At 65.8% G+C, this 56,646-nt stretch carries 51 protein-coding genes and 3 tRNA genes (2 of these 54 cut by a window edge); 30 read left to right on the top strand and 24 right to left on the bottom strand.

Annotation, left to right across the window (positions count from 1 at the left end):
• A protein-coding gene (locus NZL82_RS06745; RefSeq protein WP_261269001.1) for a DUF4253 domain-containing protein crosses the window boundary here: on the bottom strand, positions 1–627 show its 5' portion. It extends 318 nt beyond the left edge of the window; the window shows 627 of its 945 coding nt (coding positions 1–627); the start codon lies at positions 625–627; the stop codon falls past the left edge of the window.
• Positions 628–701: 74 nt separating this feature from the next.
• Between NZL82_RS06745 and NZL82_RS06740 the strand changes: the two genes are divergently transcribed.
• The 4 genes from NZL82_RS06740 to nusG all read left to right on the top strand — a co-directional run bounded on the left by NZL82_RS06740 (position 702) and on the right by nusG (position 4,178).
• Positions 702–2,747, top strand: a complete 2,046-nt coding sequence (locus NZL82_RS06740; protein WP_261269000.1) for a carbon starvation CstA family protein — start codon at positions 702–704, stop codon at positions 2,745–2,747.
• Positions 2,744–2,926, top strand: coding sequence for a YbdD/YjiX family protein (locus NZL82_RS06735; RefSeq protein ID WP_261268999.1), 183 nt, complete (start codon positions 2,744–2,746; stop codon positions 2,924–2,926). The genes NZL82_RS06740 and NZL82_RS06735 overlap by 4 nt, the downstream gene beginning before the upstream one ends.
• Positions 2,927–3,433: 507 nt before the next feature.
• Entirely contained in the window at positions 3,434–3,631 is a 198-nt protein-coding gene (secE, locus tag NZL82_RS06730) for a preprotein translocase subunit SecE (protein ID WP_007407051.1), read from the top strand.
• 10 nt (positions 3,632–3,641) lie between these two features.
• On the top strand, positions 3,642–4,178 hold the full coding sequence (nusG, locus tag NZL82_RS06725; RefSeq protein WP_261268998.1) for a transcription termination/antitermination protein NusG: 537 nt from the start codon (positions 3,642–3,644) through the stop codon (positions 4,176–4,178).
• A 192-nt stretch (positions 4,179–4,370) separates the two neighbouring features.
• Here nusG and NZL82_RS06720 read toward each other — a convergent pair whose 3' ends face one another.
• From NZL82_RS06720 to NZL82_RS06710, 3 genes are read right to left on the bottom strand one after another with little or no spacing between them, the layout of a single operon-like run.
• Positions 4,371–4,958 (bottom strand): hypothetical protein, encoded by a 588-nt coding sequence (locus NZL82_RS06720; RefSeq protein ID WP_261268997.1) that lies wholly within the window; start codon positions 4,956–4,958, stop codon positions 4,371–4,373.
• Complete coding sequence (locus NZL82_RS06715) at positions 4,955–6,118, bottom strand: M48 family metallopeptidase (RefSeq protein WP_261268996.1); 1,164 nt, start codon at positions 6,116–6,118, stop codon at positions 4,955–4,957. The genes NZL82_RS06720 and NZL82_RS06715 overlap by 4 nt, the downstream gene beginning before the upstream one ends.
• 13 nt (positions 6,119–6,131) lie before the next feature.
• Positions 6,132–6,899 (bottom strand): hypothetical protein, encoded by a 768-nt coding sequence (locus tag NZL82_RS06710; protein ID WP_261268995.1) that lies wholly within the window; start codon positions 6,897–6,899, stop codon positions 6,132–6,134.
• 241 nt (positions 6,900–7,140) lie between these two features.
• On the opposite strand from NZL82_RS06710, the gene rplK reads away from it, so the two are divergent.
• Complete coding sequence (rplK, locus tag NZL82_RS06705; RefSeq protein ID WP_007407063.1) at positions 7,141–7,572, top strand: 50S ribosomal protein L11; 432 nt, start codon at positions 7,141–7,143, stop codon at positions 7,570–7,572.
• Between the two features lie 4 nt (positions 7,573–7,576).
• Positions 7,577–8,269, top strand: coding sequence for a 50S ribosomal protein L1 (rplA, locus tag NZL82_RS06700; RefSeq protein ID WP_261268994.1), 693 nt, complete (start codon positions 7,577–7,579; stop codon positions 8,267–8,269).
• A 311-nt stretch (positions 8,270–8,580) separates the two neighbouring features.
• Here the strand turns inward: rplA and NZL82_RS06695 are convergent, their stop codons facing one another.
• Positions 8,581–9,480: a sugar kinase gene (locus NZL82_RS06695; RefSeq protein ID WP_261268993.1), complete on the bottom strand. Its 900-nt coding sequence runs from the start codon at positions 9,478–9,480 to the stop codon at positions 8,581–8,583.
• Between the two features lie 141 nt (positions 9,481–9,621).
• Between NZL82_RS06695 and uxuA the strand changes: the two genes are divergently transcribed.
• From uxuA to NZL82_RS06680, 3 genes are read left to right on the top strand one after another with little or no spacing between them, the layout of a single operon-like run.
• Entirely contained in the window at positions 9,622–10,824 is a 1,203-nt protein-coding gene (uxuA, locus tag NZL82_RS06690) for a mannonate dehydratase (protein ID WP_261268992.1), read from the top strand.
• Complete coding sequence (uxaC, locus tag NZL82_RS06685) at positions 10,821–12,233, top strand: glucuronate isomerase (protein ID WP_261268991.1); 1,413 nt, start codon at positions 10,821–10,823, stop codon at positions 12,231–12,233. Before uxuA ends, uxaC begins: the two co-directional genes overlap by 4 nt.
• Positions 12,230–13,615, top strand: coding sequence for a mannitol dehydrogenase family protein (locus NZL82_RS06680; RefSeq protein WP_261268990.1), 1,386 nt, complete (start codon positions 12,230–12,232; stop codon positions 13,613–13,615). The genes uxaC and NZL82_RS06680 overlap by 4 nt, the downstream gene beginning before the upstream one ends.
• Positions 13,616–13,737: 122 nt before the next feature.
• Here NZL82_RS06680 and NZL82_RS06675 read toward each other — a convergent pair whose 3' ends face one another.
• From NZL82_RS06675 to NZL82_RS06660, 4 genes are all read right to left on the bottom strand, one after another.
• Positions 13,738–14,100, bottom strand: a complete 363-nt coding sequence (locus NZL82_RS06675) for a hypothetical protein (protein WP_261268989.1) — start codon at positions 14,098–14,100, stop codon at positions 13,738–13,740.
• An 11-nt stretch (positions 14,101–14,111) separates the two neighbouring features.
• A complete protein-coding gene (locus NZL82_RS06670; protein WP_261268988.1) occupies positions 14,112–15,641 on the bottom strand; it encodes a murein L,D-transpeptidase in 1,530 nt (509 codons plus the stop codon).
• Between the two features lie 123 nt (positions 15,642–15,764).
• Entirely contained in the window at positions 15,765–17,963 is a 2,199-nt protein-coding gene (locus tag NZL82_RS06665) for a TonB-dependent siderophore receptor (RefSeq protein ID WP_261268987.1), read from the bottom strand.
• A gap of 110 nt (positions 17,964–18,073) precedes the next feature.
• Complete coding sequence (locus NZL82_RS06660) at positions 18,074–18,859, bottom strand: Crp/Fnr family transcriptional regulator (protein WP_261268986.1); 786 nt, start codon at positions 18,857–18,859, stop codon at positions 18,074–18,076.
• 222 nt (positions 18,860–19,081) lie between these two features.
• Here NZL82_RS06660 and NZL82_RS06655 point away from each other — a divergent pair, with 222 nt between their 5' ends.
• The 4 genes from NZL82_RS06655 (at position 19,082) to NZL82_RS06640 (ending at position 22,286) form a co-directional block, all read left to right on the top strand.
• Complete coding sequence (locus tag NZL82_RS06655) at positions 19,082–19,369, top strand: hypothetical protein (RefSeq protein ID WP_261268985.1); 288 nt, start codon at positions 19,082–19,084, stop codon at positions 19,367–19,369.
• Positions 19,362–19,790, top strand: a complete 429-nt coding sequence (locus tag NZL82_RS06650; protein WP_261268984.1) for an SAM-dependent methyltransferase — start codon at positions 19,362–19,364, stop codon at positions 19,788–19,790. Before NZL82_RS06655 ends, NZL82_RS06650 begins: the two co-directional genes overlap by 8 nt.
• Positions 19,787–20,050 (top strand): hypothetical protein, encoded by a 264-nt coding sequence (locus tag NZL82_RS06645; protein ID WP_261268983.1) that lies wholly within the window; start codon positions 19,787–19,789, stop codon positions 20,048–20,050. The genes NZL82_RS06650 and NZL82_RS06645 overlap by 4 nt, the downstream gene beginning before the upstream one ends.
• Before the next feature lie 274 nt (positions 20,051–20,324).
• The gene (locus tag NZL82_RS06640; protein ID WP_261268982.1) at positions 20,325–22,286 is read left to right on the top strand and encodes a bifunctional diguanylate cyclase/phosphodiesterase; all 1,962 of its coding nucleotides are present in this window, start codon (positions 20,325–20,327) and stop codon (positions 22,284–22,286) included.
• Here NZL82_RS06640 and NZL82_RS06635 read toward each other — a convergent pair whose 3' ends face one another.
• From NZL82_RS06635 to NZL82_RS06625, 3 genes are all read right to left on the bottom strand, one after another.
• The gene (locus tag NZL82_RS06635) at positions 22,287–23,213 is read right to left on the bottom strand and encodes a crotonase/enoyl-CoA hydratase family protein (RefSeq protein ID WP_261268981.1); all 927 of its coding nucleotides are present in this window, start codon (positions 23,211–23,213) and stop codon (positions 22,287–22,289) included. It lies immediately after the preceding gene.
• A 192-nt stretch (positions 23,214–23,405) separates the two neighbouring features.
• A complete protein-coding gene (locus NZL82_RS06630) occupies positions 23,406–25,919 on the bottom strand; it encodes a bifunctional diguanylate cyclase/phosphodiesterase (protein WP_261268980.1) in 2,514 nt (837 codons plus the stop codon).
• Positions 25,920–26,039: 120 nt separating this feature from the next.
• Positions 26,040–27,479, bottom strand: coding sequence for a carboxylesterase/lipase family protein (locus NZL82_RS06625; protein ID WP_261268979.1), 1,440 nt, complete (start codon positions 27,477–27,479; stop codon positions 26,040–26,042).
• 475 nt (positions 27,480–27,954) lie between these two features.
• Between NZL82_RS06625 and NZL82_RS06620 the strand changes: the two genes are divergently transcribed.
• The 5 genes from NZL82_RS06620 to NZL82_RS06600 all read left to right on the top strand — a co-directional run bounded on the left by NZL82_RS06620 (position 27,955) and on the right by NZL82_RS06600 (position 37,244).
• The gene (locus NZL82_RS06620; protein ID WP_261268978.1) at positions 27,955–30,432 is read left to right on the top strand and encodes a TonB-dependent receptor domain-containing protein; all 2,478 of its coding nucleotides are present in this window, start codon (positions 27,955–27,957) and stop codon (positions 30,430–30,432) included.
• A 120-nt stretch (positions 30,433–30,552) separates the two neighbouring features.
• On the top strand, positions 30,553–30,735 hold the full coding sequence (locus NZL82_RS06615; RefSeq protein WP_261268977.1) for a hypothetical protein: 183 nt from the start codon (positions 30,553–30,555) through the stop codon (positions 30,733–30,735).
• Positions 30,736–30,991: 256 nt separating this feature from the next.
• Positions 30,992–34,036, top strand: a complete 3,045-nt coding sequence (locus NZL82_RS06610; protein ID WP_261268976.1) for a TonB-dependent receptor domain-containing protein — start codon at positions 30,992–30,994, stop codon at positions 34,034–34,036.
• 91 nt (positions 34,037–34,127) lie between these two features.
• Positions 34,128–35,201, top strand: coding sequence for a DUF2332 domain-containing protein (locus NZL82_RS06605; RefSeq protein WP_261268975.1), 1,074 nt, complete (start codon positions 34,128–34,130; stop codon positions 35,199–35,201).
• Between the two features lie 282 nt (positions 35,202–35,483).
• Positions 35,484–37,244, top strand: coding sequence for a methyl-accepting chemotaxis protein (locus tag NZL82_RS06600; protein WP_261268974.1), 1,761 nt, complete (start codon positions 35,484–35,486; stop codon positions 37,242–37,244).
• Between the two features lie 445 nt (positions 37,245–37,689).
• On the opposite strand, the gene NZL82_RS06595 is transcribed toward NZL82_RS06600, so the two are convergent.
• The 3 genes from NZL82_RS06595 to dapB form a co-directional block, all read right to left on the bottom strand.
• Positions 37,690–37,766: transfer RNA gene (locus NZL82_RS06595), tRNA-Arg, on the bottom strand.
• Between the two features lie 45 nt (positions 37,767–37,811).
• Positions 37,812–38,483 (bottom strand): endonuclease III, encoded by a 672-nt coding sequence (nth, locus tag NZL82_RS06590; RefSeq protein WP_261268973.1) that lies wholly within the window; start codon positions 38,481–38,483, stop codon positions 37,812–37,814.
• A 10-nt stretch (positions 38,484–38,493) separates the two neighbouring features.
• Positions 38,494–39,222, bottom strand: coding sequence for a 4-hydroxy-tetrahydrodipicolinate reductase (gene dapB / locus NZL82_RS06585; protein ID WP_261268972.1), 729 nt, complete (start codon positions 39,220–39,222; stop codon positions 38,494–38,496).
• A gap of 233 nt (positions 39,223–39,455) precedes the next feature.
• On the opposite strand from dapB, the gene NZL82_RS06580 reads away from it, so the two are divergent.
• Positions 39,456–40,169: an NAD-dependent deacylase gene (locus tag NZL82_RS06580; RefSeq protein WP_261268971.1), complete on the top strand. Its 714-nt coding sequence runs from the start codon at positions 39,456–39,458 to the stop codon at positions 40,167–40,169.
• Here NZL82_RS06580 and NZL82_RS06575 read toward each other — a convergent pair.
• Positions 40,147–40,938, bottom strand: a complete 792-nt coding sequence (locus NZL82_RS06575; protein ID WP_261268970.1) for a 3'(2'),5'-bisphosphate nucleotidase CysQ — start codon at positions 40,936–40,938, stop codon at positions 40,147–40,149. The two genes, NZL82_RS06580 and NZL82_RS06575, sit on opposite strands and share 23 nt — an antisense overlap.
• Complete coding sequence (locus NZL82_RS06570; RefSeq protein WP_261268969.1) at positions 40,925–42,271, bottom strand: TldD/PmbA family protein; 1,347 nt, start codon at positions 42,269–42,271, stop codon at positions 40,925–40,927. Before NZL82_RS06570 ends, NZL82_RS06575 begins: the two co-directional genes overlap by 14 nt.
• 186 nt (positions 42,272–42,457) lie before the next feature.
• Here NZL82_RS06570 and NZL82_RS06565 point away from each other — a divergent pair, with 186 nt between their 5' ends.
• A complete protein-coding gene (locus NZL82_RS06565) occupies positions 42,458–42,676 on the top strand; it encodes a hypothetical protein (RefSeq protein WP_261268968.1) in 219 nt (72 codons plus the stop codon).
• Positions 42,677–42,679: 3 nt separating this feature from the next.
• Here the strand turns inward: NZL82_RS06565 and NZL82_RS06560 are convergent, their stop codons facing one another.
• Positions 42,680–43,309: a DNA-3-methyladenine glycosylase gene (locus tag NZL82_RS06560; RefSeq protein ID WP_261268967.1), complete on the bottom strand. Its 630-nt coding sequence runs from the start codon at positions 43,307–43,309 to the stop codon at positions 42,680–42,682.
• 57 nt (positions 43,310–43,366) lie between these two features.
• Here NZL82_RS06560 and NZL82_RS06555 point away from each other — a divergent pair, with 57 nt between their 5' ends.
• Positions 43,367–43,684 (top strand): 2Fe-2S iron-sulfur cluster-binding protein, encoded by a 318-nt coding sequence (locus tag NZL82_RS06555; RefSeq protein WP_261268966.1) that lies wholly within the window; start codon positions 43,367–43,369, stop codon positions 43,682–43,684.
• Between the two features lie 358 nt (positions 43,685–44,042).
• On the opposite strand, the gene rlmB is transcribed toward NZL82_RS06555, so the two are convergent.
• Both rlmB and NZL82_RS06545 read right to left on the bottom strand, forming a co-directional pair.
• Positions 44,043–44,786 (bottom strand): 23S rRNA (guanosine(2251)-2'-O)-methyltransferase RlmB, encoded by a 744-nt coding sequence (gene rlmB / locus NZL82_RS06550; protein ID WP_261268965.1) that lies wholly within the window; start codon positions 44,784–44,786, stop codon positions 44,043–44,045.
• The gene (locus NZL82_RS06545; RefSeq protein WP_261268964.1) at positions 44,786–46,396 is read right to left on the bottom strand and encodes a M20/M25/M40 family metallo-hydrolase; all 1,611 of its coding nucleotides are present in this window, start codon (positions 46,394–46,396) and stop codon (positions 44,786–44,788) included. Before NZL82_RS06545 ends, rlmB begins: the two co-directional genes overlap by 1 nt.
• Positions 46,397–46,566: 170 nt before the next feature.
• On the opposite strand from NZL82_RS06545, the gene NZL82_RS06540 reads away from it, so the two are divergent.
• From NZL82_RS06540 to NZL82_RS06505, 8 genes are all read left to right on the top strand, one after another.
• A tRNA-Tyr gene (locus tag NZL82_RS06540) sits at positions 46,567–46,652 on the top strand.
• A 43-nt stretch (positions 46,653–46,695) separates the two neighbouring features.
• Positions 46,696–46,769: transfer RNA gene (locus tag NZL82_RS06535), tRNA-Gly, on the top strand.
• 183 nt (positions 46,770–46,952) lie between these two features.
• A complete protein-coding gene (locus NZL82_RS06530) occupies positions 46,953–47,261 on the top strand; it encodes a polyhydroxyalkanoic acid system family protein (RefSeq protein WP_261268963.1) in 309 nt (102 codons plus the stop codon).
• 177 nt (positions 47,262–47,438) lie between these two features.
• Positions 47,439–47,891: a DUF2721 domain-containing protein gene (locus NZL82_RS06525; RefSeq protein WP_261268962.1), complete on the top strand. Its 453-nt coding sequence runs from the start codon at positions 47,439–47,441 to the stop codon at positions 47,889–47,891.
• The gene (locus NZL82_RS06520) at positions 47,888–48,289 is read left to right on the top strand and encodes a DUF4345 domain-containing protein (RefSeq protein WP_261268961.1); all 402 of its coding nucleotides are present in this window, start codon (positions 47,888–47,890) and stop codon (positions 48,287–48,289) included. The genes NZL82_RS06525 and NZL82_RS06520 overlap by 4 nt, the downstream gene beginning before the upstream one ends.
• A gap of 93 nt (positions 48,290–48,382) precedes the next feature.
• Entirely contained in the window at positions 48,383–49,549 is a 1,167-nt protein-coding gene (locus NZL82_RS06515; protein ID WP_261268960.1) for an MBL fold metallo-hydrolase, read from the top strand.
• A 157-nt stretch (positions 49,550–49,706) separates the two neighbouring features.
• The gene (gene uvrB / locus NZL82_RS06510) at positions 49,707–51,899 is read left to right on the top strand and encodes an excinuclease ABC subunit UvrB (RefSeq protein ID WP_261268959.1); all 2,193 of its coding nucleotides are present in this window, start codon (positions 49,707–49,709) and stop codon (positions 51,897–51,899) included.
• Positions 51,900–51,979: 80 nt separating this feature from the next.
• Complete coding sequence (locus tag NZL82_RS06505; protein ID WP_261268958.1) at positions 51,980–52,384, top strand: DUF2924 domain-containing protein; 405 nt, start codon at positions 51,980–51,982, stop codon at positions 52,382–52,384.
• Between the two features lie 52 nt (positions 52,385–52,436).
• On the opposite strand, the gene NZL82_RS06500 is transcribed toward NZL82_RS06505, so the two are convergent.
• Positions 52,437–52,808 carry a PRC-barrel domain-containing protein gene (locus NZL82_RS06500; RefSeq protein WP_261268957.1) on the bottom strand — a complete coding sequence of 124 codons (372 nt, stop codon included), beginning with the start codon at positions 52,806–52,808 and terminating at the stop codon, positions 52,437–52,439.
• Positions 52,809–52,938: 130 nt separating this feature from the next.
• On the opposite strand from NZL82_RS06500, the gene NZL82_RS06495 reads away from it, so the two are divergent.
• On the top strand, positions 52,939–53,469 hold the full coding sequence (locus NZL82_RS06495) for a hypothetical protein (RefSeq protein WP_261268956.1): 531 nt from the start codon (positions 52,939–52,941) through the stop codon (positions 53,467–53,469).
• A 692-nt stretch (positions 53,470–54,161) separates the two neighbouring features.
• On the opposite strand, the gene NZL82_RS06490 is transcribed toward NZL82_RS06495, so the two are convergent.
• The 3 genes from NZL82_RS06490 to ruvB form a co-directional block, all read right to left on the bottom strand.
• The gene (locus tag NZL82_RS06490; RefSeq protein ID WP_261268955.1) at positions 54,162–54,896 is read right to left on the bottom strand and encodes a hypothetical protein; all 735 of its coding nucleotides are present in this window, start codon (positions 54,894–54,896) and stop codon (positions 54,162–54,164) included.
• Between the two features lie 4 nt (positions 54,897–54,900).
• The gene (locus NZL82_RS06485; RefSeq protein WP_261268954.1) at positions 54,901–56,112 is read right to left on the bottom strand and encodes a toxic anion resistance protein; all 1,212 of its coding nucleotides are present in this window, start codon (positions 56,110–56,112) and stop codon (positions 54,901–54,903) included.
• 151 nt (positions 56,113–56,263) lie between these two features.
• Positions 56,264–56,646: the end of a Holliday junction branch migration DNA helicase RuvB gene (gene ruvB / locus NZL82_RS06480; protein WP_261268953.1), read on the bottom strand. Its footprint extends 643 nt past the window's final position; the window shows 383 of its 1,026 coding nt (coding positions 644–1,026); the start codon falls outside the window, past its right edge — the gene reads right to left on this strand; its stop codon occupies positions 56,264–56,266.

The raw sequence follows: 56,646 nt of genomic DNA, 5'->3' as shown, positions 1-56,646 counted from the left end.
CATGATGTGCACCAGGTCACGAACCTGGCCGGATGCCCCGTCCTCGATCACGAACAATCCCGGCTCTTCGGGACCGTCCCCGACGTTCCTGGGCCATTCGCCGACCGGGGCCCGCAAATCCTCCCCGCCATTCTCAATCGACCAACGGTCGAAATCCGCCGGAAAACGAAGAACGTCGGCCGCCGCGACGATTTGGGCCGGCGTGCGCGGAGGCGGGCGGTTCGCGGGCCCGCCCGACATGGCCGGGTCATCGATCGAGAACTGCTCGGCGATCCGCTCCAGATCCTCGTCCCCGCCGATCACCACCGGCCAGCCTCGTCCGGCGCCTATGAGCCGCTCCCACTCCGCCAGCGCGTTCCGGCCGGGCACGGTGATCCGCTCATAGGTCAGCTCCGCCATCATCCGCTGGTGCATCGCCTCATAGCGGGTGCGCTGTTCGGGCGTGAGGTGGGAAAGATCGTCCGTCATCTGTCCACTCCCCATCGGCCAAGACGCACCGAGCAGCGCGCTCATCGCTAGCCCACCGATCATCCACCGCCGCGTCGGTTCCATGGCGTGCAGCTTGGCATGTCGATGCGCACGCCCGCAATCGATTCCGGCGGCCCCGGCAAAAATCCCGATCGGCATATTCGGGGCTGGCACGCCCGCCCCCAGGGGGTAGAAGATCGATATAAAAGCATAACAAGAGGACCGGACGGGGCATGACGAAACACCTCCCCTGGATTGCGCTGGCGATCGTCGGAGCGGGCGCCTTGGGCGTCGTGGCGACGGTGCGCGGAGAACCGATCAACGCCTTGTGGATCGTGGCCGCCGCCGTCTCGGTCTATCTGATCGCCTATCGTTATTATGCGCTGTTCATCGCGCGGGTGATCGGCATCGACCCCAGCCGCCCCACTCCGGCGATCCGCCGCGCCGACGGCCTGGACTATGTCGCGACCGACCGGACGGTGCTGTTCGGCCATCACTTCGCGGCGATCGCGGGCGCGGGGCCGCTGGTGGGGCCGGTGCTGGCGGCGCAGATGGGCTATCTGCCGGGCACGCTGTGGATTCTCGCGGGCGTCGTGCTGGCGGGGGCAGTGCAGGATTTCTTGGTCCTGTTCCTGTCGATGCGGCGCGACGGGCGGTCGCTTGGCGAGTTGATCCGCATGGAGATGGGGCCGGTCGCGGGTACCATCGCGCTGTTCGGCGCCTTCATGATCATGGTCATCATCCTGGCCGTGCTGGCGCTGATCGTCGTGCGTGCGCTGGCGGAAAGCCCCTGGGGGCTGTTCACCGTGGCGGCGACCGTGCCGCTGGCGATGCTTATGGGCGGCTATACCCGCTGGGTGCGGCCGGGGAAGATCGGCGAGGTGTCGATCATCGGCTTCATCGGCCTGATCCTCGCCATCGTCTATGGCCAGTCGATCGCCGAGTCGGCCGTCCTCGCGCCGCTCTTCACCTTCACGCCGGTCCAGCTCTGCTTCCTGCTGATCGGCTATGGCGCGGTCGCCTCGGTGCTGCCGGTGTGGCTGCTGCTCGCACCGCGCGACTATCTGTCGACCTTCCTCAAGATCGGCGCGATCGTGGCGCTGGCGATCGGCATCGTCATCATGGCGCCGCCGCTGAAGATGCCCGCGCTGACCCAGTTCATCGACGGCAGCGGGCCGGTCTGGGCGGGGCCGCTCTTCCCCTTCCTGTTCATCACCATCGCCTGCGGCGCGGTGTCGGGCTTCCACGCGCTGATCGCCAGCGGCACCACCCCCAAGCTGATCGCCAGCGAGAAGGACGCGCCGTTCATCGGGTACGGCGCGATGCTGATGGAAAGCGCGGTGGCGATCATGGCCTTGGTCGCCGCCTCGATTCTCGATCCGGGCGTCTATTTCGCGATGAACGCGCCTGCCGCCGTGCTGGGCACCGACCCGGCCAGCGCCGCCGCCGCCGTGACCGCGATGGGCTTTCCGATCTCGGCCGACACGCTGACGCAGGTGGCCAAGGATGTGGGCGAGCATACAATCATCTCCCGCGCAGGGGGAGCGCCGACGCTGGCGGTGGCGATGGCGGAGATCTTCAGCCATCTGTTCGGCGGACAGGCGATGAAGGCCTTCTGGTATCACTTCGCCATATTGTTCGAGGCGCTGTTCATCCTGACCGCCGTCGACGCAGGGACCCGCGCCGGGCGATTCATGCTCCAGGACCTGATCGGCCTCGTCGTCCCCAGCTTCCGGGGGTCGAGCAAGGTCGCGCCGGGCCTGATCGCGACGGCTTTGTGCGTCGCGGCCTGGGGCTTCTTCCTCTATCAAGGCGTGACCGATCCGCTGGGTGGGGTGAACACCTTGTGGCCGCTGTTCGGCATCTCCAACCAGATGCTGGCGGCCGTGGCGCTGATGCTGTCCACCGTCGTGCTGTTCCGCATGAAGAAGGACCGCTACGCCTGGATCACCGTGATCCCGACCATCTGGCTGCTCGCCTGCACGCTGACCGCCGGGTGGTTGAAGATCTTCTCCGCCGACCCGCGCGTCGGTTTCCTGGCGCATGCCGACAAGTTCTCCGGTGCGGCGGCGGAAGGCAAGATACTGCCGCCCGCCAAGACCATGGCGGAGATGGGGCGGATCGTCTTCAACGACCGGATCGACGCGGGGCTGTGCGCGATCTTCCTGGGCGTGGTGCTGGCGATCTTGGTCTATGCAGTGCGGACATGCCTGATCGCGCGCCGGATCGACCGGCCGAGCATCAGCGAAATCCCGCCCGAGATGGCGGCGGCCGAATGAGCTGGCTCGCCCGCCTGCGCGAGATCGGCAACGCCATGGTCGGGATGCCCAGCTATGACGCCTATGTGGCGCATATGGCGGCGAAGCATCCCGACCGGGAGCCGATGGACGAGGTGACGTTCTTCCGCGAGCGGCAACAGGCGCGCTATGGCGGCAAGAATGGCGGGCGTTGCTGTTGATCGTTCACGCAAAGCCGCAATGGCGCGAAGAAGAAGGTTGGTTCGCGCGGAGGCGCGGAGACGCGGAGGGGAATAATGCTCCCATCCGTTCAGCCCGAGCGCAGTCGAAGGCCACGGGATGACGTCCGCCACGGATCGGGATCACTAACGCTCTGCGGATCGAAGGCCTTTGGGGTGATGCCTTCCCTTAGCCTTCGACTTCGCTCAGGCTGAACGGAGGGAGGATAAAGGTCCTTTCCCCCTCTGCGTCCTCCGCGCCTCTGCGCGAACAACAAATCTCCGCGCCTCCGCGTCTCCGTGCGAACCAAAACCCTTCGCGTCCTCGCGGCTTCGTGCGAACCATAAACCCCCACCCGCCCCAACCCTTGCCTTTTCCCCGAGCCACAGCTACATCGCACCCCCATCCGAACAGCGCGGACGGACCTTTCGTCGCAGGCCCCTTGGGTCAGCGACGGCGGACCCATGCCTCGCTGACAATATTTCAATGCAGGTGCGGGAACGGCACGAGTGGCGAAGACGACCCCCATCGAATTCTTCAACCAGGTCAAGACCGAGACCAAGAAGGTCGTCTGGCCGACGCGGCGCGAGACGGTGATGACCGGCGTGATGGTGGTCGTGATGACCACGATCCTGGCCATCTTCTTCCTGGCGGTCGACTCGTTCTTCGAGACGCTGGTCCGCACCCTGCTGTCGCTCGCGAAGTAAAAGGGTTCCCATGGCGCGCTGGTACATCATCCACGCTTATTCCGGTTTCGAGGGCAAGGTCCGCGACTCGATCATGGCCGAGGCGACCCGTCTGGGCCTTGACCATCTGGTCGACCAGATCGAGGTGCCGACCGAGACCGTGACCGAGGCCCGTCGCGGCAAGAAGATCGCGGTCGAGCGCAAGTTCATGCCCGGCTACGTGCTGGCCAAGCTGGACATGACCGACCAGGTCTATCACCTCGTCAAGAACACGCCGAAGGTGACCGGCTTCCTGGGCGCGATGGGCAAGCCGCAGGCGATCAGCGAGGGCGAAGCCACGCGGATGCTGAATTCCAAGGAAGAGGCCGCCGCCGCCCCGAAGCACAAGGTCAAGGTCGATTACGAGATCGGCGATGCGGTCAAGGTGCTGGAAGGCCCCTTCGCCAGCTTCAACGGCGTGGTCGAGGAACTGGATTTCGACAAATCCAAGGTCAAGGTGTCGGTGTCGATCTTCGGTCGCGCGACCCCGGTGGAACTGGATTTCGAGCAGGTCGAACGTTCGAAATAAGGTCGGACCATCCGATGAAACAGGGCCGGGGCGGCAACGCCACCGGCCCTTTTTCATATCCGGCCACGTTCCCAACGTCCGTTCAGGCTGAGCGAAGGCGAAGCCCACGCCCCGCCCCCGCCGCGAAGCGAATCCCGTGCACTTCGACTTCGCTCATTGCGAACGGACGTTGGGTAAGAAAAAGTGCGCCCCTTACAATGTCGCGCTGTCCGCCACCTGCCGGAACGCCGCCACGCCGCTGTCGAAATAATGCAATCGCGGCGCCTCGAAGGTGATCAGATACAGCTTGCCACCGATCATCGCCCCGCGTCCTTCACCCTTGCGCGGCAGGTCCTCGTTGGGCCGGGTGAAGCTATAGGTGAAGCGGATGCCGGGCTTGCCGGCAAAGGCCATCGGCTCCATCCCCTCGACGGTGAACAGAGGCGTGTCGAGCGCGATGCGATAGCTGTTCTCGACCAGCGTCGGAATGTCCGTGACCAGCATCGTCGCCTTGACGCGCGGCAGCGGCTTGGTGCGCTTGCTGACCTCGCGGAACAGCGTCTGTTCGGGCTCGATGCCGCCATAGAAGGTCAGGTCGTTCAGCAGGTCGCCATCGAAGGTCCAGCTTTCTGAATTGCGGCCGGGCCGCGCGCCCAGCTTGTTCCACTCGACCGAGGGCGTCACCGTCAGCACCGACTTGGCAACCGCCACCAGCTGCCCCGCCGGGATCAGCCGATTACCGGCAAGCACCGGCGCCGCGACCAGCGCCAGTCCGATCGCCGCGATCCTCAAACCCTTCATTGCACGCCCCCTTCCCCGATCAACATCGCCATCGCCGCGCGGTCGTTCGCCTGCGGTGCGCGTTCCAGATAGGTTTTCAGCGCGGCGCGCCCTGCCGCCTCCTGCTGCCCCCGCAGCAGCGACAGACCCAGGCCACGCCAGGCGACCGGATCGGTACATCCCGCATTGATCGCCTGCTGATAGAATTGCGCCGCACTGACCAGGTCGCGCGGATTGCCCCGCTCGCGATAGAGTTCGCCGCGAGTCAGCAACAGGTCGGGCGTCCATGCGCCCGCCGCCAGTTCGCCGAGCAGGTACTCCGACCCGCCGAAATCGTTAAGCTTGATCTGGTCGGCCAGGAAGGTCGCGCGCCATGGCTTCATCGCGGTCAGGAACGCATCGCGCGCTTCGTCGCCACGATCGGCTTCCATGCCCGCCGCTTCACGTAGATAGATCGCGCGGGAGAGTTCGGTCGGATGGTCGGCGAAGAAACCCGCGGAGTAATGATGGGTGACACGGCGCTTGCGGCCCAGCGCCGTCGCGTCCTCCTCCGCCATCAGCCGCTCCCAGATGTGCGAAGCGGCCAGTGGTCGATACCCCGCCGCCGTCAGATAGCGCAGGCCCATCAGATCGGCCTCGGTCTCCTGCGCGCGGCTATAGGCGAAGTGGAGCCGGATCAGGCTGATGGGCAAGGTGCTGTAAGGCGAAATCACGCCCGTCCAGGCGATGATGTCGCCGATCGTCCGCCCCCGGCGAAACGTCTTCAGCCCATGGCGCATCTCGAAATGCCCGAATTCGTGGCCGAGCACGGCCGCCAGTTCGGCCTCGTCACGAAAGCGGAGCAGCGCGCCGGTCCACACGACCATCATGCCGTTGGGGGCCATGAACGCATTGAAATAGGGCGCGCGCACGACATAGATCCGCACGCCGCGACAGCGATCCTCACCCACCGAGCGGCAAAGAACCTTGCTCACATAGGCATTCAGGCCCTCATCCCGGATCACGGCCGGCGAGTCGCGCAGATCGCGCTCGGCCTCGTCCGCTTGCTGCCACAGCCCGCGCTCGTCGACCGTGGTCGGCGTATAGGCCGCGCCATAGGGCGGCAGCGGCGCCAGCCTGTCCGCGCCGCCCGCCCCCAGGGCCGCGCCCGCAAGCGCGGCGGCGATCATCCATCCGGCCATGCCGACCTCTCCTTCAGCGCGCGGCAGTCTTGGTCGGAACAGGGGGTGCGGCGGGCGATTCGGTCGGTTTGCCCGGGAAGCCCTCAAGCAACTGCGACACCCGCTTCGCCGCCCCCTCCGGCGTGCGGACATCGCCGCCCATGGCGAGGTCGGCGTTCAGCCAGACCAGATCGCCGGTCTTCAGGTCGATCAGCCCGGCATAGCCCTTATGCACCCCGGAACTCACTCCGACCCCGGCCACCCCGGCGGCGAACAGCTGAAGCAGCTTGCGCCCCGTCGAGCCATAATGGTCCTCGGTCGTTACGAAGAGCGCATAATCCGCCCCCTGCACGCCCGGCAGGCTGGCGACCTCGGGCCCAATCGACCACAGGAAGCTGTCGTCCCGCTTCTTGGTGGGCAGGCGATTGCCGGGAAAGAACTGATAGGTTTTGACCGAGTCGGCCAGTGCGGTGAACAGCGCGCGATACTCATGCGCCGTGGCCCCCCCCTGCCCGACGGGCTCGACATGGTTGACGACCCGGTTGCCCAGCCGGCCCTGCGCATCGGCCAGCGCCTTGCCCAGATTCTCGCGAGCCTGGTCGGTCCAGTCGGCATTGGGTTCGTAGGAACCGCCGGTCGATTGCGCGCCGACCGCTATTTCGGGCCGCATCAGAACGATGGTCGCGGTGCCGGGTGCCAGCGTGAAACCGGGCTTGTTGCCGGTCTTTTCCTGCGCCGCCAAGGGCGCGGCGACCATCGTCAGCGCCACCGCAAAGGCCAGCGCGCCCATTCCCCGTCGCATATATCGAACCCCCGTTCGAGATGGCGGAACCGGCCGCTCCCTCGGCCGAATCGTCCATCATGCGGGGAACATGACATGGCCGGATCGGCCACGACAAGCGCATTCCCCGCCTTGCCATTCCCCCCCTTTTCGGCTATCGGCCCGCGCTTCCCTAGCATTATGCGACGGAACCCTTGCGGGAGGGTGCGCTGGCGTTCGCCTTCGTGCCCGTCACGACCGCTAGACTCGAAAAGAGAGTGACATGGCAAAGAAGATTACCGGCTATATCAAGCTGCAGGTCCCTGCAGGCGCCGCCAACCCCTCGCCGCCGATTGGCCCGGCGCTGGGTCAGCGCGGTGTGAACATCATGGAATTCTGCAAGGCGTTCAACGCGCAGACCGGTGAAGTCGAGAAGGGCACGCCCCTGCCCACCGTCATCACCGTCTATGCCGACCGTTCGTTCTCGTTCGAGACGAAGACCGCGCCTGCGACCTACCTCATCAAGAAGGCGGCCAACCTGAAGTCGGGCTCGAAGGAGCCGGGCAAGGTGTCGGCGGGCAAGATCGCGCGCTCGAAGCTCGCGGAAATCGCCCAGGTCAAGATGAAGGACCTGAACGCTAACGATATCGAGGCTGCGACCAAGATCATCGAAGGCTCCGCCCGCGCGATGGGCCTCGAAGTGGTGGAGGGCTAAGATCATGGCGAAGCTGACCAAGAAGCAGAAGGCCGTCCAGATCGATTCCGAGAAGCTGCACGGCATCGACGAAGCGATCACGCTGGCTCGTACCAACGCGACCTCGAAGTTCGACGAGACGATCGAAGTCGCCGTCAACCTGGGCGTTGACCCGCGTCACGCCGACCAGATGGTCCGCGGCGTCGTCACCCTGCCCAAGGGCACCGGCAAGACCGTTCGCGTCGGCGTATTCGCCAAGGGCGCGAAGGCCGACGAAGCACGCGCCGCTGGCGCCGACGTCGTGGGCGCCGAGGACCTGATGGAAACCATCCAGGGCGGCACCATCGACTTCGATCGCTGCATCGCGACCCCGGACATGATGGGCGTCGTCGGTCGCCTCGGCAAGGTGCTGGGCCCCAAGGGCCTGATGCCGAACCCGAAGCTGGGCACCGTGACCATGAACGTCGCCGAAGCCGTCAAGGCGGCCAAGGGCGGTCAGGTCGAGTACCGTGTCGAAAAGGCCGGCATCATCCACTCGGGCATCGGCAAGGCGTCGTTCCCGGCGGAAGATCTGCGCGCCAACTTCGACGCGCTGGTCGACGCTCTCATCAAGGCCAAGCCGTCGGGCGCGAAGGGCAAGTATGTCCGCAAGATCGCCGTCTCGTCGACGATGGGCCGCGGCATCAAGGTGAACGTCTCGGAAGTTCCGGGCGCGTAATCCTCGCCGCAGCCGTCTGGCTGACAGGATCAGGGGGTCGGAACTTCGGTTCCGGCCCCTTTTTCGTTTTGGGGTGGCGGTGATGGCGGGATCGCCCAGGCACCCCTAAACCGGTTCAGCATGAGCGAAGTCGAAGGCCACGCATCAGTCTCACTGCGCTCATATCCCATGCCGTTCGACCTCGCTCATTGCGAACGTAGGGCGGGCTTGGTGGCGGACAAGACGCGCATCAATCCCAACCCTCAAGGGGGGGGCTCATGGGGCCATGCCATGACCGCCCCATTGGTTTTGGTCAGTCCAAAACGTCACTCTCAACGTGGCAGGTCATCATCCCGCGCCGGAATCGCGCCCGAACGCATGACCGTCCACCCGGCCAGCCTGTGCCCACGCAGCGCCGCCTCGGCCGGGGAAAGCCCCTCCAGACGCGCCGCCAGATACCCAGCATTGAACGCATCCCCCGCACCGCTGGTATCGCGCGGCGACAGGCGCTCGGGCGGCGGCACGGTGCCGACATCGCTTAACAAACAGCCATCCGCGCCCAGCTTCACCACGACCTCTCCGGCGCCGAGCCCCTGCCAATGCGCCTGCACGTCCGCCGCCGAGGTCGCACCGTTGAGCATCGCCTCATCCTCCAGCGTCGGCAGGCCAATGTCGCAGGTGGACACGGCGCGCCGACACAGATCCTGCGCCTCGTGCCGGTCCCGGAACAAGCGAGGACGGTAATTGCCGTCGAACGCCACCCGCCCACCGCGCGCGCGAACCCGATCGGCCAAGGCGATCAGCCGGTCGCGTCCCTCATCGTCCAGTATCGCCAGCGTGATCAGCGAGAAGAGCAACAGGTCGGCCTGCTCCACCGCTGCCATCACCGCCTCCGCACCGGGCAGCGACAGGGTCCGGCGCGCCGCACTTTCCCCACGCCAATAGGCGAAGCTGCGCTCGCCGCTGGCATCGGTCGAAATGGCGTAGAGCCCGGGCATCCGCGTCGGGTCTCGCCGGATCAGCGAGGTATCGATCCCCTCCCCGGCCCACTCGCGTAGCAGCCCGTCGCTGAACGGATCCTCACCCAGCGCGGTGACATAGCGGACATCCTGCCCGAGCCGCGCGAGATGAATGGCGGTGTTGAGCGTATCGCCACCATAGCCGAGCCGCCACAGATCGCCCTCGGCGCGCGACAGCTCGACCATCCCCTCGCCCACGATCACGATCCGCATGCTCATTCTCTCCCAAGGCTGACGCCGATGTCATTACCGGATAGTGGCAAGGCCAAAATTTGTAACTGGTCAATCAGAATAGCCGATGCTACCGCTAACGGCGAAAAATGTGGCGTACAGGACGGGGATGGCGACGTGTTGATGATCCAGTCTATGCGGTGGTTCGGGCCCGCCGACCCCATAGCCTTGTCCCATATCCGCCAAGCCGGTGCCACGGAAGTCGTGACCGCGCTGCACGAGATTCCCAACGGCATGGTCTGGCCGCGCGAGGCGATCGCGGAACGCCGTGCGACGATCGAGGCCGCCGGTCTGGGCTGGTCGACGGTCGAGAGCCTGCCTGTTCATGACGCGATCAAGCGCGGCCAGATGACCGACGACTTGGTGCGGGCCTATGGCGACAGCCTGCGCAATCTCGCGGCGGAGGGTATCCGCACCGTCACCTATAATTTCATGCCGCTGCTCGACTGGACCCGGACCGATCTGGACTGGGCATTGCCCGACGGTGCGACGGCGCTGCGCTTCGAATGGGCGGCGGTGGCGGCCTATGACATTCATATCCTGCGCCGTCCGGGGGCCGAGGCGGATTATTCGGAGACCGTCCGCGCCGCCGCCGCCGATCGCTTTGCCGCGATGACGCCCGAGCAGCGGCACCGACTGGAGCGCACGATCATCGCAGGGTTGCCGGGCAGCGAGGAGAGCTTTGACTCGCCCGCCTTTCTGCGTGCGATCGACAGCTATGCCGGAATCGATGCCGAGCAGCTGCGCACCAACCATATCGCCTTTCTGCGGGCGGTCTGTCCGATCGCCGAAGAGGTCGGCATTACGCTTGTCGTCCATCCCGACGATCCCCCCTTCCCCATTTTCGGCCTGCCGCGCGTGGTCAGCACCGCCGCCGATCTGGATCAGCTTTATGCCGCCGTCCCGTCGGTGGCGAACGGGCTGTGCTTCTGCACCGGATCGTTCGGCGCGCGACCGGACAATGACCTGCCCGCGATGGTCCGCCGTTTCGCCGACCGCATCGACTTCTTCCACCTCCGCTCGGTCGCCTGGGAAGCGGGCGAGCGCAACTTCCACGAGGCCGAGCATCTGGGCGGCCATGCCCGCATGACCCGGGTGATGCAGGCGATCGTCGAAATCTCGCACGCGCAGGGCCGCGCCATCGTGATGCGTCCCGACCATGGCCACCGGATGATGGACGACCTTCATCGCACCTCCAATCCCGGCTATTCGCTGTTGGGCCGGATGCGCGGGCTGGCCGAGTTGCGCGGGCTGGAGCGCGGGATCGTCCATATGCTGGGCCTGAACGCGGCGGCGGCATCGGCCGAACTGGAGATGATCGCATGACCCGTCCGCTGGACCTGCACCCCGACCGGCTGTTTCCCGCCGACCCGACGCTGCGCGGCATCGCCCGGACGCTCTATGCCGAGGTTGCCGGCCTGCCGATCATCAGCCCGCACGGCCATACCGATCCGCGCTGGTTCGCGACCGACGAACCCTGGCGCGACGCCAGCGACCTGCTGCTCGCGCCCGATCATTACATCTTCCGCATGCTCTACAGCCAAGGCATCGCGCTGGACGATCTGGGCATCCCGCATCGCGGCGGCCGCCCCGCCACTGATCCGCGCGCGGCGTGGAAGCTGTTCGCGTCCCATTATCATCTGTTCCGCGGCACGCCGTCGCGCATGTGGCTCGACCATGTCTTTGCCGAGGTTTTCGGCATCGACGTCGCGCTGGAGGAAGCGACCGCCGACCGCTATTTCGATGCGATCGGCGAGGCGCTGGCCACTCCCGCCTTCCGCCCCCGCGCGCTGTTCGAGCGGTTCCGGATCGAATGCCTGGCGACGACCGAAGGCGCCGACGATCCGCTGGTCCATCATCAGGCGATCCGCGACTCCGGCTGGCAAGGCCGAGTCATCACCACCTATCGCCCCGACAGCGTCATCGATGTCGAGCATGAGCAGTTTACCGGCGCGATGCAGCGTTTCGCCGAGCTGACCGGTGAGGATGTGTATAGCTGGTCGGGCTATCTCGCCGCCCATGCCAAGCGCCGGGCCGCGTTCCGCGCGCTGGGCGCGACCGCGACGGATCATGGCCACCCCACGGCGGCGACCGCGAACCTGTCCACGGCCGAATGCGAGGCGCTGTTCGCGCGTATCGTCGGCGGCGGCTGGACGCCCGCCGATGCCGAACTCTTCCGCGCGCAGATGCTGACCGAGATGGCGAAGATGAGCGTCGCGGACGGCATGACGATGCAGATCCACCCCGGATCCTATCGCAACCACAATGCGGGTCTCTTCGCCAGCCATGGCCGAGACAAGGGTGCGGACATGCCGATGCGCACCGATTACGTCCATGCGTTGAAGCCCATGCTCGACGTGGTCGGCAACGAGCGCGACCTGACCATCATCCTCTTCACGCTGGACGAGAGCGTCTATGCGCGCGAGCTCGCGCCGCTGGCCGGCCATTATCCCTGCCTGAAGCTGGGCCCCGCCTGGTGGTTCCATGACAGCCCGGAGGGGATGCGCCGGTTCCGCGAGATGACGACCGAGACGGCGGGCTTCTACAATACGGTCGGGTTCAACGACGACACCCGCGCCTTCCTGTCGATCCCGGCACGGCATGACGTGGCACGGCGAGTCGATTGCGCCTTCCTCGCGCGGCTCGTCGCCGAGCACCGGCTGGAGGTGGATGAAGCGGTCGAACTCGCCCATGCGCTCACCAACGGCCTGGTTCGCGCGGCGTATAAGCTGTGAGCCGGCTGAGCGAGGCGACCATCGCCGCCCTACCCGGAAGCGTCGCACGGCCCGGTTATGACCGGGCAGGCCAGCGGATCGGGATCGTCCATATCGGCCTCGGCGCGTTCCACCGGGCACATCAGGCGGTCTATACCGACGATGCGATGGCGGCGGGGGACCGCGACTGGGGCATTGCGGCCGCGTCGCTGCGCTCCTCGGGCGTGCATGACCAGGTGGCGCCGCAGGACGGCCTCTATACGGTCACCGAACGGTCGAGCGAGGGCGAGGCGGTCCGGCTGATCGGCGCGATCCGCGACGTCACGGTGGCCGCGAAAGCGCCGGAGCGGCTGGCGGCATGGCTGGCCTTCCCCGACGCACGGGTCGTCACCCTGACCGTCACCGAAAAGGGCTATTGGCGGCGGCCCGATGGCGCGACCGATCTGGCGGGCATCGTTGCGGACGGAAACAGCATCTACCACCATCTCGCCCGCGCCGTGGTCGCGCGGCGGGCGGCGGGACTGGGCCCGTTGACGCTGGTAAGCTGCGACAACCTGCCCGACAATGGCCGCGTCCTGCGGGACGGGCTGGCGGCGTTCCTCGACTATCAGGACCATGGCGCGGACCGCCGCTGGTTCGAGCGCGAGTGGCGCTGTCCCAACACCATGGTCGACCGGATCGTCCCCGCCGTCACCGACACCGATCGCGCACGGGTCGAGGCCATGCTGGGCATGCGCGACGAAGCCGCCGTCTTTACCGAACCCTATCGCCAATGGGTGATCGAGGATGATTTCGCGGGCGACCGCCCCCGCTGGGACGTGGGCGGGGCGCAATTCGTCGCCGATGTCGCCCCCTATGAGACCGCGAAGCTGCGGATGCTCAACGGTGCGCATTCCGCGCTCGCCTATCTCGGGTTGGAGCGCGGGCATAGCTTCGTGCATCAGGCGGTCGCCGACCCAGCGATCCGACCGATCGTCGAAACGCTGATGCGGGTCGAGGCAGCGGGCAGCTTCGCCCCCGCCAACGGCCAGGCGCTGGAACCCTATGCCGACGCGCTGCTCGCGCGCTTCGGCAACACCACGCTGGAGCATCGCCTGTCGCAGATCGCGAGCGACGGATCGCAAAAGGTGGGACCACGCTGGCTCGCCTCGCTGGCGGCGCATGGCGAAAAGGGTGAGGTCGCGCCTGCGACGCTGACCGCGCTGGCGGCGTGGCTGCGCTTCATCCGGACCGGCAACGACGCCTCACCGGATCCGCGCCGGGCGGAACTGGCCGCGCTCTGGGATCAGGGCGATGCAGCGCAGGTGGTGGAGGCCCTGTTCGGGTCCGGCGGTTCGATGGCGGGGATGTGGCAGCCGACCGAGACGCAGCGGGCGGCACTTTTGCGGGACATTGAGGGGTAAATCCCCCCCAGGTCTGGCGGAGGGGTGTCAACGCCGGCGATGTCACGCTTCGCCGGCGTCCATGCCCCCTCCTCCACCGCTTCGCGACAGTCCCTCCCCACCTGCGATGGGGAGGATCGGGGTTACTGGCCGTCCTTGGGCGCTTCCTCGGCGGGGGCTTCGCTGGGGGTGTCCTTGGACGTACGCTGAACGCGGGAGGTCATGCCGGTAGCAGAGGCGTCGTCCATCATCTGCTGATCGACGGTCCGCTCGGGCGGCGGGGGCGGTGGCGTATCCTCGGCGGCGGTGTTGGTGGTCTCGACCGGTTCGGCGTCGTTGGTCATGATCGGCGCCTCGTCTTCCACCGGCACATTCTCGACCACGCTCGCGTCATTCTCCACCGGCACGGGCGGGTCTTCCGACGAGCGCGAGCACCCGGCCAACGTCGGCAGCAGCAGCCCGGCCGCGAGCAGTGCCATGGCCCGCTTGTTGGTCATCCTGATCATATCGGTCCCTTTCAATCCTTGGTCGATTGCGCACGCTCGGCGGAGCGTGCCTCGATCTTGCTGGCGAGTTGCGCGTCCCAGCTATAGGGGTCCTCGCGGAAACCCACCTGTCCGTCCGCATTGGCGAAGGCGGTCCAGTAGAGCAGATAGACCGCCACCGGCTCCGCCATGGTCGCCCGCACCGTCTTGCCCGAGGCGAGCACCGCATCGACCTGCGCCGGTTGCCATTCGGGCGTGGTCTTCAGCATCAACGCGGCAAGGTCGGCGGGCTTTTCCAGCCGGACACAGCCATGGCTGGCCAGCCGGTCGAACTTCGAAAAGCCCGATTGCGCGGGCGTGTCGTGCAGATAGACGGCGAAGTCATTGGGGAAATCGAACTTGAACCGCCCCAGCGCGCTCTTCTCGGACGATTGCTGCAACCGCTTGGTGCCGTCGCCATTGTCGATCACGCGAAACCCGGCGCGCTTCAGATAGCCGGGATTGGCCCGCTCCTTAGGCCATAATTCCTTGTTCGCGATCGAACTGGGCACGTTCCATGGCGGGTTCAACACGATGCTGCGGATGGTGGAGACCAGCATCGGCGTCTCGTTGCCCGGACGGCCCGTCACCGCCTTCATCGACATGACGGGATTGTCGCCGTCGAACACGGTCAGCACGGCGGCGGCGATGTTCACCTGAACACGCTTGGCCTCCAATTGCTGCGGCAACCAGCGCCAGCGTTCCATATTCGCCATGATCTGGCGAATCCGCTGCGACACCGGCACGTTGAGCGCGGCGACCGTCTGCGCGCCCACGGTGCCGACCGGGTTCAGGCCATAGCGGCGCTGCGCCCGGCGGACCGCGGCCAGCAGATCCTCGTCGAATTTCTCGCCGGTCGGGCTGACCGCCGGGTCCTCCATCGCCAGGCGCTTGCGCAACGCCACGACCTGCGGCCCGCTCGTCCCGAAATTGATGGTGGTGGCGGACAGCGGCGACCAGCCCCCCGCCGCCGCCATCTCGCGATAACGCGCCAGCCCCTTCACCAGCGCGTCATAGCCCGCATAGGGGGGCGGCAAGGACGCGATCCAAGCCGCCAGCCGGTCGCTGCGCACCGCGTCGGCAAAGCCCGGCAACGGATCGAACGCCTGCGGCCGGATGCCCCAATCTTTGGTGAAGTCGGCGGTATCGAGCCGACCGACATGCACGGCATGCGCATAGTCGAGCGCGACGCGGGTCAGCGCGGCGGGCGACAAGCTGGACAGGTCGCGCGGCGGCCCCTGGCGCAACCCCTGGGCCACTTCGGCCTTGGCGACCAGCGTGGCGAGCTGGCGGACCTGCGAGTCGCTCAGCTTCGGAACGGCGACAGGGGGAGCGATGGTCTGCGGCACCGGCTGGACGGTGGCGGAAGGCGATGTCTGAGTCTGGGCGGGCGTGCCGGGCAGCATCACCGGGGGCGGCGCGACTTGCGCCATCAGGGGCGTGGCAACCAGCGACCCTGCCGCCAGCGAGCCGAGCAGCCGGGCGAGCGATGGGCCAAAAACGAAGGAATGCGATGCGGTCATGTCGGTATGATAGCCCCTATTCGTCGGAATGTCGTCGCCGGAGCGCGCGCTTACCGCACGCAATCCTACGCCAAGCTGAACCGCGCGGGGAAAATGTCGGGCAAATCCAGGGTAGTGAACGGGTCAATTCGCCGCCTTGCGCCCGAAAACGTAACCGAGACCCAGCAATAGCGCGCGCGTGTCGGTCACCCGCTGATTGACGCCGATCGCCAGCGGGCTGCGGATCGTGGTGCGGATATGGCTGTCCTGCACCAGCCCGCGTGCGGTCAGCGAGGCAGTCCAGCGCGGCGAGACGGTGTGACGCCACACCAGATTCACCGCACCCGTGCCGCTTCGCTCCCCCAGCGGGAGCAGTTCCGGCCCCTGTCGATTGGCATCGAGGTGCAGCTTGTCCCGCCTGGTCGCGTCCCAATCCACCGACGCCTGAACCGACCAGCCGAGCAGGGACGCTCGATAGGGGCCGAAATCATCGTCCCGGGCGATCCGGTCGGATCGGACATTGCCGCTCAGGCTATAGCGGATGGTCTTGCCGATCGGCCCCGACAGCACGACCTCGCCCCCGATTGAGCGCCGGACGCCGTTGTTGCGGACGGTGCGCAACAGGACATTGTCCGCCCCGAACCGGTAATCGTCGCCGATCAACCGATCGGTCCGGCGGAGATAGAGGGTGGCCGTCGCCTGAAATCCCGAATGGTCGATGCCATATTCGGCCTCCGCCGTGTCGATGTCCTGTGGGCGGAGGAGCGGATTGCCACGCGACTGATTCTGGGGATCGACGGTGAATAGGACCGGGTTCAGGTCGCTGGGGTCCAGCCTGTCCCGCGAACGCGAGAGACGTAGCGCCAGGTGATCGCGACCCATGTCGCGCGTGACGGACAGGCGATGCGCGAATCCCGCGACCCGGCGGCGCACGGGTTGCGATGGCTGCTCCGTCGAAACCGCGACCCGGACGTCCTCCAGCCGGCTGCCCGCCTCCACGGCCCAATCGTCTTCGCGATAGGTGATGGCGGCGTGGACGGCGGCGATATGCTGCACTCCTTCGAACCGGGACAGCGTGGGATAGGGGAGGATCGCGTTTTGCAGAGGATCGAAGCTCACCTGCCCGTTCGCCACCCAATCCGCCTCGCGCTTGCCCTCCGCACCTGCCCGCAACTTCCAGGACCGGGACAGCGGCAGATCATAGTCCATGGCGACCCGGTCGATCACCGACAGCATCCGGAACACGACCCGCTCCCCCATGGCGGGGCGAACCGGCATGTCGTAAACGGTGGTGAAGGGGCGGTCCGCGCGCAGTCCCGTCTCCTCATGCTGTGCCTCGATCGACAGCGAGCCATGGGTGTCGGACGGCTTTTCCCGGTAATAGAGGCTCAGGTCCCGTTCGTCGTTGCGATAGGTCCCCGCCCTCACCCGGCGATAGAGGCTGTCCGGCTCGCCCTGCCCGACGGAGTCGCGATGCTCCTCGAAGATGCGGTTGATCGGGCTTCCTTCCGACAGGGTCGTCTCGACCCCGATCTCGCCCTTATCGGTCAGGGCGTAGGACAGGCTGGCCGTCAGATTGGCCGAGCGGCTGTGCGTCGGGCTATAGCGGGACCGGGTCACGAAACGCCGCGCCACCCGGCCGTCGCGATCCAGCAGGAGGCGGTCGTCATCGACCGTCATCAAGCGCACATCGTCGCGTAGCGCCATATCGATCGACGCCTTGACCCGTCCGGCTTGCACGGTGGCGTTGCCTGACAGGGTGCGGCGGCCGCGATCGCCGACATTGCCGGTCACCCGTCCCCGAACCCCCTCCCCTCGTGCCTTTTTCATCACGAGGTTCAGGATCATCCCGCCTTGCGCATCATAGCGGACCGAAGGGTTGGTCAGCAGTTCGACCGATGCGATCGATCCCCCCGACAGAGCCTCCAGCGCCGCGCCGCGATCGGGTCCGTTCAGCGCGGCGGAGGGGCGGCCATCGACGAAGATCCGGACCTTCGCATCGCCGCGGATCGTCACCCGGCCATCCGGCGCGACATGGACCGAGGGCACAGTGTTGAGAAGATCGGCCGCCGTGCCCGCCACGCCCTGCGCATGGTCGCCGGTCGAATAGACGACGCCCTCCAGCGTGCGCTTCGCGGGCAGGCGGCGCCCACTGACCACGATGTCCTTCCGATCGGGCTTGTCGCCGTTCGGGTCGGTCGTGTCCTGCGCCGCCAGGGTCTGCGGTACGAGCAGCAACAGGGGCGAGGTCGTCAGGACGATGCAGCGCCATCGCCATTTCCGATGCCCCGGTCGTCGGGCAATCGTCCGGGCACGATGATCCGTTGCACGCACGAACGGCATCTTGGCAGACCTGTCGCAAGGGGGTGGGCCCCGTCATGGGGATGTCCTTGCCTAGCCCGTTGCCGCGCGCACCACTAACGATCAATTGTCCGGGAAGACCCCAATTTTCCTCATATCGCCGGGGGAAGCCATGCCGGTTCGAACTGCGGCTGCCGGGGAGAGAGCGGTGCAATGCGGCGCAAGGCGCCCACGTTGAGCAGCCTGACCCGTTGCCCCGACCGCGAGATCAGCCCTTCCATCTCCAGCGAGCGGATCGTGCGGTTCACATGCACGGCGGTCAGCCCCAGCAGGTCGCCGATGATCTCCTGCGTCAGGGGCAGGACGAAACCGTCATCCTCCACCAGACCGATCGGGGTCAGTCGCGCATGGAGATCGACCAGAAACCGGGACAGCTGTTCGCGCGCCGACGCCTTGCCCGTCACGGCCAGCGCATCCATCAGCGCCAGACGCTCCATTTGCGTCGCGACCGTGAACATCGCGGCCAGGCGGGGCAGTTCGGTATAAAGCCGCCCCAGCCGTTCATAGGGGACGAACGCCGTCACCGCCTCGGTAATCGCGGTCAGCGTGTCCGCCGCGCGGGGCAGGACCATGCTCGGCGTGGCCAGCATATCGCCGGGCAGATGTACCTTCTGCACCAGTCGATTGCCGCTGCGCAGCAGGATGGAGGAACTCACCCATCCCTTGATAAGCAGGTAGATGCCCCGGATGGCATCGCCCTCGCGTTGGAATGTCTCGCCACGCCGCCGGACGACCTCGTCGTCACCCAGGGCGAGAAGCGCCTGCTCCTCCCTGGGGGTCAGATTGGCAAAAGCGCTGTAGCGGTGGATCGGGTACGCTATGCCTGTTTCCTTTCGAGTGCCAAAGGCGGTCGAAAAGGGGCAAATCCACGACCGCAACCGTAACGATAGCCATATCGTCGCGGGTCGTCCTGTGCCTACATCAATCACATAGCGGAAACGTCTCGGTCTGGACCGGTGGCCACGCGGCACGCGCCCCGCCCTGTCTCGCCCGCCGCCTCGACCCGGCGGGATTATGCCAATGCTATGCGAAAGGCGAAAATCCGTCTCGAAATGCTATGTCGCGGACGATAGCTGGATCGCCACGACAAGGATTGTGGCATGGCGGCATGGCATCGATCGCGACGCGCGGATGGCGCGTTGCGGGGCGGCGGACTGATTTTATGGGTGATCGCCTATGCGGCGATGACCCGTCTTCGCGCGGGGCACCCCTCCCTGGTGTCACCCGGTGCAATGGCACTGGCGCTGGCGACAATCGGCTTTCTGGGGGCCAGCGCCGGAACCGCACTGGTCATGCTGGGCCGCCACCTGTTCGATGAGGTGGAGGTCAGTGCACGCTGGCGGACAGGGACCTCGCCCCGCGCGGTGGAGGAGACACGGCATGACTGACCAAGTGTCGCCGATCGGCGATCCGCGATGGTCCCGCATCGTCGACGCGCTGTCACATCTGCGCGCGCATCGTCGTCATGCGGTGCGAATTATCGACGCGGATTGTGCGGGCGGTGCCTTGCTGATCGCGGCAACCCGCCAGGCGCGATCGCTGGGCTTCACCGCGATCGAGGGGCTTGGCATCGACCCGTCGCCCCAGGCAATCGGTCGCGCGCGGGCGGCGGCGCGACGGCTGGGCGACCCGGCGATCGGGCTCGACTTCCAGCGTGCCGAGGGGGTGCAAGCTCTGGCGAAAGAGGCCGACTTTCCCGCCGACATCCTGTTATGCCACGCCACCAGCATCCCGGCCGCGCTTGCGGCGGCGGGCGATCTGGTGATCGGCGACCAGGCAAATGCCAATGGCGGGAAGCATTTCCGATGACCTGTCGCGATCTCTGCTGGAAAGCCGGGGGCCTCGCACTGACCGGCTTGGCCTGTACCCTGTGCCTGGTGCTCGACAGATCGCCATGGCAGATGCTGCTCTTTCCACTGGCATTGCTGGGACTGCCACTGATGATTCACGGCAAGCGGGTCGGCCAGATGGTCCGTGCCGAGCGACGCGGCCATGCGCATACCGCCGATCTGGTCCATGCCGCGCGGCTCCGCCGCCGCGCCGAGGGTCGAGATCTGTCCGGCCGCTGATCGGTTTGCCGAGGTAAATTCAGACGCCTTTTCAGGTGTTTTTACGCCCATGTCGCGGCATGGTGAGGCGGTTCCGGGGGCTGCGTCGTTCTCCATGCGATGACTATCGCCAAGCCATGGCTTCCGCCGCCATCAGCACCGCACCGATCCGGTGCCGTTACAATCCTCTGGCACTCTTGCCTCCCTTTCCGTACCCAATCGCGCTTGCGAATGACTGACGGAAAGCGATTTGGGCCCTGGCCCGGATGCGATAGGCATCGCCCAGGAGATTGATATGCGACGATTGATCAACCGGGTGCGACGAATCCGTCAGGCCGACGATCAGATTTCCTCCCGGGTTCGCGCGGTGCTGGTCGAATCACTCTATGCGTCCCCGCGCTCTCTGGTCATCGGGGCCCTGACCAGCAGCGCGATCGCCGTGGTCGTCGCCATCGCCAGCCAGGATGACTGGCTGATCGCCTGTGCCTGGGGCATCGCACTGGTCGCGCTGGTCCGGATCGTCGACACCTTCTGGACCCGCCGCACCGCCACGACACGCCAGCAGGAGCGGGGCTATCGCCTCGGCGCGCTGAGCTATGCCGCGTTGCTGGGGGTATTCGGGCTGCTGACCCTGACCCGGACCGATGACGGGGTACTGCACCTGCTGTCGGTCACCACCGCCATCGGCTATGCGGCGGGGATTGCCGGGCGGAATGCCGGACGGCCGTTGATCGCGCTGTCGCAGCTCTGCTGTGCCTCGCTGCCGCTTTCCATCGGGCTGCTCATACCGCTGGAGCCGCTCAAGGCGCTGCTGGCATTGGTGATCCTGTTGTTCGTCGTCGCGATGATGGACATCACGCAACAGACCTATGCCGAAATCCTGCGCGCCACCGTCGCGTCCGAGGAAAAGGCCGCACTCGCCGAACATCATGCGCAGATGGCGCGGCGGGACGACCTGACCGGGGTGTCCAACCGCACCGCCTTTCGCGAGCATTTCGAGGAGAGGCTGCGCAGCCTGTCCGGCTCGGGCGACAAGCTGGCGCTGCTCTGGCTCGATCTCGACCGCTTCAAGGAGGTGAACGATTCCTTCGGCCATCTGGCGGGCAATGCCCTGCTCGTCGCGGTCGCGCGGCGGTTAACTGCGCAATTCGGGCAGGCGGGGCTCGTCGCGCGGCTGGGCGGGGACGAATTCGCCGTCTTGTGCCACATCAGCCATGCCGATGCGGCGGAAGGGATCGGCAAGACCGTGCTCGATCTGGTGCGTCACCCCGTGGCGTTCAGCGGCAATATGCTGCGCACCTCCGCCTCGATCGGCATGGCGATCGCGCCCGATGACGGCGACGATGCCGACACGCTGCTGAAGAATGCCGATCTGGCGCTGTATCGCGCCAAGGAGAATGGGCGCGGGCGATTCTTCCTCTACGAACCCCTGATGGACGAGAAGATCGAGCGCCGCCGGCAATTGGCCGCCGCCATGGACGGCGCGCTGGAGCGGGGGGAATTCCGCCTGCTGTTCCAGCCGATCTTTCGTCTGGAGGGGGGTGACATCACCTCCTGCGAAACGCTGTTGCGCTGGAACAGTCCGCAGTTCGGCCCGGTCTCGCCCGCCGAGTTCATTCCCATTGCCGAGGAGAATGGCCTGATCGTCCCGATCGGCGACTGGGTGCTGCGTCGGGCCTGTCTGGCGGCCAATGGCTGGCCGCCCGAGGTCACCGTCGCGGTCAATCTGTCCCCCGTGCAACTGCGTACCCCCGAGCTGCACAAAGCCGTGAAGCGCGCCCTGGACGCAAGCGGCCTTCCCCCGCAACGCCTGACCCTGGAGGTTACGGAGACGGTGCTGCTCGACGATGTCGAACGGTCGATCGAGGCCCTGACCGCGCTCAACCGGATACATGTCTGCACGACGCTGGACGATTTCGGGACCGGCTATTCCTCGCTCAGCTATCTTACCCAGTTTCCGTTCCAGACGCTCAAGATCGACCGGTCCTTCGTCATCGATCTAGAGCATAATCCCGCCTCGGTCGCGATCGTCCAGACGATCGTCGAACTCGCCGCCAAGCTGGGCATGCGGACGGTGGCGGAGGGGGTGGAGACGCCCGCGCAGCTGGAGCAACTGCGCCGGACGCGGTGCGATTCGGTCCAGGGCTTCCTGCTGGCCAGACCGATGCCGGCGGACAGGCTGTCGGCGCTGTTCGCCGGCATGGAGCTAGAGGATGGTGGCCCCGGGAAAGCATCCGCGATTCCCGGGGCCGGTTGATCAGGCCTCGGCCTTTTCGCGCAGGCGGGTCTGCGCGGCGACCAGCCGCTCCATCCGCTTCAGATCACCCTCGGTCAGCCGCAGGGCCGCATCGGCCCATAGTTCGACCACGGCCTCCAGTTCCTCCAACGGCAGCGGATTGACCGCGCGCGACGCCTCATAGATGGCGCAATGCGCGCTGTGCCGCCGATGGTTCTGGCGGATATAGTCGGCGACCATCCGCCGCCCCTCGCCCGGTTCGGCCAGGTTGTGGACGAGTCCCATATCGTACAGCTCCTCCGCGCTATAGGTCCGGCCGCTCATGATCATCCGCTCGGCCCGCGCCGCGCCCAGCCGCCGCGACAGGAAGCAGTGCGCGCCCATGCCGGGGAACAGGCCGAACAGCGTCTCGGGCAGGCCGAAGCTGGTCCCCCGTTCGGCGATAACGACATGGAAGGACAGCAGCGCCTCGAACCCGCCGCCCAGCGCATCGCCCTCGACCAGACCGATGGTGACGATCGGTCGCTCCAGCCCGCGCATATTGCGATGGAGGATACGGACGCAGGTGCGGCCATATCCGACCAGCGCGTCGTGGTTGCGATCCCGGATCGCCTGGGCGAACAGGTTCAGGTCGCCGCCCAGCGAGAATATGCCCGGAAAGCTCGATCCCAGCACCAGATAGCGGATCGGCATCGTGCCGCCATCGGCGGCCTTGGCGATCGCCTCCTGCCAGCGGACAAAGTCGCGCAACAGGTCCGCATTGAAGCTGGGCCGGGTCCGCGCCCGCATGTCGGTCCACAAGGTCTGGGTATCGGGGTCGTAGCGGGTGTCGAGTTGTTCGAGGCGAAACGATGCCGCGATCCCGTCGTCATCACCGTTCGGGCCATGGCGTTGGGCGACACGCAGATCTCGATGCTCCGTCGCCATCTTGAAGTCATAAGCGGTCATGAATTTTACTTTCGACATGCAGCACCATGCTGCACGTCGAAGATAGGCCGGGCGGCCTGGGACGCCGTCTGGAAAGCGACGTATCCGAAAGGACTTAGGGGCGCCTTACGTCACCCTCTTCCGGCCGGGGGGCAGGGCTTTCTCAAGAGGGTCGGCACCCGCCATTGGCCGGGCTGCCGGTTGCGAATAGGGTTAAGTCGTCACCACGCGCGGCAGCCCCCATGGATCGGCGGCCATGGACTCCCCCGCCATCGGTTCGGCTGACGGGTGACCATAGAGATAGCCCTGCCCCAACTGACAGCCCAGTTGCTTCAGGCGCAGCGCCTGGACCTCGTTCTCGATCCCTTCCGCGACGACCACCTTGCCCAGGCCACCGCCCAGACCGACGATCGCATGCACGATGGCCAGCGTCCCGCCATCCGTCTCGTCGATCCCCGCGACGAAGGACCTGTCGATCTTGATGCGATCGACCGGCAATTGCCGAAGATGGACCAGCGAGGCATAGCCGGTACCGAAATCGTCGAGCGCGATACAGACGCCCGCGTCATGCAAGGTACGCAGATTCGCCAGGATGCTGTCCGCCGCCCGGTCGAGCATCACGCCTTCGGTCACTTCGACGCAGAGCCGGTCCGGCGCGATGCCGTAATGCGCCAGCCGGTCGAGCACCGCGCGCGCGCCGCGTGGCCCCGCCAACTGGGCCGAGGTGAAATTGACGCTGAGCATGCCCAACCGCTCGCCCTGTTCGCGCAGCGCGGTCAGCGCGAGTTCCAGCACATGCTCCTGGATCATCAGGCCGATCCGCTCGGCGACCAGCACATCGGCGAAGCGATCCGGGGCCAACAGCCCGTGCCGAGGATGGCGCCACCGCAACAACGCCTCGTGCCCGCACACCGCCTCCGTTTCCAGCGAGACGATCGGCTGCATGTAAAGCGCGAACTCGCCGCGTTGGATCGCCGCCTCGGAATCCTCGATAAAGGCGGTCTGCAGGTCCCGCAGCGAACGCTGCAACGGATCGTACCGGGTATAGCGCCCGCGACCGAGCCGCTTGGCGGTGTAGAGCGCCAGGTCGGCATTTTGATAGAGCAGGTCGAGCGCTCGCGCATCTTCCGGGAAACGCGCCGCGCCGATGCTGAGCGACAGGGTGCGGTCGCGATCCTCGGCATGCCAGACATCGCCCTGAAGCGCCATCGCCGCGTCGGCCAGAGCGGCCTCGTCGCCATGGCTGCCGGGGCATAATATGGCGAATTCGTCGCCACCGATCCGTGCGATCCGGGTTCCCGGCCACGCCCGCGTCGTCTCGACCAACGCCGCCCCGACATGCTGCAACAAACGGTCCCCCACCGCATGGCCCAGCCGGTCGTTTACGTCCTTCATGTAATCGACATCGACCAGGAACAGGCTGAACGCGGTGCCGCTGGACATCCATTCATAGGACTGATGCTGAAAGGCCGAGCGGTTTCCCAGCCCGGTCAGGAAATCGGTCTGCGCCGCCAGCCGCAATGTCTTGGTTTCCGCCATATCGACCTCGCGGCGCTGGCGGCTCAACTCCAGTTCCTGGCGGATCAGGCGGAACCGGTCGGCGATCGCCAGCGACAAGACCAGAGCCTCGAAAGCGAGGGCGGCAAAGGTCCCCATGTCGACCAGGTCATTCTGTGGCGCAAAGCCCAGATTTCGAGCCAGACGGGCCAGAAAGACGCCGATCACCGGGCCCCAGCCGATCAGATAGAACCAGACGACCCGGCTGCCGCGCCGCGCCGCGATCCAGCACGACAGGGCGAGCAGCGCTGCGGTGGCCGCGATGGCATAATTGAGCAGTCGGTCGGTCAGCCCTGGCGGCACCCACCAGTCCGCCGCCGCCACGAAGCCCAACACCGCCCCCGTCACGGCCAGGGTCCGCCCCGCCATGGCGAAGCGGCGGCTCAGCGCCCCCTCTTCGATCACGGCGAAGAAGAACATGTTCCCCGCCGCGACCATCAAGCCGACCAGGACCAGGTTCAGCCGCACCGCGAGCGGGCCGATCAGCCATGGAACGATGAACGCCGCCGTGTTCGTCCAGATCAAACCATAGGCCAGGGCGACACTGACCCACAGCAGATACCAGCGCTGGAACGCGGGGCGCTGCCCCGTATGGATCACCAGATTGTAGAGCAGCGCGGACAAGAGCGTCCCGGTGAACAGCCCCATCAGCAGAAGCCAGTGAATATCGCCCCCGGTCATCCTGACGCCCGGCCGCGCCTCCAGCTTTCGCATCAACGACAGCTCGTCGATGTTGCGAAAGCCCAGATACAGGCCGCGGACATCGCGTCCCGGCGTCGGGACCACGAAGCGCAACAACCCGCCTGGCGCGCCATGGCCGTCCAGGCCGGAGGGCCCGCGCTCGATCCGGACCGCGCCGTCGCGCCCCACGACCAGCAGGGCGATACGATCGAACCGGGTCTGATCGATCAACATATCCCAGCGTGGTGGCAGCGTGGCCAATCCCGACGGATCGAGACGAAGCCACAGCCACGGCGTCCCCCGCGTCGGGGCGTCGGCACCGCAGACATAGCGCGCCTCGGTGATGCTGGCGGTTCGGGTGCCATCGGGCAGCGCGGCACTGCAGGCCGATCGACGCAGGTCGACGGTCGTGGCCGACGCCGTTCCCGGCATCAACCCCGTCAGGAGCATCAGCAGCGCAAGCGCTACCGCTCTGATGTCCCATGCCACTTTCGCGGCCCCCATTTACTCACCCGCCCACAACCCGCTCTAAGCAGGACTTAATTAGATTAAGGCAAGTGTAAAATCGGTTACCGTCTTAACCATTGCGTAAAGCGGGCCGCATCCGCCCTATCGCGACGAAGGTGCCGCCCTGCCCGCCGCGTCGATCTCTGCCCCCCAGGGATCGGCGCTGGCGACCGCCTTTCCATCGGCTCCGAAGTCCATGATCCGGTCGCTGGCGCGGGCATAGCGTGGCCATTGCGGCAGCCCCGCCGCATTGGGATTGCCGGTCTTGGCGAACTGGGTGAGATAGCGGCTCATCACCCGCCCCATGTCGCGGTCCCGCATTGTCGTCGCCGCGCCATATTTGATCGCGGTGGTGTCGAAGAAGAAGGGAATATCAGTCGCATGCTGCGCGCCCGGCTGGCTCACCGAACTCGCGACATAGGAAAAGCGATATTCCCATACGGGCACGCCCTTGTCGGCGACGACGCCCGCCACCTCACGGGCTCCGGCGACCATGAATCCAGTCTTTCCCCCTATATCCGCCCCCGTCGCGCCGACGATCATCGGCACGCGGGCGAAGCGGTCCTCGGCATAGGCCTTGCCCAGATCGACCATCACCCTGCCATCGGCAAAGGGCCCCATATTGGTCGGCGGGCCGGGTTGGGGCCGGAACAGCGCCATCATGTTCAGGCCGTCGGTCACCGCCTCGGCGCTCAGCGCGCGTAGCCTGTCCAACGCATCGGGGCTGTCGGGATCGATACTCTTGGACCGGGCGAAATTCTCTCCGATCCGTTCGGCATCGGCCAGTGTCTTGCCGTCCGACCGGCCATTGCCGCCCGACATCACGAAGACCTTGCTGAACAGCCCCCGCGCCAGCGGCGAGGTGTTGAGCATGTGCACCGACATGCCGCCTGCGCTCTCTCCGACGATGGTGACGTTCGACGGGTCGCCGCCGAACGCCGCCGCATTGCGCTGCACCCATTGCAGCGCCGCGATCTGGTCCATGATGCCGTAATTACCCAGCCGGCCCTCATCGGCGTTCGCCTTGGTCAGTTGCGGCAGGGCGAAGGTGCCGAACCGGCCTACCCGGTAGTTGAAGCTGACGACCATGACTCCCTGCCTGGCCAGTTCCGCCCCCGAATAGGTCGGTGGCGACGCCCCGCCGTTCACGAAGCCGCCGCCATAGATCCACACCAGGATCGGCAGCTTCCCCCGCGCCGCCACCGGCTTCCAGACATTGGCGTAAAGACAGTCCTCCGCCGGGGCCGTACCCAGCGGCGCGGCATCGCTGGGGAACGGCACCTGCATACAGTCCGGCGCATAGGCGGTGGCGTCCCGAACGCCCTGCCATGCGGCGGCGGGCTGCGGCGCACGCCAGCGAAGCGGCCCGACCGGCGCGGCGGCGAAGGGAATCCCCTTCCAACTCGCCACCCCGTCCGCCACGCCACCCCGCACGGCACCGCGATCGGTGGAAATGACGGGGGCGGAAGCCGGCACCTGCGCGGCCAATGGCGCGGCCAGGACGATCGTCGCCGCCATGGCGGCCTTCAGGAACATCGTCATCACATCCTCCCCCTCATGATGCGCTTTTTCGAAGCGCCGACATTGGCGCGATAGTTCGCCACGCTTTTCCGTAGGATAGAACCCAAACGCGCCCCATGGAAAGGGGGATCGACTTCCGGCGAGCCGGACGGAATCGACCCGAGCCCTTTGGATCGATTCATTCGCTGTGAGAAAATCCCGGTCAGGTCTGGCAGGTGCCGGACGAGGGAATCCGCAGACATCGAACACAGAGAAGGCGCCGTGCCTGCTTCGGCCAGGGCGCCGCCGCGGCCCAGCTACATTTCAGCGGAATAGTGACCGGCCGCTGGATCAGGACGATGCCGTGCATCATTGGGCTATGCCCTTCCCCGCCAGAACATTGCGCCGGAAGGTGGGCAATCAGTCCAAAAATATCTCACCAGCGCATCAAGGCATTTTAATCGTTTGCAAAGCCTCCGGTGGTAGTGAGCGTCCCTGACAAAGAGGAGGGGATTAGGTGCTTCGTCACAAGCTATTCATTTCGGCCATTCCGTTCGCGCTATTGGTTCCGGGGCATGCTCAAGCGCAGACTGCACAGGCTGACAAACCGGCCGAGAAGAGCGCACTCAATAAGGATGTGGTCGTCACCGCCGTGGCGCGGGGGCGCGATCGTCTGGACAGCGCCATCTCGACCAGCTCGCTCGGCGCGGCCGAGATCCTGAAGGCGGCGCCGCGTTCGACCGCCGAGATCTTCCGCAACATCCCCGGCATCCGATCGGAAAGCTCGGGCGGCGACGGCAATGCCAATATCTCGATCCGTGGCCTGCCGATCGCGTCGGGCGGCGCCAAGTTCCTGCAATTGCAGGAGGACGGCCTGCCGGTGCTGGAGTTCGGCGACATCACCTTCGGCAATGCCGACATCTTTCTGCGTGCCGATATGAACGTGTCGTCGGTCGACGCCATTCGCGGCGGTTCCGCCTCGACCTTCTCATCCAACTCGCCCGGCGGGGTCATCAACATGATCTCCAAGACCGGCGAGGTGCCGGGCGGCGCGATCATGGCGACGGCGGGTCTGGACTATGGCGAATACCGGCTCGACTTCGATTATGGGGCCAAGCTCTCCGACACGCTGCGCTTCCATATCGGCGGCTTCTATCATCAGGGCGAGGGGCCGCGCCGGGTCGGTTATGACGGCACCAAGGGCGGCCAGATCAAGCTGAACGTCACCAAGGAGTTCAGCGGCGGCTATATCCGCTTCTACGGCAAGTTCCTCAACGATCGGTCGGCGGCCTATCTGCCCAATCCGGTGCGCGTGACCGGCACCAACGCCAATCCGCGATACGAGAATGTCCCGGGATTCGACATCGCCCGCGACGCGCTGCTGTCGCGCTACGACACCAGCAACGTGACGCTGGACGGGCAGAATAATCCGGTGGTCGACGACAAGCGCGACGGCCAGCATCCGGTGGTCAACGCCTTCGGGGTCGAGACGCGCTTCGACGTGTCGGGTTGGACCGTGACCGACCGGTTCCGCTATGCCGATGTCTCGGGCCGGTTCATCTCGAACTTCCCCTCGGCGGTGGACAGCGCGGCGGCGACCGCGACGGCGCTGGGCGGCGCGGGGGCGACGCTGCGCTATGCCAGCGGGCCGAATAGCGGGCAGGCGATCACCAACCTGTCGGGGCTGAACGGCAACGGCCTGCTCGCGCGCGTGGTGGTGTTCGACACCAAGCTCAACAGCCTGGACAATGTCACCAACGACCTGCGCGCCAGCCGCGTCTATACCATCGGCAAGGGTGAGTTGACGACCACCGCCGGTTTCTACAAGTCGCGCCAGACGATCGACACCGACTGGCTATGGACCTCGACGCTGATGGACGTGCGCGGCGACGGGCGCGCGGCGCTGGTCGACGTGGTCAATGCCGCAGGGGTGCCACAGACGCAGAACGGCTATTATGCGTTCGGGGCGGACTATTTCGGCGGCTGCTGTCGCCGCAGCTACCGCGTCGATTACAACGTCAATGCGCCGTTCGGATCGCTGAACTACAAGATCGGGCGCTTCGCGCTGGGCGCCAGCGTCCGCTACGACTTCGGCAATGCGCAAGGGTCGATCTTCGGGTCGGATCTGGGCGGCGGTCGCGTCGGCGCCACGGCGCGCGACATGAACGGCGACGGCGTGATCTCGGCGGCCGAGCGGCGCGTGGCGGTGATCCCGCTGACCAGCCCGGCGCCGGTCGATTACAGCTGGCACTATCTGTCCTATTCCTCGGGGATCAACTTCCGCGTGTCGGAGCCGTTCGCGATGTTCGTCCGCTATAGCCGGGGCGCGCGTGCCAATGCCGACCGGCTGTTGTTCGGTCCGGCGGTCAGCACGACCGACGGCCATCTGATCAACAAGGACGCGGCGGTCGACTATGTGCGCCAGGCCGAGCTGGGCCTGAAATATCGCAAGAACGGCATGTATGTGAACCTGACCGGCTTCTGGGCGCGCACCGAGGAGCAGAATTACGAGGCGACGCGTCAGGTCTTCATCGACCGCGAATATCGCGCCTATGGCCTGGAGCTGGACGGGGCGTATAGCGTCGGCCCGTTCAACATGACCGGCGGGGCGACCTGGACCGATGCCAAGATCGTCAGCGACGCGCTGAACCCCGGCGTGGTCGGTAATACCCCGCGCCGCCAAGCCCGGCTGATCTTCCAGGCGACGCCGCAGGTCGATCTGGACCGCATCACGATCGGCGCGAACGTGATCGGCACGACTAGCAGCTATGCGCAGGACAGCAATCAGTTGAAGCTGCCCGGCTATACGGTGGTCAACGCCTTTATGCAGTTCCGCGCCACCGACCGCATCCTGGTCTCGCTGAACAGCAACAACCTGTTCAACGCGCTGGGCTTTACCGAGGCGGAGGACGGCGTGATCCCGACCAACGGCATCGTGCGTGCGCGGGCCATCAACGCGCGGACGACCTCGCTGTCGGTGCGGGTCGGCTTCTGATAGAGATAGGGGCGCGGCCTGATAGCTGCGCCCCCTCCTATATCTGCATGTCGCGCGGAGCCGCCATGTCAGGGCATCCTTATCTCTTTGCCACGAAAAGGAAATTGTGACGCCAACTCCATGGTCGCGCCGTTCTGCAAGACGATAGGATCCAAACTCGTCTGGCGTACCGTCTTCTATACCATTGCCCAGGCCGAACAGCCAATTGCTCGCTATATCAACGGCTTTTGCAATTCCGTTCAGCGCCATTCCGCGCTCGATTGCCGCAGTACCGCGCAAATCGAGCGAACCGCGTTACGCTGAGCAAATGCCTTTCCGGTTAACCGGGGCAAGTCCAGCGTTAAAATTGTTGCGGTGTGAGGTAAGCGATTACGCTGCTTTTTACCTTCTCCATAACAAATCCAATATCATACCACCTCAATGCCAAATCTCGGCCTTTTAACACCCCAGTAACTCCATGGGTGATAGGCGCCCATCTATCGCAGCGCCGGTTCGTGGCGAGGGGAATGAAGGCGACGCAAGTCGCTGCTGCGTCAGAGGGGGAAATCAAGTGACTTCGATGAATTCTGCGTTCGGTAAACTGCGCCTGGGGATTTCGACCGCGGCATTGCTGACCGCGATCGCCGCTCCGGCCTATGGGCAGCAGGCGGCACCGGCACAGACGGCCGACACCGCCGACCAGAACGCCGCTGCACCCGCACCGGCCGAGCAGGACGTTCAGATCAAGCGGGCTGCCCCCGCTCCCGCCACGGCGCAAGGCGCCACGGTCATCGTGACCGGCACGCTGTTCCGCGATTCGAACGCCAGTTCGATCTCGCCCGTGACCGTGGTGAGTTCCAACGTAATGCAACGCGCGAACATCACGACCGCGCAGGACGCCATCCGTTCGGTTTCGGCAGACAGTGCCGGTTCGATCTCGACCGGTTTCCGCAACGGCTTTTCCGCCGGTGGCGCGGCGGTGTCGCTGCGCGGCCTGGGCGTGTCGTCGACCGTGGTGCTGATCGACGGTCTGCGCAACGCCAACTTCCCGCTGAACGATGACGGCCATAACGCCTATGTCGACCTGAATTCGATCCCGTTCAGCACCATCGAGCGTATCGAAGTGCTGAAGGACGGCGCGTCCTCGACCTATGGCGCGGACGCGATCGGCGGTGTGGTCAACCTCATCAGCAAGAAGAATGTCCAGGGCATTTCGGGTTCGGTCCAGGGCGGCACCACCGAAAAGGCCGATGGCGCCCATTACCGCGCCACGCTGACCGCCGGTATCGGCGATTATCGCGAGCAGGGCTTCAACTTCTACGTCAATGGTGAATACACCTATGACGGGTTCATCACCAACAACTCGCGCGGCTATCCGTTCAACACGCTGGACCTGCGTCCGAGCGGCCTGCAGGATCGGAACCGCAACGACGACTCGCTGCTGACCGCCAACCCGCAGGCGGTGGTCACCCGCGTTTCGCAGACCGATCTCAACAATCCGCTGTCGGGCCAGGTCGGCACGTCTCCGACCAATCAGTATCGCCTGCTCAACCCGAACGCCTGCCCCTTCGGCACTTTCACCGTGACCTCCGGCGCCGCACAGGGCACAGGCTGCGCGCACAACCTGCCAGCCGAATATTCGATCATCCAGCCGCGCCAGCAGCGTTATTCGACCACGGCGCGGCTGAACGTCCGTATCGCCGAGGGCTGGGAAGCGTTCGCCAGCGGCAGCTATTCGCATTCCGAAGTCGATATTCGCGGCACCCCGGCGGGCATCCGCCAGACCCAGCCTTTCGGCGGCTCGCCAGCGCTCGCGTCAAGCAGCCCGGGCATTGTCCTGCCTATGTATGTCTGCTCGGCGGGTGTGAACTGCGCCACCGCCGCCGACCGCCGCCTGAACCCGAACAACCCCTATGCCGTGGCGGGCGCCGACCCGACCCAGAATGCCGCACGTATCTATTACCTGTTCGGCGACATTCCCGCGGGCAGCCACCGCTATGTCGACGTTTTCCGCGCGACCTACGGCATTTCGGGCGATCTGGGCGATGGCTTCAAGTTCCGCCTGAACGGCGTCTATGCCCGTGACAATTTCGCAGTCACGCAGCGCGGCTTCATCAACATCCAGGGCCTGCTGAACGCGATCAACACCGGCGCCTACAACTTCGTCAATCCGGAACAGAATACGCAGGCCGTGCGCGACCAAGTATCGCCGGAGCGGACCACCCCGTCCTATTCGACGGTGGCGACGATCGGCGGTTCACTGCTGAAGTCGCTCATGGCGCTGCCGGGCGGCGACCTGAATGTCGGCGGCGGTTTCCAGGTCCGTCGCGAGACGCTGATGAACCGCAACCAGAATGCGGATCTGTCCTATTACGGCCTGAACACCTCGTCGGCCCAGGGTCGCCAGACCGTGACCGCCGGGTTCTTCGAAATCGACGCGCCCTTTGCACGCTCGTTCGACCTGAACGTCTCGGGCCGTTACGATCACTATTCGCAGGGCTATAGCCACTTCTCGCCGAAGATTGGCGCTAAGTTCACGCCGGTCCGCGAATTCTCGCTCCGCGCTACCTATTCGCAGGGCTTCCGCGCGCCGACTTTCGCGGAATATAACCCGGCGAGCAGCTATGCTGGTTTCTCGTCCTACACCCCACCCGACAGCTTCATCGCTGCGCATGCCGGCAGCCCGGCCTATACGACAACGTACAGCATCGGTAGCGCGGCGCAGGGCAAGGCGGATATCCTTCCGGAAGTATCGCGGAGCTTCACTGTCGGCACGATCCTCAATCCGGTTCCCTGGCTGAACCTCACGGTCGACTATTATAACATCCGCAAATCGAATCTGATCGTCAGCGGGCCGCTACGCGCCGAGGCGATCAAAGCCTATTATGGCCAGGCCAATGCGGCGGCCGGATGTGCGGCGCTGGCGGCGGTCGGTCAGGGCTACAAGTGCAACATCGTTGACGCGCCCGATCCCGTCAATCCGAACGCCCTGCCGCGTCTGCTGGTGTTCGACGTGCCATACGTCAACGCCAACTATATGGTCAGCTCGGGTATCGACATGCAGGCCAATGCAAACGTCCAACTGGCGAACGGCGTGAAATTCATCAGCCGTGTCGACGTGACCCGCGTTCTCCGCCTCGACCTCGTCACCCCGGCGGGCGTGGTGCAGAAATATGCGGGTACGCTGGGGCCGTACGAGCTGTCCTCGGGCGGCGGTACGCCCCGCATCCGCGGCAACTGGCAGAACACGATTGAAATCGGCAACTTCTCGCTTACGAGCACAACCTATTACGTCGGTCGGATCAAGCAGGTAGCGGCCGATCGCATTGATGCCGTAAACGGCGTAATCGATCTGTCGTGCAGAAACACGCTGGCGCCGGTCGTCGATCGTAAAACCGACTTCAACAACCAGTGCTATGTGCGGCCGTTCATCTACACGGACCTGAACATGGGCGTGCGGGTCAATGACGATTTCCGCTTCTTCTTCAGCATCCAGAACGTGACCAATGCCCGCGCTCCGCTGGCATCGGGTGCCTATGCCAGCAATCCCAACTATCTGAGCAGCTGGCATTACGCAGGCCTGGTCGGCCGTAACTTCAGCGCCGGCGCGAACTTCAACTTCTGATCTCGTCTGACGGGGCAAACCGCATCGGGGCGATATTCCATCGTCCCGATGCGTCTTGCCCATCCTACCCTTGCGACGTCATAGGCGACCGATGCACCCGGAATGTTCCAACACCATATATCCGGGTTCGGATGATCCGACCGCGCAGCCGAGCGAACTGTACCGACAGTCGCTCGTCATGCGGGCGATCGGCACGCCCTTCGTCGCCGATCTGCTGGCGGCGGTGGACCGACAGCTCGACAAGGCGCCCCTCAGCGCGGCGCTGATCCGGTCATGGGGCAATACCGCCGCATCCTCGGCGATCGCGATGCGGATCAACGCCGCGCTGCACGCCCTAGCCCGGCGTGGAGTGGAGCCCCAGCTGACCGCGCTATATGCCAGGAAGCATGACCGTTTCGACGAAGCGGTCGCACTGGCCTTGGCCAGCCATGACGAATTCCTGGTCGACTGGTTGCTGCGCGTGCCGCAGACCAACGAAATCGGCCGTGCGGCGGCCCTTCACGCCGCCCTGATGGTCCTGGCCCAGTCTCACGGCCATGATTTCGAGTTGTTCGAGATCGGCGCGAGCGCGGGGCTGAATCTCAATCTGGCGCGCTATGCCTATGACCTAGGCGGCGTCCGGACTGGCGAACCCAACTCGAGGGTGCGGATCGCTCCCGAATGGCGTGGTCCCCCGCCCCCCGACGCCGCCGTGACCGTCCATGCCGCTCGCGGCGTCGACCTCCATCCGCTCGACGTGAACGATCCGGCCGCATGCGAGCGGCTGGCTTCCTTCATCTTCGCCGACCAGCCCGAGCGCGCGCAGCGGCTGGACCGTGCCCTGGAGATCGCGCGCCAGCATCCGCCCCGGCTCGACACCGGGGATGCCACATCCTGGCTCGCGGAACAGCTGGCCGTTCCGGGGACGGATCATCGCCACCGCGTCGTCCTGCATTCCATGGTGCTGCAATATCTGAACGCGGAGGACCGCATGACCATCGAGGCGACCTTGCAGAAGGCCGGAGCGGCCGCGACCCCGGCCCGCCCCTTCGCGGCCATCGGCTTCGAATGGGACAAGGCGCGCGAACGGGTCGAGCTGCGCCTGCGCTCCTGGCCGGGCCATCAGGACCGGGTCGTGGCCCATTGCCATCCCTATGGCGCATGGATCGAGTGGATCGACGGATAGGTCAGCGTATCTGTTGGTAACGCTCCGTCACTTCACCCATAATTAACTTCACAATCCTAACAATTGTCGGACGGAATCAGGATTAACTCAGGATATGGCGATCAAGTATCGGGTGGTGACAGCGCCACTGTGTCTTACGGCATCCGCCATGGCGGATCCTATGCCTATGCCTGACGCCCTGAGCGCCCCGTTGAACAGCGGGTTTGGTAACGACAACCCGATCGATCCGCGCGGATCGTCCCCGGCCCGACCTGTTGAGAGAGACGCATAATGCTTGCGAGCATGAACATCCCCAAGAAGCTGGGTGTATCGTTCCTGATCGTCAGCCTGTCGGCCGCGATCATGACAATCGTGTTCTTCGTCAATATCTGGGAAATCCGAAGCGCGACCACGCGCAACAACCACGCTCAGGAGGTCTATGCCAAAGCGCTGACCTTGGAGACATCGATCCTGCGCGAAAACAGCCAGTTGCGCGGTTTCCTGGTCACGGCGGACAAGAGCTATCTCAAATCCTACGAAGAAGCGCGCAAGGAATATGACACGACCAGCCAAGAGCTGGCCGCGATGCTGACCGACCGGACCGAGCAGGAGCTGCTCGCCAAGTCCAATGCCGAGAAGACAAAGTGGCGGCGGACGTGGAGCGACCGGCTGACCGATTGGGTCAAGGAAGGGCGACGCGACGAAGCGCAGCAGGCGGTCCGCGACGCGGGGAAAGCCGTGCTGACCAGCGACATCGTGCTGCCGCTCCGCGCGATTCGCGAGCAGGAAACGGCAGCGATCGCCAGCAATGCCGCCTCGCAGGACAATGCGATCGGCACCGCCATCATCGCCCTAGTCCTGGGCGGCGTGATGCTGATCGGCGTCGTCATCACGCTTCAGATGGTCCTCAGCCGCAGCATCGCGCGACCGATCACCGCCCTCACCCGATTGATGGCCGAGCTTGCGCGCGGTCGCAACGACATCGAGGTACCGGGCAGCGAGCGCGGCGATGAACTGGGCGACATGGCCCGCGCCGTCGTCGTCTTCCGCGATGCCGCCAAGGCCAAGGTCAGCGACGACCGCGAACGCGAACTGGCCTTGCAAGCGATCGGCTCGGGCCTGCACAGCCTGTCCGAGGCGGACCTGACGGCTCGGCTGACCGACCTGCCCCCCTCCTTCCATCAGCTGGCCGCCGACTTTAATCGCGCCGTTCAGAATCTGTCCGGCCTGACCAGCGATGTGCGCGGCAGCGCAGGCACCATACGCTCGAATATCGAGGAAATCCGTCAGGCCACCGACCATCTCTCGGCGCGCAGCGAGCAGCAGGCCGCCAGCTTGCGCGAGACTGCGGCTGCGGTTGGGGAAATCACCCAAGGCGTTCGCGAAGGGGCCGCCAGCGCGGGCGAGGCCAATCGCGCCGTGACGGAAGCGCGCAACGAGGCCGAAAAGGGCGGCGAAATCGTCGCCAAGTCGATCACCGCCATGAACGGTATCGACCAGGCCAGCCGCGAGATCGTGGACATCATCACGGTCATCGACGGCATCGCCTTTCAGACCAATCTTCTTGCACTCAACGCGGGCGTCGAAGCGGCGCGGGCGGGCGATGCCGGCAAGGGCTTCGCCGTTGTCGCCTCCGAAGTCCGTGCGCTGGCGCAACGCTCGGCCGACGCGGCCTCGGACGTCAAGGCACGCATCCTTTCGGCCATCGAGCATGTTCGCTCGGGCGTGGTGCTGGTCGACGAAACCGGCAACGCGCTGCAACGGATCATCAGTAAGGTTTCGGACGTCAGCACCGTCGTGGACGTGATCGCCCGCTCTTCCGAACAGCAGGCACATAGCCTGGGCCAGGTGAATATCGCGATCGGCGAGATCGACTCTGTGACCCAGCAGAACGCCGCAATGGTCGAGGAGTCGACTGCAGCGGCCAGCCTGTTGGCACAGGAATGCGGGACGCTCATGGCATCGGTGATGCGGTTCAACGTCGATACGGCGTCCACAGCGCGATCGCAGGCGCGCTACCGCCCGGACGATTTCCGCCACTCACAACCGAGCCGCGCAGCCTGATGACGCCGCTGGTGCCGGTGTCCGAATAGCGCATATTCGCGTTCCGGCATAAGTTCGCTCAATAACGCATCCGCAAACGCTGGTACGACAGCGTCACTGGCTACAGATATGCTTTGTCCCGATCGCGACTACCGCGTGCGAGATATTGACGGACGCACTCGCTTTCAGGTCGCCGGTCAATTTGGCTTGGATGATGGGATTTCTGGCCATCATGGGTATGGTCGCGAACATCGGTTGAGATCGCCGATGCTTTATGGCCATGGCCCTGCTGGATCGCATCTTCGCCCATCCCTCATATTTGGCGGGCATGAGCAAAGAACCAATGACCGCCGCAGTTCGCGCTCGAACGCCTACGACAAGCAGACGGTGAGGGACCGAAAGGTGGCACGCAGCCATCTCATCAGCCTTAAACGGCTAAATTATCAATATAGTGGATGAGAATAGATGGCGCACCCGACAGGATTCGAACCTGTGGCCTCTGCCTTCGGAGGGCAGCGCTCTATCCAGCTGAGCTACGGGTGCGTGGGCGAGCCGACTAGCATCGTGCAGACCACCACGCCAGCCTTTTTATGACGCCGTCGCCGCTTTTCCGCCTTTGGGGACGGGCGCGGGGGTCTTGTGGCGGTAGGCGCACAGGTCCTCGACCGGGCAGCGCCAACATTCGGGGCGCCGCGCCTTGCAGATATAACGGCCATGCAGGATCAGCCAGTGATGCGCGTGAACCCGAAACGGCGCGGGCGTCGCCTTGTCGAGCCGGAGTTCGACCGCCAGCGGGGTCTTGCCCTTGGCCAGGCCGGTACGGTTGCAGACGCGGAAGATATGGGTGTCGACCGCGAAGGTTTCGTGTCCGAAGGCGACGTTGAGCACGACATTGGCGGTCTTGCGCCCGACGCCCGGCAGCCGCTCCAGCGCTTCGCGATCCTCGGGCACCTCGCCGCCATAATTGTCGACCAGCATCCGCGACAGCGCGATGACGTTCTTGGCCTTGGTGTTGAACAGGCCGATCGTCTTGATATGCTGCTTCAGCCCATCCTCGCCCAGCGCGAGCATCTTTTCGGGCGTGTCGACGTCGGCGAACAGCGCGCGCGTCGCCTTGTTCACCCCGACATCGGTCGCCTGCGCCGACAGCGCGACCGCGACGACCAGCGTATAGGGGTTGCGGAATTCCAACTCGGTCTCGGGATGCGGATTGGCCTCCGCGAGACGGTGATAGAATTCGACGATCTCGGCCTTTTTCACGAAGGCGTCCTTACAGGCCCAGCACGTCGCCCATGCGATACCGCCCCGGCGCCTGGGTCGCGAGCCACAGCGCCGCGCGCACCGCGCCGCGCGCGAAAATGCTGCGATCCTGCGCGAAATGGCCCAGCGTCACCCGCTCGCCCTCGCCCGCGAAGATCACCTCATGATCGCCGATCACCGAGCCGCCGCGCAGCGCCGCCATGCCGATCGTCCCTTCGGTCCGTGCGCCCACCAGCCCGGCACGCCCATCGACGCGGAGTTCGGACAGGCTGCTCCCCCGCCCCGCCGCCGCCGCCTCGCCCAGCAGCAACGCGGTGCCGGAGGGCGCATCGACCTTGTGCCGGTGATGCATCTCGGTGATCTCGATGTCCCAGTCGGTGCCCAACCGCGCCGCCGCCTCACGCACCAGATTGGCGAGCAGCGTGATACCCAGCGAGGTATTGCCGGTTTGCAGCACCGCGATCTCGGTCGCCGCCTCGTCGATCGCGGCATGCTGTGCGGGCGACAGACCGGTGGTGCCGATCACGATCGGGGTCCGCGCCGCCCGCGCCGCCGCCAGATGCGCATCGAGCGCGCCGGTGATCGAAAAGTCGACCAGCACGTCCGCCCGTGCCGCCAACAGGGTCGGATCGTCATGCGAATCGCATCCCCCGGCCAGGGTCGCGCCCTCCCCCTCGATCAGTTCGGCGATGGCCCGGCCCATGCGTCCCGCGCTGCCGTAAATGCCGATTGCCGTCATGCCGTGTGATGTCCTTTTCGAGAGGGGTGGTGATGGTCGGTGCGGCGCTCCTTGGCACAGGTCACGCCAAGGGGAAACCGCTCGCTTGAACGCGCGGTGACCGGCTATGGGCCATGGGCGATGGCGACTTCGGACGCATTTTCCCGAATGCCGGGCCTGTGCGGCGCAACTGCGGAGATTGGGGGCGTTTTGGGTCGTACGCGCCGCGCTCACGCGCTACCGTCGTCGCCGTCATGACCAGCATCGCCAATATCGTCATCCTCACCGGCGCGGGCATTTCCGCCGAATCCGGCATCGCCACCTTTCGCGGGCCGGGTGGGCTTTGGGAAGGACACCGGGTCGAGGATGTGTGTACGCCGGAGGCTCTCGCCGCCGATCCGGCGCTGGTACACCGCTTCTACGACTTGCGGCGGGCGGCGCTGTCGAAGGTCAGCCCCAATGCGGCGCATGAGGCTTTGGCGCGGCTCGACCGCGAATGGCCGGGCGCGTTGCTGATCGTCACGCAGAATGTCGACGACCTGCACGAGCGGGCGGGGGCGACCCGGCTCCTGCACATGCACGGCGCGCTGAAACAGGCGCTGTGCGCGGCGTGCGGAGAACGGTTCGAGTGGTATGACGCGTTGCCGCCCGGCACGCCGTGCCCCGCCTGCGCCGCGCCCGCCTTGCGACCCGATATCGTGTTCTTCGGCGAAATCCCCTATCAGATGGAGCGGATCGAGGCGGCGCTGGCCGAGGCCGATCTGTTCGTGTCGATCGGGACGTCGGGCGCCGTCTATCCGGCGGCGGGGTTCGTGCGGATGGCCAGCGCCTATGGCGCGGAGACGCTGGAGCTCAATCTCGATCGATCGGACGGAAGCGGCTGGTTCGACGAAAGCCGCCTGGGCCCCGCCGGGCAATTGGTGCCCCAATGGGTGGAGCAGATGCTCAGCCGCCGACCGGCACGATGACCTCGCGCGCGCGCGGGCCCAGCCGCGCGACCGCCGCATCCTGAAGCCCGCGCGCGGTCACCAGCACGCCGAAGGCACGCGGATCGGGCTTGTTGAACAGCAGGGGCTGGCCCAGTGCATCGGCCACCCCCGCCCCCGCTTCCGACGCGATCAGCGCGGCGGCGGCAATGTCCCACTCATTGCCCCAGCGCAGCGTCGCGACCAGATCGGCCTCGTCCGAGGCGACCATGGCGATGCGCAGCGCGATCGAATTGGGCTTGAAGACGGCGACGAGATCGCGGTCGGCCTTGGGCAGCGCGTCGACCGGCACACGCGCGCCGGGCATCTGCCGACAATAGCCCGCGCTGAGCGTTCGCCCGTTGCGGGTCGCGCCCGCCCCCGCCTGCGCCAGCCATAGCTCGCCGCGCGCGGGAGCGGCGAGTACGCCGATGACCGGCCGTCCATCCTCGACCAGCGCGACCGAGACCGCCCAACCCTCGCGCCCGCGAATATAGTCGCGGGTTCCATCGATCGGGTCGACCACCCAGACGCGCCGCGCGGCCAGCCGATCGGGCCTGTCGGCCGTCTCCTCGGACAGCCAGCCCGCTTCCGGGATCAGCGCGGTCAGTCGCGCAAACAGCATCCGGTCGACATCCAGATCGACCTCGCACACCGGGCTGCCCGGCGTCTTTTCCCATTGGCGGAAATCGGTGCGCCAGCGGGCGAGCGCCATCGCCGCCGCCTCGCGCGCCGCCGCCACGACGGCCGGGATCAGCTCAGCCGCTGGCAACCGTCATTCCATCGATGCGCAGCGTTGGCACGTTGACGCCGTAGCGGAATTCCAGATCATTAGCCGGCGTCATGGCAAGGAACATGTCTTTCAGATTACCTGCCACGGTGAACTCCGCAACCGGCTCCGCGATCCGTCCTCCGACGATGCGAAAGCCCGCCGCGCCCCGGCTGTAATCGCCGGTGACGGGATTGACGCCGCTGCCGATCAGCTCGGTGACATAGACGCCATCGGCAATGTCGCCGATCAACGTATCGACCGGCACGCGGCCCGCCACCATATAAAGGTTGCTGGTCGATACGCCCGGCGCGCCCGCGGTGCCGCGCGCCGCATGGCCGGTCGGCTCCAACCCCAATTGCCGCGCCGAGGCCGAATCGAGCAGCCATGTTTCCAGCACCCCATCCTCGACGATCGCGGTCGGCGACACCGCCAGCCCCTCTCCATCGAAGGGGCGCGAACGAAGGCCGTGCGGGCGGTGAGGATCGTCCTCGATCCGGATACCCTCCGCCATCACCCGCTCACCCAGCCGGTCGAGCAGGAAGCTGGTACGCCGCGTGATCGCGCTACCCGCAATGGCGGAGACGAGATGGCCGACCAGCGACGATCCGACGCGCGGGTCGAACACCACCGGCATCGCCCCACTGGCGATCCGGCCCGGATCGAGCCGCGCCACCGTCCGTTCGCCCGCGCGGGCGCCGATCGCCTCGGGGCTTTCGAGCAGCCGACGCAGGCGCGCGCCATGATGCGCATAGTCGCGCTGCATCCCCGCGCCTTCGCCCGCGACCACGCTGACCGACAGGCCATAGCCGGTTGCGGCATAGCCCGCCGCAAAGCCGTGGCTGGTCGCCAATGCCGTGACCACGCGCGAGGCAGAGGCCCCGCCCCCTTCGGAATTGGTCACGCCCGGTACCGCCCGCGCGGCTTCCTCGGCCGCGAGGGCGGCGGCGCGCAGCGTTTCCGGCGCGATCTCGCCGCCATCGTCCAGATCGAGCATCGGCGGGGCACCGTGCAGCAACCGTTCTTCGGGGGCCAGGCCCGCCCAGCGATCCTCGGGCGCTTCGCGCGCCATCGCGACGGCACGCTCCACCGCCCGATCCATCGCATCGCCCGATAGGTCCGAAGTCGAAACGCTGGCCGAGCGCCGCCCGACAAATACGCGCAGGCCCAGCTCCTCGCTCTCCGACCGTCCCACATCCTCCAGCGCGCCCAGCCGGACCGACACTTCCAGCGCGGCATCGGCGGCGAAGATGGCATCGGCGGCATCCGCTCCGGCGGCACGAGCGCGGGCGACGATATCGGCGGCCCGATCGCGGGCCTGTTCGGGGGTCAGCATGGCATGGGACTTAAGGGCGGGCGGGCGGGGATGCCAGCCCCGGCGTTCGGTTCGATGCCGATTGCGGTCGGACCGGCGGTGCTTGGCGTAGTTCGCCCCCCGACGTCATCCGATGTCGCATTGGTCGAATGGCCTTGCCCGATCGGCCCGCCTGAACCCCTGCCCCGTCGAGCGCGTTGTGGCGCGATGACCCAAGACACCCAACTCGCGCCCCGGCGGGCCACGACGTCGCAAAAGGCGGTGTTGCGCCTGGCGGCCGGACGCCGTCTGCGCCTTCGCGCCAAGGTCGAGGTGACGAGTAGCGGCCTGCTCGCGATCGGCGGGCTGGTCTCCTCGATCCTGCTTTCCACTGCGATCCTGGTCGGTGTTGCGACTCGCCACGGGCCAGGACGCTCCGAACGATAGGCGTCAGACCGGCGCGGCGTCGGCTCCCGCTCCATAATGGTGCCAGGTGAAGATCGCCAAGGCGCTTCGGTGCGGGCGAAAGGCCTCGGCGAGTTCGCGGACCAGCTTTTCCGAAGGGCGCGCGTCATGGCCCAATATCCGGCCCATTTCGATCTGCACCGCCAGATCGCCCGCCGGCCATATGTCGGTCCGCCCCTCCGCGAACAGCAGATAGACCTCCGCCGACCAGCGGCCGATCCCCTTCACCGCGACCAGTTGCGCAATCGCCTCTTCATCGTCCTCGGGCAGGTCCGCCAGGTTCAGGCGTCCGCTCGTCACCTCGTCCGCCAGGCTGCGCAGATAGCCGGCCTTCTGCCGCGAGATGCCCGCACCGCGCAGTTCCTCGTCGGTGACGCCGTGCATCCGCGTCGGGTCGCTGGCATCGCCCAGCAATTCGTTCAGCCGCCGCCAATGCGCATCCGCCGAGGCGACCGATACCTGCTGGCCCAATATGGTGCGGACCAGTGTCGCATAGCCGCGCGCCCGGATTCGCGGTGCGGGATAGCCGATCCGGTCCAGCGCGGCGGCGATGGCGGGCGAAGATGCGGCCAGCGCATCCATGCTTTCGCGAATCTGTTCGGCGCTCAGCCCCATGATGCTTGATCCGCGCGTTCTGGCCCGGCAAGACCGCGACCGACAAGGAGAATGGACATGCCCAAGCTTATCGTCGTGACGCGCGACGGGGAAGAACGCGAAATCGACGGCGAGGCCGGTCTGTCGGTGATGGAGGTCATCCGCGACGCCGGGGTGGACGAATTGCTGGCGTTGTGCGGCGGGTGCTGTTCCTGCGCGACCTGCCATGTGCATGTCGATCCCGATTTCGCCGGCTCGCTGCCTGCGATCGGGCCGGACGAGGACGACCTGCTCGATTCGACCAGCGACCGAAATGCGACGTCGCGCCTGTCGTGCCAGTTGCCGTTCGGCGACGCGCAGGACGGGATGCGGGTGCGGATCGCGGCCGAGGATTGATCGGGCATTTCCCGTAAACGTCGGAGGGCGGGGTTTCGGCCCCGCCCTTTTTTTCACGCGGAGACGCGGAGGCGCGGAGATGTCCGGTGCGCTGCGATCGAACCCCGCCTTACGACCGGAAGACCAGGCTGCAGCGGTGATAGCGGACTGGCCTTACGGCCGGACACGCCATCTCCGCGTCTCCGCGCGAACCTGCGTCCCATGGCCTTCGACTTCGCTCAGGCCGAACGGAGGGTGGGAGTGGCGGCTACCGTCCAATCGGCCAGAGCTACAAACCCCCTTCAGGCTGGGCGCTCACCACCAACACACGCTCTGCGCGATCAAGAAAGGCAGCAGGACCAACCCACCGCCCCGAAAATCACCGCGCCGCCACCGCGTACAGCGCGATCGCCGCTGCGTTGGAGACGTTCAGGCTCTCCACCTTCGAGCTGATCGGCAGCTTGGCGAGCTCGTCGCAATGCGCCTCGGTATTCTGGCGCATCCCCTCGCCTTCCGCGCCCAGCACGATGCAAATGCGCTGCGTCCCCATCGCCTGCGCCAGTGTTTGGTTGGCATGGCCGGTCAGGCCGATCCGCCAGAAGCCCGCCTCCGCAATTTCCTCCAGCGCGCGGGCGAGGTTCACCACGCGAGTCCACGGCACCGTCTCCAGGGCACCGCTGGCCGAGCGCGCGACCGTGCCCGATTCGGGTGGCGCGTGCCGATCCTGGGTCACGATGCCCAGCGCGTCGAAGGCGGCGGCCGAGCGCAGGATCGCGCCCACATTGTGCGGATCGGTCACCTGGTCGAGTACCACCAGCGGCCGCTGATCGTCCTGTCCTTCATGCAACAGATCGCCCAGCCAGATATCCTCCAGCGGATCGACCTCGGCCACCAGCCCCTGATGCGGCGCGTCGGAGGGGACTAGGCGCCCCAGATCGGCCGCATCGGCATAGGTGATCGGCACCACGGGCGGCAGGTCGAGCGCGGCCAGCGCCTCACGCGTGCCCCAGATCTTGCGCACCGTGCGGTTGGGGTTGGCGAGCGCCGCCGTCACCGCATGCCGCCCCCAGAAGCGCGGGCGGTTGGCGGAGGCTTGGCTGGGGCGATGTCCTCGGCGTGCCATCAGTCGTTGGTATCCGTGTAGTCAAAGGGCTTGGTCGTCGCCGGTTGGGTCGGAACCGGCGGGCGCGGCAACGCCTTGTCCGCATTCGCCGCCGCGAGCAAGACCCCCGCGAGCACCACGGACGCCTGACGCATGTCCTCGCCCTTCAAATGGTCGAAGGTATCGGCCGAGCTGTGGTGGATGCGGCTGCCATAATCCAGCGGGTCCTGGATGAACTGGAAACCCTGCACGCCGACCGCCTGCATGAAGACATGGTCGGTGCCGCCCGTCGTCCGCTGCACGACATTGCCCGCCCCCAGCGAGGCATAGGGCGACAGCCATTCCTTCAGCATCGGCACCGCCGCCGGGTTGTTCTCGGCATAGAGGCCGCGCAGCTTGCCCGAGCCATTGTCGATGTTGAAATAGGCCGCCAGATCACCGTAACCCGGCTTGGGCGTGATCGGCCAGCGATTGGTCCAGCCATAATAGCGCTTCAGGCCCGTCTGCGGCGCATCGCCCGGTCGTCCGCGCGTCGCCAGATGCTGCTCGACATAAGCCATCGAGCCGAGAATGCCCTGCTCCTCGCCCGACCAGAGCGCGAAGCGGATGGTGCGCCGGGGCCGCTGGCCGGTGGCGGCGAGGATGCGCGCGGCCTCCATCACCATCGCGCTGCCCGCCGCATTGTCGGCCGCGCCGTCGCCCGCGACCCAGCTGTCGAGATGCGCGCCGGCCATCACATAGCCCGCCTTGGGATCGGTGCCGGGGATTTCGGCGATGATGTTGTAGGCATTCTCGTCGCTGTCGTCATAGCGGACGTCGCTCAGCACCTCGATCGTCGGTGCGGGGCCCAGCTTGGCCAGCCGCGCGAGGCGGCGAAAATCCTCCGCCGCCAGTTCGATGCCCGGCACCGCCGGCGTTTCGCCGCGCCCGAACAGATAGCCCTCGCCGTGCAGCAGCTTGCCGTCGCGATAGCTCTGCGTGACATAGGCGACCGCCCCTTCCGCCTTTAGGAACGCATCCAGCTTCTGCGCGAAGTCGAGCCGCTTCATCCGGCGATCGGCGCTTTCGGGGTCGTGCTCGGGCTGGACGTAGAGGTCGAGCTTGGCAATGTCCTCGCCGGTCAGGCGACGGAAGGGCGCGGAGCCGGGTTCGTCTCCGGTCCCGGGCATCGAGACCATGACGATCTTGCCGCGTAACTGGCCGCGCCACTTGTCGAAATCCCGCTCGCGCTTCATCGGCGCGACGATCACGGGGGCGGTGACCGCGCCATTGGTCGCGGGCGTCCAGGCGATCGGGATGGCGGTCAGTTGCAGCGGACGGGGCGACACCATCCGTACGCTCGCCCGCTCGATCGACCAGCCGCGCCCGAACGCAAAGCCTTCCTTATGGACGTTCTTCAGGCCCCATTTGGCGAACTGCTCGGCGGTCCACCCTTCTGCGGTGCGCATCGCGGGGCTGTTGGTCATGCGCGGACCGATCACATCGGTCAGATGCTCGGCGGTCTGCATCACCTGGCTATGGTTCATGCCCTCGTCGATCAGGCGATTGGCGGCGCCGCGATCCTGCGCAACGGCGGCGGCAACAGGCATGAGGGCGACCGCCGCGACGGCGGCGAGCAAGCAAACGCGCATAGGTGATGGATTCCCCGGAAACTTCGTTATGGGACAGAGGCTATGTCCCGATCGCCGGACATGCAAGCAAGCGGATCATCCGGGGTCCGCGCAAAAACGCACAAAACGGCGTTGACAGCCGCGCCCAGCTTCGGCATTGGGCCCGCCTCGCTCCGGTGGAGCGACACCCCGGAAGGGTGGCCGAGTGGTTAAAGGCAGCAGACTGTAAATCTGCCCGCGTGAGCGTACACTGGTTCGAATCCAGTCCCTTCCACCATCCCCGCCTATCGGCTAGGGTCCGATTACGGCGCCGGATATGAGCGGGTATAGCACAATGGTAGTGCAGCAGCCTTCCAAGCTGAATACACGGGTTCGATTCCCGTTACCCGCTCCATCACTACAGTACATCACGCTGAATGCGCGGGGGCTTGTGTCCAGCGGGAAGATTTAGCGCCATCGCGCGCCGGATGGCCAAGCCCGCAACCCCTTGATAATGCGGGTCCGCGCCTTGACGCTTACGTCAATACGCGTCATCCGCCGCGTCCTATTGGCGTCGGAACAGAAAGAGTTACGGGATATGGCATCGGTCAATTTCGACATTCCCCATGAACTGGGTCGTGCCGAGGCGCGCCGCCGCATCGAACAGGGGTTGCCCAAGCTGGAGTCCAAGATTCCCGGCGGCGGTCAGGTGACGTCCGAATGGCCGGCCGACGACCGGCTGATGCTGACCATCATCGCCATGGGGCAGACGGTGAAGGCCGATATGGCGATCGGCGACGGCGCGATCACCGGCACGGTCGCGATTCCGATGATGCTGTCGATGATGGCCGGCCCGATCGGCGAGTTCGTGAAGACCAGCGCCGAAAAGATGCTCTCCAAGGCCTGAAACCGGCCGACACTCGCGCCCTTCCCGCCTTGCAGGGCAGGAAGGGATGCTCCGTCGGGCGGAGGCCGAACCGGGCCAGGTCGCACAAGTTCCACGGGAGTCGGCGGACAAAAGGCCCGATGCGGAACAGCACTTCCCTCTTGCCGGGTGCGGCGCGACACGCCACCATTTCCGGCGATGCCCACCCTTCCCGCCGTCACCACCATTGCCCAGACCATCCAGTTGTCGCTGGCCCCCGTCTTCATGCTCGCCGCGATCGGGCAGTTGCTGAACGTGCTCGCCGGGCGGCTGGCGCGGGTCATCGACCGGGCACGCGGGCTGGAAATGATGATCCACAAGCTCGATGACGGGCCGGAGCGGTTGCGCCACAAATGGGAGCTGCGGCTGCTCGACCGGCGTATGTCGATCATCAACGCCGCGCTCTTCCTGGCGGTGTCGAGCGCGGTCATGGCGTGCATCGTCATCGCGGTCCTGTTCATCGCCAATCTCGGCAAATTCCACATCGGAACCTGGATCGCGCTGGCCTTCATCATGGCGGTGACCCTGCTGATCCTGTGCCTGATCGCCTTCATGATCGAGGTCCGAATTTCGCTGCGTGCGATCCATGTGCGCAAGGAAATCCTGGATTGATCGGCGCCAGGACCGAACGGCTGCTGCTGCAACTGGTCGTCGCGGTTGCCTGTCTGGTGCCGCTGTCGATCGGGGGGATCAGCGTGGCGAAGGGGCCCGGCTGGCTGGGTCATCCGCCTGCCATACCCACCGATCTGGACAGCCAGTTCCGCTATGTCTCGGGGATATTTCTGGGCTTGGGGCTGGCCTTCGTCACCTGCATCCCCGCGATCGAGCGAAAGGGCGCGCGGTTCCGCCTGCTCGGCCTGCTCGTCGTCGCGGGCGGGCTGGCGCGGGCACTGTCCTGGGCCATGGTCGGTGCGCCCTCGATCGGGCATCAGCTGGGATTGACCATGGAACTGGGCGTCGTCCCGCTTCTTATGCTGTGGCAGGGTCGCGTTTCGCGTATCTATCGCTGATTTCAGGAGCTTCGAGATGCGCGTTTCCCACCGGGCCTTTTCCCCCACCGGCGGCATATCGGCTATCGGCCAGGCTGGGCGGCCGATCATCGCATGAGAGTTGTGCGATGGATCGCCAAGGGGCTCGCCCTGATCCTGATACTCATCGGCCTCGCCGCGACGATCGTGCCGCATTATCTCGATCGCCTCTATTATGAAGGGCCGGAGAGCGGCCATTATGACGGAAAGCGCTTCTTCAACCCCGATGGCGATGCCGACACCTTTCGGATGCCGTCGCGCGGCGGGCGGAGCGGGTTTCTTTGGCGGCAACTGACCGGTGACGACGGACGCCCCGTCTGGCCCGAAACGGTGCCGGTCCGCCCCTCCCGACCCGAGGCACGGGTTCAGGGACAGCGCATGGTCGCGACCTGGATCGGGCACGCGACGGTGCTGGTGCAGACCCAGGGCCTCAACATCCTGACCGACCCCATCTATGCCGAGCGGGCCGGTCCCTTCGGCTTCGGCCCCAAACGGGTCGCGCAGCCGGGCGTGGCGTTCGACGATCTCCCCAGGATCGATCTCGTCGTCATCAGCCACAATCATTATGACCATCTCGACCAGGCGACGCTGAAAAAGCTTTGGCAGCGCGACCGGCCGCTGGTCGTCACCAGCCTGGGCAATGACAGCGTGATCGGACAGGTCGGTGTCCCCGCCATCGCGCTCGACTGGGGGCGCGAAAAGGCGATCCGGCCGGGTGTGTCGGTGGTCGTGACCCGCAACCATCATTGGGGCAGCCGCTGGTTCGCCGACCGCAATCGGGCGCTCTGGTCGAGTTTCGTCGTGAAGCTGCCGGGCGGGAACATCTTCTTTGCGGGGGACACCGGCATGGGCGACGGACGCTGGCCCGAGGAAGCGGCAAAGCTCGGTCCGGTGCGGTTGGCGCTGTTGCCGATCGGCGCATTCCGCTTCGTGCCTGGGCAGATGTCGGCAGGGAGCCATATCGGCCCACCACAGGCGGTACAGATTTTCGAGCGGCTGGGCGCTTCGACCGCGATCCCGATCCATTGGGGGACGTTCCGTCTCTCCTATGAGGCCTATGACACGCCGCCCAAGCTGCTTGATGCGGCGATGCGGTGCTCGGGCGCGCAGGGGCAGTTTGCGGCGGTTCGGCTGGGTGAGCCGGTGGAAATCGCGCCTTTCCGCGCGGCGGGCGCGGGGCGGACAGGCGATGCCACGATGAAGGCTTGCCTCGACACGCCGCAGGTTCGGGCTTTGCGATAGGCCAAGGGACTCCCTTGGCCTTCGACTGCACTCAGGCTGAACGGCGGGTAAGAATAGAGCGGGATGCAAACGCCCGTTCAGGCTAAGCGAAGTCGAAGCCCACGCCCCAATGCCGGAACCACTGGAACAAAAGCGCAACCGGACCCATATTCCCCCCATGGCGATCCAGATCCGCACCACCCTCGATGAGCCCGAAACCGGGGTCAGCTTCATCCCCCACCGTCCGTCGCGCCCCGAAAAGGCCGAAGGGGGCAAGCGTTTCGAGTTGGTCACCGACTATACCGCCAATGGCGACCAGCCGGCCGCTATTCGCGAACTGACCGCCGCGGCGCGCGCGGGCGACAAGGACCAGGTCCTGCTGGGCGTCACCGGCTCGGGCAAGACCTTCACCATGGCCAAGGTGATCGAGGAGTTGCAACGCCCCGCGCTGATCCTGGCGCCCAACAAGATCCTGGCGGCGCAGCTCTATGGGGAGTTCAAGAACTTTTTCCCCAACAACGCGGTCGAATATTTCGTCAGCTATTACGATTATTACCAGCCAGAGGCCTATGTGCCCCGGTCCGACACCTATATCGAGAAGGAAAGCTCGATCAACGAGTCGATCGACCGGATGCGCCACTCGGCGACGCGCGCGCTGCTGGAGCGCGACGACGTCATCATCGTCGCCTCGGTGTCGTGCCTCTATGGTATCGGTTCGGTCGAAACCTATTCGGCGATGATCTTCGACCTGAAGAAGGGTCAGAGCGTCGACCAGCGCGAGATCATCCGCAAGCTCGTCGCGCTTCAGTACAAGCGCAACGACGCCGCCTTCATGCGCGGCAATTTCCGGGTGAAGGGCGACAATCTTGAAATCTTCCCGTCGCATTATGAGGATTCGGCCTGGCGTATCTCGTTCTTCGGGGACGAAATCGAGGAGATTGTTGAGTTCGACCCGCTGACCGGCAAGAAGGTCGCGCATCTCAACTCGGTGCGCATCTACGCCAATAGCCACTATGTGACGCCGGGCCCGACGATGAAGCAGGCGGTCGAGGCGATCAAATTCGAGCTAACCGAACGGCTGAAGGAGCTGGAAATCGAGGGCAAGCTGCTGGAGCGCCAGCGGCTGGAGCAGCGGACCAATTTCGACCTGGAGATGATCGCCGCCACGGGCAGCTGCAACGGCATCGAGAATTACAGCCGCTTCCTGACCGGTCGCCTGCCCGGCGAGCCGCCGCCCACCCTGTTTGAGTATCTCCCCGAAAATGCGGTGCTGTTCGTCGACGAGAGCCATGTCACCATCGGCCAGATCAACGGCATGTCGCGCGGCGACCATCGGCGCAAGATCACGCTGGCCGAATATGGCTTCCGCCTGCCCTCCGCGATCGACAACCGGCCGTTGCGCTTCAACGAATGGGACGCGATGCGCCCGCAGACGGTCAGCGTCTCGGCCACGCCCGGCAATTGGGAAATGGAGCAGACAGGCGGCGTCTTTGTCGAACAGGTCATCCGCCCCACCGGCCTGATCGATCCGCCGGTCGAGATCAAGCCGGTCGAGGAACAGGTTCAGGACCTGATCATCGAGGCGCGCAAGACGACCGAGCTCGGCTATCGCACCCTCGTCACCACGCTGACCAAGCGGATGGCGGAGGACCTGACCGAATATATGCACGAGGCGGGGATCAAGGTCCGCTACATGCACTCCGACGTCGAGACGCTGGAGCGTATCGAGCTGATCCGCGACTTGCGGCTGGGCGTCTATGACGTACTGATCGGCATCAACCTGCTGCGCGAGGGGTTGGATATTCCCGAATGCGGGCTGGTCGCGATCCTCGACGCCGACAAGGAAGGCTTCCTGCGCTCCGAAACCTCGCTGATCCAGACGATCGGGCGCGCGGCGCGCAACGTCGATGGCCGCGTGATCCTCTATGCCGACCGGATCACCGGATCGATGGAACGCGCCATGTCGGAGACGTCACGGCGTCGCGAGAAGCAGATGGCCTATAATGCCGAACATGGCATCACACCGCAGACGATCCGCCGCCAGATCGGCGACATCATCGCGCATGTGGCGTCGGGCGATCAGGTGACCGTGCCGATCGACGAGGACCGTCCGCATATGGTCGGCCACAATCTGCGCGCCTATATCGAGGAACTCGAAAAGAAGATGCGCAAGGCCGCCGCCGACCTCGAATTCGAGGAAGCGGGCCGCTTGCGCGACGAAATCCGGCAGTTGGAGAATGAAGAACTGGGCCTGCCCGTCCACGAGCAGAAAGCCCCGATCATGGGCCGCTCCAACGAGGGCAAGCCGGGGACGCGCAAGACGCGGTTCGGGAAGAGCAAGAAGTTCGCCAGCGGGCGCAAAGCGAACTGACGCACCTGCTACAAAATAGTACTATTAGTGCTATTGATCGATCGCATGCCGATGCTATCCTGCACGCCGAAAGGATCGACATGCAGAGCATTGATGTGGATTTCGCCGTGTGGAAGGCACTGACCGCCCTGCGACGCGATGAAGCGCACAGCTACAATGATGTGCTCCGCGCTTTGTTGAACTTGCCAGCGGGCGAGGCGTCAGAGGCGATCACTGGTACAGGTCAAGAGGAGGAGGGATGCTATCTCAGCGGTCGATGGATGCCCAACGGCACGCAGCTTCGCGCGCAGTACAAGGGCCGGACGCATGAAGCGACAATCCAGAGCGGTCAGTTGACCGACGCAAGCGGTCTTGCGCATTCTTCGGCCTCGGCGGCGGCAAAGGCCGTCACATCGACCAACGTCAATGGTCTGATGTTCTGGTCCGTCAAAAGACCGGGTGACGAGACATGGCGTCGACTGGGTAACCTTCCGAAAAGATGGTGACGGGTGTGGACGGCCCCCAGTCACGAACCCGAAGCTATTGGCATGTGGCCGTTCAACCCATGCTCAGATTCTCGGTGCCGACGCCATAATATCCGGCGACGCGATCCGCATAAGCCTGGTCGAACACAGGCGCATTGTTGGCCCAGCTCGGTCCGCCCTCCAGCAGGCGACGATCGACGGTGATGACATATTGGTCGCCCACCGGATCGAACTGCAACAGGCTGAACGGCACGGGATAGAAGCTCTTGCCCATGCCCAGGAATCCGCCCAGCGCCAGCACCGCATGGGTCGCGCGGCCCGAGCGCTTATGGACCATGAAGGCATGGACCGCGCCGATCGTGTCGCCATCGCGGCTTTCCAGCTTCAACGTACCCGAGACATTGGACTGAACCAGGATCAGGGTCGGCGTGTCGTGATCGGCCATTCTTAATCTCCGTTTATCGCCCATCCAAACCCGTCAGAGCGAGGCCCGGTTCCGATGCCCGCCGCATCGGCACGGTCCGCCGCAGCATGGGGTTGAGCCGCGCGGCGCGCTTGCCCATAGGCTGGGCGCGATGCGTCGCCTGTCCCTTGCTTCCCTAGCCCCGACGATGGTCGTGGCCGCCGCCCTGTCCGGCTGTATCCCCGCCACGCCGCGTCCCGAGGCGCCGCCGCCCGCACGGACCGCGCCACAGCCCGCCCTGCCCGCGCCGCGCGCCGTTCTGGGTGCGGATTGGCGCGACTGGCCGCTTACGCCTGGCGACTGGCGGTATCAGCGGACCGCGCAAGGCTCGGTCGCGGTGTTCGGCGCGGCGGGTATGCCCCGGCTTTCGCTGAGCTGCGATCCGCGCGCGCGGCAGATCCGGCTCGATCGTCCGGCTGCGGTCGCCGGGGCGGTCACGATTCGCACTTCCAGCCTGACCCGGACGCTGACCCTGCGCGCGGCTGCGACCGGCGCGGAAACGACAATCGCCGCCAATGATTCGCTGCTCGACGCCATGGCGTTCAGCCGGGGGCGGTTCACCGTCGAGCAGAGCGGCCACATGCCGCTGGTCATTCCCGCTTATGCCGAGATCGGGCGTGTGATCGAAGATTGTCGGGGATGAGTCCCGGCCGTTTGGCGGGCGCAAGATGCTCGGACAAACATCGTTGCATTACAAGTCTTGTTTATCGCTTTCCGACTACGCACATTGCGATTGCGCACTTTGAAAGGGCGCGTTGGCTATCCACTAGCGAAAGGAGGTGATCCGATGTCTCATGGTTCAGCAAGGGGGTCGGTTCAGTTCGTTCGGGGGGCCGGTCTCTGACATTGATGGATGCGGTCGGGGGGTATTTTCCCCCAATCAACGGTCGCATCTGGATGTCATGAGGCCCGCATGGTCTCCCGGGCTGGAGCTCTCCGGCCGCTGACCATGTTTAGGGGTTGCCGGGTCGTCGTGATGACGCCCCGGCAGCCTCTTTTCATTTGGGGGGTAAGGCACGCCATAGATGCCACCCCCGCATAGGCTGAGGTCTTCGGGCGACATTCCGACTTCCGGGCCAATCGACATTCATGCCCTTCTTCACCTCGCAGGACGCGCCGCATGTCCGACGGGGGGGGGTATCGCGCCAGAGAGGAATTTGGCCAAACGCCGTTCGGCGCTTCGCACGATCCCCTCCCCTCTCGCCGAGGATCGTTGCGGAACTTGCCCTGGCATTCGCCCGACGCACCACCCCGGCAAAGGCCGGGCTCCACTTAAGCCGCGACCGGAGTGACGTGTCAGCGCCCCCTCAGCCGAATTCCGGCCTGGGCGGTGCGTCAGTCCGTCTTTTCCTCGCGATATTTCATTTCCAGGAAGCGGCCGCGCGTCGAAAGGCTATCGAGGTCGGCCTGGGCCAGACGCTGGGTCATGTCGCCAATCTCCTGTTCGATCAGCTTCAATCCGTCGACCAGCTGCGCGTCCGGCGTCCGCCCATTGCGCTCGACCCGGCGCAACGGCTCGGGCACCCGCTCATAGTCGCGTAGAAAGGCGGGGAGTTGTTCCCCGATCAGGCGACGGACCTCCATTGCCTCGGCAGTGTCATTGTCGACCCCCGCCAGTTGCGGCGACAGCGTGTCGAGCCGCTGGCCGATTCGGTCGACCAGTTGCACGGCGGGCGCGGGCAGCAATGGGCGCTGCGCCTCCAGCCAGCGTTCGGTCTGCGCGGGCAACGCCTTGATATCAACCTGCGCCAGCTTGGCCGGGGTCGGCGCGCGCGCGGCGGGGGCCAGGGCGATGGCAAGCGTCACCGCGATCATCAGCATCATCGCAGCCAGTGCCCCGAAAATGCCGATGCCGCCCGGCAGGATCAGGCCCGTCACCATCGCCGCGATCAGGATGGCGGCATTGGCGATAGCGATCAGGATCACCCGCTGCACGGCCGAGCGGGCGCGGCGTCGCACCCGCTTGACGGTCTGCTGCGCAGTGCCGCGATAATCCTGCGAGATGCGCGCCATCACTTCGCGCGCACGCTCGATCTGGGCATCGACCTCGTTCGAGCGGGGTGTGGTCACGGGCTTACAGCGCCTCCAGCTTGAACGACGACGATGCGCCGCCGGTCAGTTGCGGGTTTTGCGCCCCCTCGGCCCGCGCGATATAGCCCTTCGACTTCTCGACCTCGTTGCCCAGCGTCGTGACGGTGGTCTTCATCGAATCGAGTGCCTTCAGCTTGAAGCTGTCGATCGCGTCCATCGTGTCATAGATATTCTGGAAGGCGCGTTGCAGCGTCTCCAGCGGGATGGTCGAGGCCGCCGCCTGCTCGTGAATCTGCGCGGTCTGGCTGCGCAGCAGCTTGCCGGTCGAATCGATGATGTTGGCGGTGGTCGAGTTGAGCGCGGTGATCTGGTCGAGCACCAGCTTCTGATTGGCTAGCGCCTGCGCCACGGTGACCGCGGTGCGCAAAGCCGAGACGGTGGTGGTCGAGGCGCGGTCGACGCCCTTCACCAGCTCGACATTGTTCTTCTTGACCAGATCGAGCGCCAGATAGCCCTGCACCGTGACCGCCATCTGGGTCAGCAGGTCCTGAGTCCGCTGGCGCGTGTAGAACAAGGCGGTCTCGCGGATCGCCTTGGCTTTGGCGGGATCGGTGTGATCCAGCTCGTTGGCCGTATCCTCCAGCTTGGCGTCCATCGTCTTGGACAGATGGATCATCTGCTCCAGCCGCCCCATGGCCGACCAGAGGTTCGCCCGCTCGGTATCGATCGCGGCATTGTCCATCAGCAGTTCGTCACGGCCCGAGGACAGGCTCTTCAGGATCGCGGCGATATGCGTCTGCGACGAGCGATAGCCGTCGAAATAGTCGCGCATCTTGTTGCCGAAGGGCAGGATGCCGAGCAGCTTGCGCGGTGCCGAGAGATTGCCCTGCCGACCGGGATCGAGGCTTTCGACCACGCGGCGCAACTCGGTCAGGTCCTTGCCCACGCCGGTTTCGCCGTCCATCGCCTTGACCGGGCGGTCGAGGAAGCGGTTGGACTGGCTGGCCGCCTCGCGGATTTCCTTCTGCCCCATGGCGGTGATCGCATCGACGCGGCGCCCGAATTCGGGGCTGTTCACATCCTGCGCGATCAGCTCGGCGACGAAGCCGTCGACCTTCTGCTCGAGCTGGCTGCGCGTCTTGTCGTCCACGGGCACAAGCCCGGCGGCCTGGGACGGCGCGACCGTCGGCACGGGATCGGGCGGCGTGAGAGTCAGCCCCTTTTCCTGGGTCGCGGTGTCGGCGGTCGTGGCCATTCTCAAAGTCTCCAAATGCCTTGCCCCTAGTGTGGAGGGGATGGGCGCATGGTTCAAGTGTATTATAGGGCTAATACTATAGGACGTCTCTGCACGGCTTTCCCCTTCCCCGTCCAGCGTGAGCGAGGTTTGGGAGGACGGTCGCCCCCCCTCAGGCGTCGAACAACCCGTCCTGCGACCCGACCGGCGGGTTGAGACCCAGATGCTTCCACCCCCCGGCATTTAGGATTCGCCCCCGCGCCGTCCGCGCGAGCAGGCCGAGCTGGATCAGATAGGGCTCGATCACCTCCTCGATCGTGTCGCGCGGCTCGGACAGTCCGGCGGCGAGCGTCTCCACCCCCACCGGGCCGCCACGATACACATCGGCGATCATCGTCAGATAGCGCCGGTCCATCGCATCCAGCCCCAGCGCATCGACCTCCAGCCGGTTGAGCGCCTGGTCCGCCGCCGCCGCATGGACGATGTCATGTCCCGCAACGCTGGCAAAGTCGCGCACCCGGCGCAGCAACCGCCCGGCGATACGCGGCGTACCCC

Source organism: Sphingomonas sp. LC-1 (genome assembly GCF_025371035.1).
Lineage (GTDB): Bacteria > Pseudomonadota > Alphaproteobacteria > Sphingomonadales > Sphingomonadaceae > Sphingomonas > Sphingomonas sanguinis_E.
Note: the sequence above shows the minus strand (reverse complement) of the source record. Positions and strands in the feature narration are given on the sequence as shown.

Excerpts from the sequence above, each read along its gene's own strand:
- NZL82_RS06695 (WP_261268993.1), bottom strand. The coding sequence starts at position 9,480 with ATGCGGATCGTGATCGTGGGCGAGGGGATGGTCGAGCTGTCGCGCGCC.
- NZL82_RS06645 (WP_261268983.1), top strand. The coding sequence starts at position 19,787 with ATGACCTGTCGCGATCTCTGCTGGAAAGCCGGGGGCCTCGCACTGACC.
- NZL82_RS06640 (WP_261268982.1), top strand. The coding sequence starts at position 20,325 with ATGCGACGATTGATCAACCGGGTGCGACGAATCCGTCAGGCCGACGAT.
- NZL82_RS06530 (WP_261268963.1), top strand. The coding sequence starts at position 46,953 with ATGGCATCGGTCAATTTCGACATTCCCCATGAACTGGGTCGTGCCGAG.
- dapB (WP_261268972.1), bottom strand. The coding sequence starts at position 39,222 with ATGACGGCAATCGGCATTTACGGCAGCGCGGGACGCATGGGCCGGGCC.
- NZL82_RS06605 (WP_261268975.1), top strand. The coding sequence starts at position 34,128 with ATGCACCCGGAATGTTCCAACACCATATATCCGGGTTCGGATGATCCG.
- NZL82_RS06615 (WP_261268977.1), top strand. The coding sequence starts at position 30,553 with ATGGTCGCGCCGTTCTGCAAGACGATAGGATCCAAACTCGTCTGGCGT.
- uxuA (WP_261268992.1), top strand. The coding sequence starts at position 9,622 with ATGATCCAGTCTATGCGGTGGTTCGGGCCCGCCGACCCCATAGCCTTG.
- NZL82_RS06555 (WP_261268966.1), top strand. The coding sequence starts at position 43,367 with ATGCCCAAGCTTATCGTCGTGACGCGCGACGGGGAAGAACGCGAAATC.
- NZL82_RS06580 (WP_261268971.1), top strand. The coding sequence starts at position 39,456 with ATGACCAGCATCGCCAATATCGTCATCCTCACCGGCGCGGGCATTTCC.
- NZL82_RS06635 (WP_261268981.1), bottom strand. The coding sequence starts at position 23,213 with ATGACCGCTTATGACTTCAAGATGGCGACGGAGCATCGAGATCTGCGT.
- NZL82_RS06525 (WP_261268962.1), top strand. The coding sequence starts at position 47,439 with ATGCCCACCCTTCCCGCCGTCACCACCATTGCCCAGACCATCCAGTTG.
- NZL82_RS06735 (WP_261268999.1), top strand. The coding sequence starts at position 2,744 with ATGAGCTGGCTCGCCCGCCTGCGCGAGATCGGCAACGCCATGGTCGGG.
- NZL82_RS06675 (WP_261268989.1), bottom strand. The coding sequence starts at position 14,100 with ATGATCAGGATGACCAACAAGCGGGCCATGGCACTGCTCGCGGCCGGG.
- uvrB (WP_261268959.1), top strand. The coding sequence starts at position 49,707 with ATGGCGATCCAGATCCGCACCACCCTCGATGAGCCCGAAACCGGGGTC.
- NZL82_RS06545 (WP_261268964.1), bottom strand. The coding sequence starts at position 46,396 with ATGCGCGTTTGCTTGCTCGCCGCCGTCGCGGCGGTCGCCCTCATGCCT.
- NZL82_RS06570 (WP_261268969.1), bottom strand. The coding sequence starts at position 42,271 with ATGCTGACCCCCGAACAGGCCCGCGATCGGGCCGCCGATATCGTCGCC.
- NZL82_RS06670 (WP_261268988.1), bottom strand. The coding sequence starts at position 15,641 with ATGACCGCATCGCATTCCTTCGTTTTTGGCCCATCGCTCGCCCGGCTG.
- NZL82_RS06500 (WP_261268957.1), bottom strand. The coding sequence starts at position 52,808 with ATGGCCGATCACGACACGCCGACCCTGATCCTGGTTCAGTCCAATGTC.
- uxaC (WP_261268991.1), top strand. The coding sequence starts at position 10,821 with ATGACCCGTCCGCTGGACCTGCACCCCGACCGGCTGTTTCCCGCCGAC.
- NZL82_RS06710 (WP_261268995.1), bottom strand. The coding sequence starts at position 6,899 with ATGCGACGGGGAATGGGCGCGCTGGCCTTTGCGGTGGCGCTGACGATG.
- rplA (WP_261268994.1), top strand. The coding sequence starts at position 7,577 with ATGGCGAAGCTGACCAAGAAGCAGAAGGCCGTCCAGATCGATTCCGAG.
- NZL82_RS06665 (WP_261268987.1), bottom strand. The coding sequence starts at position 17,963 with ATGCCGTTCGTGCGTGCAACGGATCATCGTGCCCGGACGATTGCCCGA.
- rlmB (WP_261268965.1), bottom strand. The coding sequence starts at position 44,786 with ATGGCACGCCGAGGACATCGCCCCAGCCAAGCCTCCGCCAACCGCCCG.
- rplK (WP_007407063.1), top strand. The coding sequence starts at position 7,141 with ATGGCAAAGAAGATTACCGGCTATATCAAGCTGCAGGTCCCTGCAGGC.
- NZL82_RS06625 (WP_261268979.1), bottom strand. The coding sequence starts at position 27,479 with ATGACGATGTTCCTGAAGGCCGCCATGGCGGCGACGATCGTCCTGGCC.
- NZL82_RS06485 (WP_261268954.1), bottom strand. The coding sequence starts at position 56,112 with ATGGCCACGACCGCCGACACCGCGACCCAGGAAAAGGGGCTGACTCTC.
- NZL82_RS06720 (WP_261268997.1), bottom strand. The coding sequence starts at position 4,958 with ATGAAGGGTTTGAGGATCGCGGCGATCGGACTGGCGCTGGTCGCGGCG.
- NZL82_RS06650 (WP_261268984.1), top strand. The coding sequence starts at position 19,362 with ATGACTGACCAAGTGTCGCCGATCGGCGATCCGCGATGGTCCCGCATC.
- NZL82_RS06655 (WP_261268985.1), top strand. The coding sequence starts at position 19,082 with ATGGCGGCATGGCATCGATCGCGACGCGCGGATGGCGCGTTGCGGGGC.
- NZL82_RS06610 (WP_261268976.1), top strand. The coding sequence starts at position 30,992 with ATGAATTCTGCGTTCGGTAAACTGCGCCTGGGGATTTCGACCGCGGCA.
- NZL82_RS06740 (WP_261269000.1), top strand. The coding sequence starts at position 702 with ATGACGAAACACCTCCCCTGGATTGCGCTGGCGATCGTCGGAGCGGGC.
- NZL82_RS06515 (WP_261268960.1), top strand. The coding sequence starts at position 48,383 with ATGAGAGTTGTGCGATGGATCGCCAAGGGGCTCGCCCTGATCCTGATA.
- NZL82_RS06560 (WP_261268967.1), bottom strand. The coding sequence starts at position 43,309 with ATGGGGCTGAGCGCCGAACAGATTCGCGAAAGCATGGATGCGCTGGCC.
- NZL82_RS06715 (WP_261268996.1), bottom strand. The coding sequence starts at position 6,118 with ATGGCCGGATGGATGATCGCCGCCGCGCTTGCGGGCGCGGCCCTGGGG.
- NZL82_RS06565 (WP_261268968.1), top strand. The coding sequence starts at position 42,458 with ATGACCCAAGACACCCAACTCGCGCCCCGGCGGGCCACGACGTCGCAA.
- NZL82_RS06495 (WP_261268956.1), top strand. The coding sequence starts at position 52,939 with ATGCGTCGCCTGTCCCTTGCTTCCCTAGCCCCGACGATGGTCGTGGCC.
- NZL82_RS06505 (WP_261268958.1), top strand. The coding sequence starts at position 51,980 with ATGCAGAGCATTGATGTGGATTTCGCCGTGTGGAAGGCACTGACCGCC.
- NZL82_RS06600 (WP_261268974.1), top strand. The coding sequence starts at position 35,484 with ATGAACATCCCCAAGAAGCTGGGTGTATCGTTCCTGATCGTCAGCCTG.
- nusG (WP_261268998.1), top strand. The coding sequence starts at position 3,642 with ATGGCGCGCTGGTACATCATCCACGCTTATTCCGGTTTCGAGGGCAAG.